The 55,410-nt window shown below is 69.7% G+C and carries 58 protein-coding genes (1 of these 58 only partly in view); 35 read left to right on the forward strand and 23 right to left on the reverse strand.

The window, feature by feature from the left end; translation table 11 throughout:
* Positions 1-128 precede the first annotated feature (128 nt).
* Positions 129-713 (reverse strand): CU044_2847 family protein, encoded by a 585-nt coding sequence (locus AB0I53_RS29520; protein WP_358609922.1) that lies wholly within the window; start codon positions 711-713, stop codon positions 129-131.
* 180 nt (positions 714-893) lie between these two features.
* Here AB0I53_RS29520 and AB0I53_RS29525 point away from each other — a divergent pair, with 180 nt between their 5' ends.
* Entirely contained in the window at positions 894-2,027 is a 1,134-nt protein-coding gene (locus AB0I53_RS29525) for a glutathione-independent formaldehyde dehydrogenase (RefSeq protein WP_358609925.1), read from the forward strand.
* A gap of 30 nt (positions 2,028-2,057) precedes the next feature.
* Here the strand turns inward: AB0I53_RS29525 and AB0I53_RS29530 are convergent, their stop codons facing one another.
* The 3 genes from AB0I53_RS29530 to AB0I53_RS29540 form a co-directional block, all read right to left on the reverse strand.
* The gene (locus AB0I53_RS29530) at positions 2,058-2,717 is read right to left on the reverse strand and encodes a TetR family transcriptional regulator (RefSeq protein WP_358609928.1); all 660 of its coding nucleotides are present in this window, start codon (positions 2,715-2,717) and stop codon (positions 2,058-2,060) included.
* Between the two features lie 114 nt (positions 2,718-2,831).
* Entirely contained in the window at positions 2,832-3,071 is a 240-nt protein-coding gene (locus AB0I53_RS29535) for a hypothetical protein (RefSeq protein WP_358609931.1), read from the reverse strand.
* A 78-nt stretch (positions 3,072-3,149) separates the two neighbouring features.
* Positions 3,150-4,712 (reverse strand): FAD-dependent monooxygenase, encoded by a 1,563-nt coding sequence (locus AB0I53_RS29540; protein WP_358609934.1) that lies wholly within the window; start codon positions 4,710-4,712, stop codon positions 3,150-3,152.
* A gap of 109 nt (positions 4,713-4,821) precedes the next feature.
* On the opposite strand from AB0I53_RS29540, the gene AB0I53_RS29545 reads away from it, so the two are divergent.
* From AB0I53_RS29545 to AB0I53_RS29555, 3 genes are all read left to right on the forward strand, one after another.
* Complete coding sequence (locus AB0I53_RS29545; RefSeq protein WP_358609937.1) at positions 4,822-5,517, forward strand: TetR/AcrR family transcriptional regulator; 696 nt, start codon at positions 4,822-4,824, stop codon at positions 5,515-5,517.
* A 75-nt stretch (positions 5,518-5,592) separates the two neighbouring features.
* Positions 5,593-6,216: a uracil phosphoribosyltransferase gene (gene upp / locus AB0I53_RS29550; protein ID WP_358609940.1), complete on the forward strand. Its 624-nt coding sequence runs from the start codon at positions 5,593-5,595 to the stop codon at positions 6,214-6,216.
* A 290-nt stretch (positions 6,217-6,506) separates the two neighbouring features.
* The gene (locus AB0I53_RS29555) at positions 6,507-7,859 is read left to right on the forward strand and encodes a glycoside hydrolase family 18 protein (RefSeq protein ID WP_358609943.1); all 1,353 of its coding nucleotides are present in this window, start codon (positions 6,507-6,509) and stop codon (positions 7,857-7,859) included.
* 91 nt (positions 7,860-7,950) lie between these two features.
* On the opposite strand, the gene AB0I53_RS29560 is transcribed toward AB0I53_RS29555, so the two are convergent.
* Positions 7,951-8,541, reverse strand: a complete 591-nt coding sequence (locus AB0I53_RS29560) for a TetR/AcrR family transcriptional regulator (RefSeq protein WP_358609945.1) — start codon at positions 8,539-8,541, stop codon at positions 7,951-7,953.
* 53 nt (positions 8,542-8,594) lie between these two features.
* Between AB0I53_RS29560 and AB0I53_RS29565 the strand changes: the two genes are divergently transcribed.
* On the forward strand, positions 8,595-8,801 hold the full coding sequence (locus AB0I53_RS29565) for a type II toxin-antitoxin system VapB family antitoxin (RefSeq protein ID WP_358609948.1): 207 nt from the start codon (positions 8,595-8,597) through the stop codon (positions 8,799-8,801).
* A gap of 14 nt (positions 8,802-8,815) precedes the next feature.
* A complete protein-coding gene (locus AB0I53_RS29570; RefSeq protein ID WP_358609951.1) occupies positions 8,816-9,196 on the forward strand; it encodes a death-on-curing protein in 381 nt (126 codons plus the stop codon).
* Positions 9,197-9,384: 188 nt separating this feature from the next.
* Here AB0I53_RS29570 and AB0I53_RS29575 read toward each other — a convergent pair whose 3' ends face one another.
* The 5 genes from AB0I53_RS29575 to AB0I53_RS29595 form a co-directional block, all read right to left on the reverse strand.
* Positions 9,385-9,720 carry a hypothetical protein gene (locus tag AB0I53_RS29575; RefSeq protein WP_358609954.1) on the reverse strand — a complete coding sequence of 112 codons (336 nt, stop codon included), beginning with the start codon at positions 9,718-9,720 and terminating at the stop codon, positions 9,385-9,387.
* Between the two features lie 361 nt (positions 9,721-10,081).
* A complete protein-coding gene (locus AB0I53_RS29580) occupies positions 10,082-10,534 on the reverse strand; it encodes an NAD(P)H-dependent oxidoreductase (RefSeq protein ID WP_093266990.1) in 453 nt (150 codons plus the stop codon).
* 2 nt (positions 10,535-10,536) lie between these two features.
* Positions 10,537-12,168, reverse strand: a complete 1,632-nt coding sequence (locus AB0I53_RS29585) for a phospho-sugar mutase (protein ID WP_358609957.1) — start codon at positions 12,166-12,168, stop codon at positions 10,537-10,539.
* Positions 12,169-12,290: 122 nt separating this feature from the next.
* Positions 12,291-13,100: a purine-nucleoside phosphorylase gene (locus AB0I53_RS29590; protein WP_358609960.1), complete on the reverse strand. Its 810-nt coding sequence runs from the start codon at positions 13,098-13,100 to the stop codon at positions 12,291-12,293.
* Positions 13,101-13,204: 104 nt separating this feature from the next.
* Positions 13,205-14,905 carry a serine/threonine-protein kinase gene (locus AB0I53_RS29595; protein WP_358609963.1) on the reverse strand — a complete coding sequence of 567 codons (1,701 nt, stop codon included), beginning with the start codon at positions 14,903-14,905 and terminating at the stop codon, positions 13,205-13,207.
* Between the two features lie 440 nt (positions 14,906-15,345).
* Between AB0I53_RS29595 and mbhE the strand changes: the two genes are divergently transcribed.
* The 11 genes from mbhE to AB0I53_RS29650 all read left to right on the forward strand — a co-directional run bounded on the left by mbhE (position 15,346) and on the right by AB0I53_RS29650 (position 25,955).
* Complete coding sequence (gene mbhE / locus AB0I53_RS29600; RefSeq protein WP_358609966.1) at positions 15,346-17,724, forward strand: hydrogen gas-evolving membrane-bound hydrogenase subunit E; 2,379 nt, start codon at positions 15,346-15,348, stop codon at positions 17,722-17,724.
* On the forward strand, positions 17,721-18,266 hold the full coding sequence (locus AB0I53_RS29605) for an MnhB domain-containing protein (RefSeq protein ID WP_358609969.1): 546 nt from the start codon (positions 17,721-17,723) through the stop codon (positions 18,264-18,266). Before mbhE ends, AB0I53_RS29605 begins: the two co-directional genes overlap by 4 nt.
* On the forward strand, positions 18,263-18,694 hold the full coding sequence (locus AB0I53_RS29610) for a Na(+)/H(+) antiporter subunit C (protein WP_358609972.1): 432 nt from the start codon (positions 18,263-18,265) through the stop codon (positions 18,692-18,694). The genes AB0I53_RS29605 and AB0I53_RS29610 overlap by 4 nt, the downstream gene beginning before the upstream one ends.
* A 214-nt stretch (positions 18,695-18,908) precedes the next feature.
* The gene (locus AB0I53_RS29615) at positions 18,909-20,444 is read left to right on the forward strand and encodes a Na+/H+ antiporter subunit D (protein ID WP_358609974.1); all 1,536 of its coding nucleotides are present in this window, start codon (positions 18,909-18,911) and stop codon (positions 20,442-20,444) included.
* Positions 20,437-20,988, forward strand: coding sequence for a Na+/H+ antiporter subunit E (locus AB0I53_RS29620; RefSeq protein WP_358609977.1), 552 nt, complete (start codon positions 20,437-20,439; stop codon positions 20,986-20,988). Before AB0I53_RS29615 ends, AB0I53_RS29620 begins: the two co-directional genes overlap by 8 nt.
* Before the next feature lie 2 nt (positions 20,989-20,990).
* On the forward strand, positions 20,991-21,257 hold the full coding sequence (locus AB0I53_RS29625) for a monovalent cation/H+ antiporter complex subunit F (protein ID WP_358609980.1): 267 nt from the start codon (positions 20,991-20,993) through the stop codon (positions 21,255-21,257).
* Positions 21,254-21,601: a monovalent cation/H(+) antiporter subunit G gene (gene mnhG / locus AB0I53_RS29630; protein WP_358609983.1), complete on the forward strand. Its 348-nt coding sequence runs from the start codon at positions 21,254-21,256 to the stop codon at positions 21,599-21,601. Before AB0I53_RS29625 ends, mnhG begins: the two co-directional genes overlap by 4 nt.
* A gap of 144 nt (positions 21,602-21,745) precedes the next feature.
* Positions 21,746-22,021, forward strand: coding sequence for a hypothetical protein (locus AB0I53_RS29635; RefSeq protein ID WP_358609986.1), 276 nt, complete (start codon positions 21,746-21,748; stop codon positions 22,019-22,021).
* A 481-nt stretch (positions 22,022-22,502) separates the two neighbouring features.
* Positions 22,503-23,753, forward strand: coding sequence for a M20 family metallopeptidase (locus tag AB0I53_RS29640; RefSeq protein ID WP_358609989.1), 1,251 nt, complete (start codon positions 22,503-22,505; stop codon positions 23,751-23,753).
* A 158-nt stretch (positions 23,754-23,911) separates the two neighbouring features.
* Positions 23,912-25,141, forward strand: coding sequence for an amidohydrolase (locus AB0I53_RS29645; RefSeq protein WP_358610132.1), 1,230 nt, complete (start codon positions 23,912-23,914; stop codon positions 25,139-25,141).
* Between the two features lie 145 nt (positions 25,142-25,286).
* The gene (locus AB0I53_RS29650; protein WP_358609992.1) at positions 25,287-25,955 is read left to right on the forward strand and encodes a hypothetical protein; all 669 of its coding nucleotides are present in this window, start codon (positions 25,287-25,289) and stop codon (positions 25,953-25,955) included.
* Between the two features lie 11 nt (positions 25,956-25,966).
* Here AB0I53_RS29650 and AB0I53_RS29655 read toward each other — a convergent pair whose 3' ends face one another.
* The gene (locus AB0I53_RS29655) at positions 25,967-27,454 is read right to left on the reverse strand and encodes an FGGY-family carbohydrate kinase (RefSeq protein ID WP_358609995.1); all 1,488 of its coding nucleotides are present in this window, start codon (positions 27,452-27,454) and stop codon (positions 25,967-25,969) included.
* A 158-nt stretch (positions 27,455-27,612) separates the two neighbouring features.
* Here AB0I53_RS29655 and AB0I53_RS29660 point away from each other — a divergent pair, with 158 nt between their 5' ends.
* Together AB0I53_RS29660 and AB0I53_RS29665 are read left to right on the forward strand one after the other, a co-directional pair.
* Positions 27,613-28,326, forward strand: a complete 714-nt coding sequence (locus tag AB0I53_RS29660; RefSeq protein WP_358609997.1) for an HAD family hydrolase — start codon at positions 27,613-27,615, stop codon at positions 28,324-28,326.
* Between the two features lie 34 nt (positions 28,327-28,360).
* Positions 28,361-29,806 carry an FGGY family carbohydrate kinase gene (locus AB0I53_RS29665; protein WP_358610000.1) on the forward strand — a complete coding sequence of 482 codons (1,446 nt, stop codon included), beginning with the start codon at positions 28,361-28,363 and terminating at the stop codon, positions 29,804-29,806.
* Here the strand turns inward: AB0I53_RS29665 and AB0I53_RS29670 are convergent, their stop codons facing one another.
* Positions 29,807-30,607, reverse strand: a complete 801-nt coding sequence (locus AB0I53_RS29670; protein ID WP_358610003.1) for a nuclear transport factor 2 family protein — start codon at positions 30,605-30,607, stop codon at positions 29,807-29,809.
* Positions 30,608-30,671: 64 nt separating this feature from the next.
* On the opposite strand from AB0I53_RS29670, the gene AB0I53_RS29675 reads away from it, so the two are divergent.
* On the forward strand, positions 30,672-31,649 hold the full coding sequence (locus tag AB0I53_RS29675; protein ID WP_358610006.1) for a YafY family protein: 978 nt from the start codon (positions 30,672-30,674) through the stop codon (positions 31,647-31,649).
* A gap of 10 nt (positions 31,650-31,659) precedes the next feature.
* Here the strand turns inward: AB0I53_RS29675 and AB0I53_RS29680 are convergent, their stop codons facing one another.
* Positions 31,660-32,445 carry a DeoR/GlpR family DNA-binding transcription regulator gene (locus AB0I53_RS29680; RefSeq protein WP_358610009.1) on the reverse strand — a complete coding sequence of 262 codons (786 nt, stop codon included), beginning with the start codon at positions 32,443-32,445 and terminating at the stop codon, positions 31,660-31,662.
* 81 nt (positions 32,446-32,526) lie between these two features.
* Positions 32,527-32,979, reverse strand: coding sequence for a gamma-glutamylcyclotransferase (locus AB0I53_RS29685; RefSeq protein ID WP_358610011.1), 453 nt, complete (start codon positions 32,977-32,979; stop codon positions 32,527-32,529).
* 224 nt (positions 32,980-33,203) lie between these two features.
* Between AB0I53_RS29685 and AB0I53_RS29690 the strand changes: the two genes are divergently transcribed.
* The 3 genes from AB0I53_RS29690 (at position 33,204) to AB0I53_RS29700 (ending at position 36,447) form a co-directional block, all read left to right on the forward strand.
* Complete coding sequence (locus AB0I53_RS29690) at positions 33,204-34,607, forward strand: NAD(P)H-quinone dehydrogenase (protein WP_358610014.1); 1,404 nt, start codon at positions 33,204-33,206, stop codon at positions 34,605-34,607.
* Positions 34,608-34,784: 177 nt separating this feature from the next.
* Positions 34,785-35,183: a DUF393 domain-containing protein gene (locus AB0I53_RS29695; protein WP_358610017.1), complete on the forward strand. Its 399-nt coding sequence runs from the start codon at positions 34,785-34,787 to the stop codon at positions 35,181-35,183.
* A 235-nt stretch (positions 35,184-35,418) separates the two neighbouring features.
* Entirely contained in the window at positions 35,419-36,447 is a 1,029-nt protein-coding gene (locus AB0I53_RS29700; RefSeq protein ID WP_358610020.1) for a tetratricopeptide repeat protein, read from the forward strand.
* Between the two features lie 48 nt (positions 36,448-36,495).
* Here the strand turns inward: AB0I53_RS29700 and AB0I53_RS29705 are convergent, their stop codons facing one another.
* Together AB0I53_RS29705 and AB0I53_RS29710 are read right to left on the reverse strand one after the other, a co-directional pair.
* Entirely contained in the window at positions 36,496-37,173 is a 678-nt protein-coding gene (locus AB0I53_RS29705; protein WP_358610022.1) for a flavin reductase family protein, read from the reverse strand.
* 51 nt (positions 37,174-37,224) lie between these two features.
* Positions 37,225-37,911, reverse strand: coding sequence for an MBL fold metallo-hydrolase (locus AB0I53_RS29710; RefSeq protein ID WP_358610025.1), 687 nt, complete (start codon positions 37,909-37,911; stop codon positions 37,225-37,227).
* A 417-nt stretch (positions 37,912-38,328) separates the two neighbouring features.
* Here AB0I53_RS29710 and AB0I53_RS29715 point away from each other — a divergent pair, with 417 nt between their 5' ends.
* From AB0I53_RS29715 to AB0I53_RS29750, 8 genes are all read left to right on the forward strand, one after another.
* Positions 38,329-39,513, forward strand: a complete 1,185-nt coding sequence (locus tag AB0I53_RS29715) for a macrolide family glycosyltransferase (protein ID WP_358610028.1) — start codon at positions 38,329-38,331, stop codon at positions 39,511-39,513.
* Between the two features lie 440 nt (positions 39,514-39,953).
* Positions 39,954-41,279, forward strand: a complete 1,326-nt coding sequence (locus AB0I53_RS29720; protein ID WP_358610031.1) for an L-fuconate dehydratase — start codon at positions 39,954-39,956, stop codon at positions 41,277-41,279.
* The gene (locus AB0I53_RS29725) at positions 41,276-42,025 is read left to right on the forward strand and encodes an SDR family oxidoreductase (protein WP_358610034.1); all 750 of its coding nucleotides are present in this window, start codon (positions 41,276-41,278) and stop codon (positions 42,023-42,025) included. The genes AB0I53_RS29720 and AB0I53_RS29725 overlap by 4 nt, the downstream gene beginning before the upstream one ends.
* A gap of 13 nt (positions 42,026-42,038) precedes the next feature.
* Positions 42,039-42,365, forward strand: a complete 327-nt coding sequence (locus AB0I53_RS29730; protein WP_358579428.1) for an L-rhamnose mutarotase — start codon at positions 42,039-42,041, stop codon at positions 42,363-42,365.
* Entirely contained in the window at positions 42,362-43,351 is a 990-nt protein-coding gene (locus AB0I53_RS29735) for an aldo/keto reductase (RefSeq protein WP_358610037.1), read from the forward strand. The genes AB0I53_RS29730 and AB0I53_RS29735 overlap by 4 nt, the downstream gene beginning before the upstream one ends.
* 111 nt (positions 43,352-43,462) lie before the next feature.
* On the forward strand, positions 43,463-44,296 hold the full coding sequence (locus AB0I53_RS29740) for an NAD(P)H-binding protein (RefSeq protein WP_358610040.1): 834 nt from the start codon (positions 43,463-43,465) through the stop codon (positions 44,294-44,296).
* Between the two features lie 53 nt (positions 44,297-44,349).
* A complete protein-coding gene (locus tag AB0I53_RS29745; RefSeq protein ID WP_358610043.1) occupies positions 44,350-45,114 on the forward strand; it encodes an arginase family protein in 765 nt (254 codons plus the stop codon).
* Between the two features lie 489 nt (positions 45,115-45,603).
* A complete protein-coding gene (locus tag AB0I53_RS29750; protein WP_358610046.1) occupies positions 45,604-46,056 on the forward strand; it encodes a L,D-transpeptidase in 453 nt (150 codons plus the stop codon).
* A gap of 190 nt (positions 46,057-46,246) precedes the next feature.
* Here AB0I53_RS29750 and AB0I53_RS29755 read toward each other — a convergent pair whose 3' ends face one another.
* Genes AB0I53_RS29755 through AB0I53_RS29765 form a run of 3 tightly spaced genes read right to left on the reverse strand, consistent with a single transcriptional unit; the run spans position 46,247 to position 47,069 of the window.
* Positions 46,247-46,381, reverse strand: coding sequence for a hypothetical protein (locus AB0I53_RS29755; protein WP_358610048.1), 135 nt, complete (start codon positions 46,379-46,381; stop codon positions 46,247-46,249).
* Positions 46,378-46,863 (reverse strand): hypothetical protein, encoded by a 486-nt coding sequence (locus tag AB0I53_RS29760; protein WP_358610051.1) that lies wholly within the window; start codon positions 46,861-46,863, stop codon positions 46,378-46,380. Before AB0I53_RS29760 ends, AB0I53_RS29755 begins: the two co-directional genes overlap by 4 nt.
* 11 nt (positions 46,864-46,874) lie before the next feature.
* Positions 46,875-47,069, reverse strand: a complete 195-nt coding sequence (locus AB0I53_RS29765) for a hypothetical protein (protein ID WP_358610054.1) — start codon at positions 47,067-47,069, stop codon at positions 46,875-46,877.
* Positions 47,070-47,575: 506 nt separating this feature from the next.
* Between AB0I53_RS29765 and AB0I53_RS29770 the strand changes: the two genes are divergently transcribed.
* Both AB0I53_RS29770 and AB0I53_RS29775 read left to right on the forward strand, forming a co-directional pair.
* Complete coding sequence (locus tag AB0I53_RS29770) at positions 47,576-48,214, forward strand: hypothetical protein (protein WP_358610057.1); 639 nt, start codon at positions 47,576-47,578, stop codon at positions 48,212-48,214.
* Positions 48,215-48,286: 72 nt separating this feature from the next.
* Positions 48,287-48,454: a hypothetical protein gene (locus tag AB0I53_RS29775; protein ID WP_358610060.1), complete on the forward strand. Its 168-nt coding sequence runs from the start codon at positions 48,287-48,289 to the stop codon at positions 48,452-48,454.
* Positions 48,455-48,625: 171 nt separating this feature from the next.
* On the opposite strand, the gene glpK is transcribed toward AB0I53_RS29775, so the two are convergent.
* Both glpK and AB0I53_RS29785 read right to left on the reverse strand, forming a co-directional pair.
* The gene (gene glpK / locus AB0I53_RS29780; protein WP_358610063.1) at positions 48,626-50,131 is read right to left on the reverse strand and encodes a glycerol kinase GlpK; all 1,506 of its coding nucleotides are present in this window, start codon (positions 50,129-50,131) and stop codon (positions 48,626-48,628) included.
* A gap of 33 nt (positions 50,132-50,164) precedes the next feature.
* Positions 50,165-50,911 carry an MIP/aquaporin family protein gene (locus tag AB0I53_RS29785; protein WP_358610066.1) on the reverse strand — a complete coding sequence of 249 codons (747 nt, stop codon included), beginning with the start codon at positions 50,909-50,911 and terminating at the stop codon, positions 50,165-50,167.
* Positions 50,912-51,345: 434 nt separating this feature from the next.
* Here AB0I53_RS29785 and AB0I53_RS29790 point away from each other — a divergent pair, with 434 nt between their 5' ends.
* Both AB0I53_RS29790 and glpD read left to right on the forward strand, forming a co-directional pair.
* A complete protein-coding gene (locus AB0I53_RS29790; protein WP_358610069.1) occupies positions 51,346-52,173 on the forward strand; it encodes a DeoR/GlpR family DNA-binding transcription regulator in 828 nt (275 codons plus the stop codon).
* Between the two features lie 106 nt (positions 52,174-52,279).
* Positions 52,280-54,007, forward strand: coding sequence for a glycerol-3-phosphate dehydrogenase (glpD, locus tag AB0I53_RS29795; RefSeq protein WP_358610134.1), 1,728 nt, complete (start codon positions 52,280-52,282; stop codon positions 54,005-54,007).
* A gap of 291 nt (positions 54,008-54,298) precedes the next feature.
* Here glpD and AB0I53_RS29800 read toward each other — a convergent pair whose 3' ends face one another.
* Together AB0I53_RS29800 and AB0I53_RS29805 are read right to left on the reverse strand one after the other, a co-directional pair.
* Positions 54,299-55,096: an ESX secretion-associated protein EspG gene (locus AB0I53_RS29800; protein WP_358610072.1), complete on the reverse strand. Its 798-nt coding sequence runs from the start codon at positions 55,094-55,096 to the stop codon at positions 54,299-54,301.
* A protein-coding gene (locus tag AB0I53_RS29805; protein ID WP_358610075.1) for a PPE domain-containing protein crosses the window boundary here: on the reverse strand, positions 55,093-55,410 show its 3' end. The gene runs 543 nt beyond the window's last position; only the last 318 of its 861 coding nucleotides appear in the window; the start codon falls outside the window, past its right edge; the stop codon is at positions 55,093-55,095. Before AB0I53_RS29805 ends, AB0I53_RS29800 begins: the two co-directional genes overlap by 4 nt.

Genomic DNA, 55,410 nt, shown 5'->3' on the forward strand with positions numbered 1-55,410 from the left:
GCCGTTCGTCCCGATAGACGAGGCGAACAGGCCGTTCGCTCCACCACCCCGAACGCACAAGCCGCCCTACTGCAACCCCACCCGACAACATCCCAGACAGCCTCTATAGCAGTCCAAAACACTCACGATCACCCATCGCATGGCCGTGCGTGATCCACGCCCTTCGGCAGCAGCGGCTCCTCCTGCTCGGCGAACTCCCGGTCCGAGATCCGGCGCAGGTCGTGGAACCACTGCTCGGGGTCGAACGGGATCGAGTCCGTCGGGCCACTGAAGTGGTTCAGGAACAACCTGCCGAACGGCTTCGCGGCCGATCCGCTCCATTCGGCCTCGTCCGGCTCCGCGAGGGCGGCCGCATCCTGGGCGCGGGCTTCCTGGTCGCGCCGGACGTGATCGCCACTTGCGCGCACGTGATCGACAGGATCTCGTCGCGGTCGCCGGGCGGTCCGGCAGCGGGAAGTCGTCGCTGGTGTGGCTTCGCCGGTGACCTTGATGCCGAACTGCACGTCGACCTTCGACGGCGGCTGTTCCATCGCGCGCAGCTCTCCGAGCACGGCCTCCGCCGCGGATCGGATGCTGCCCATCGCCTTCTGCACGGTCTCGGAGGCCTGCACGACCTTCCCGGCTCCGCCGACCGGGATCGAGCCCTGGCCGTCCACGGTCTCGATGAGCAGTTCGCCGCCGTCGTCCAGCGGCATCTTGACCAGCTGTGCCATCTCTGCGGGGCCTGATCGGAGTCAGCCCAAGATCGCCCGTCGGCGGGCGGAGTTCCGGCAACTCCTCGCACGGCCCTCGTTCGGGTGACGACCGTCCGTGTCTCGGGGCTTCCCGGGCGGGGTAGTCCCTGGTCGGCAGGCAGATGGAATTCGCGCGTCTTCCACTCGGAGGTGTCAACGATGAAGGCAGTCGTGTACCAGGAGCCCTTCTCGGTCGCGATCAACGAGGTGGACCGGCCGACGATCCAGCACCCGAACGACGTGATCGTGCGGATCACCTCGACCGCGATCTGCGGCTCCGACCTGCACATGTACGAGGGCCGGACGGCGGCCGAACCGGGCATCGTGTTCGGGCACGAGAACATGGGCATCATCGAAGAGATCGGCTCCGGCGTAGCCAGCCTGAACCGCGGCGACCGGGTCGTGATGCCGTTCAACGTCGCCTGCGGCTTCTGCAAGAACTGCATGGCGGGCAACACCGGCTTCTGCCTGACCGTCAACCCCGGCTTCGCCGGCGGCGCCTACGGCTACGTCGCGATGGGGCCCTACACCGGTGGGCAGGCTGAGTACCTGAGGGTGCCGTTCGCCGACTTCAACTGCCTGACGCTGCCGGCCGACGGCAGCCACGAGGCCGACTTCGTGTTGCTGGCCGACATCTTCCCGACCGGCTACCACGGCTGCGAGCTCGCCCAGGTCTCGCCGGGCGAGAGCGTCGTCGTGTACGGGGCCGGACCGGTCGGGCTGATGGCCGCCTACTCGGCGCTGCTGCGCGGCGCGGCGCGGGTGTTCTCCGTCGACCGCGTGCCGGAGCGGCTGGCCAAGGCGGAGGAGATGGGGGCGACCCCGATCGACTTCTCCGCGGGCGACCCGGTCGAGATGATCAAGGAGCAGACGGACGGCGAGGGCACCGACAAGGGCGTCGACGCGGTCGGCTACCAGGCGCAGGTGGGCGACGGTTCGAAGGAGGAACCGGCGATCGTGCTGAACTCGCTGATCGAGACGGTGCGCCCGACCGGTCGGCTGGGCGTGCCCGGCCTGTACGTGCCGGCAGATCCCGGTGGGCCGAACGAAGAGGCGAAGAAGGGGATGCTGCTGGTCTCGGTCGGCCGGATGTTCGAGAAGGGCCAGGTCATCGGCACCGGTCAGTGCAACGTGAAGCGCTACAACCGGCAGCTGCGGGACATGATCATCGCGGGTCGGGCCAAGCCCAGCTTCGTCGTCTCGCACGAGCTGTCCCTCACGGAAGCCCCGGACGCCTACCGCAAGTTCGACCAGCGAATCGAGGGCTACACCAAGGTCGTCCTGCACCCGTGATCCTGTCGTGAGTGGCTGTCGCACAGCCACTCACGGCGCGGGGTGGCGCTCCGGCGAGCCGCAGATGTCGTTGACGCCGGTGCGCAGCATGTCGAAGGCGCACTCGGCGGCGGAGACCGCCTCCGGGTAGAGCTCGTCGGGGGTTCGGCCGCCGGAGATCTGGCGGACGTTCTCCTCGGCGAGCACTCGGATCGTCGTCACCACTTGGTGCGCCGCGATGCGAGCCACGATGCCCGCCGGCGCGCCGGCTTCGACGAGCGCGCCCTCCAACGCTTCGGCCCGTCTTTCCGCGAAACCGAGCAGGCGGGCCGACAGGCTGGGCGTGTTCTCGATCAACCGGTGGAGGCCCCGGGTTTCCGGGCTGTCGTTCAGGCCGGTGACCGGATCGTGCGCGTCGAGTGCCGCCAGGTGGTGCCGCCGCAGCGCGGCGAGCGGATCTTCGCCCGCCGCCCGGTCCCGGACCACCGCCGCCGCTTCGCCTTCGTGGTCGGCGATGTGGTGCATCACCAGGTCTTCCTTGGCCGGGAAGTACTTGAACAGGGTCGGTTTCGACACCTCGGCCCGCGCGGCGACGTCGGCGCAGGAGACCTCGTCGAAGCCGGATTCGAGGAACATCGCGATCGCCGCGTCCGCGATCGCCGCGCGGGTCCGCTGCTTCTTCCGCTCCCGGAGACCGACTTGTTCTGCCACGTCACCGAGGCTAACACGGGCGCTTGCTCGGTAAATATTTTAACCGGGTTAACGCTGGCGTTTCGCCAATCCACCCGGGCGGGCCGAAGCGGCCCGCCCGGGTGGATTCGATGATCATCGGGCGTTCTTGACGAGTGCGTCGAGGAAGGCCGGGATCATCGGCGGTAGCAGTTCGGGGTGGTGTGGTGCGGTGATGTGGGAGGTGCCGGGCAGGATCGCCAGTTGTGCGTTGGGCAGTCCTTCGGGGGTGTCGCCCATGATGCCGCCGCCGAAGTGGCGGAACATCTCGACGGCGTGTTCGGGCCGGACGATGTCGGAGTCGTCGATGATGGTCAGCGCATTGTTTACGGTCACCTTCCAGCGCCGGTGAGCGCGGTTATTTGTCAAGATCGGGAACCTCTCCGGCCGCGTGGCCTCGCGGAAGGTGCCGGCTCAGCGGTCGAGGATCGTGCGTAGCGCCTTCTCCAGGTCGGCGCCGGTGCCGGGGCCCTGGCTGCGCCAAGCGATGAAGCGATCCGGGCGAACCAGCGCGGCCCCGTCCGCGCCGACCCCGTACGGCCCGGTCCAGTCACCGGTCACCTCGCCGCCGATCAAAAGCGGATCGAGGCGGACCTTCAGGGTGGCGGCGACCTCTTCGGCGGCCCTGGCCCACGCCTCGGATCCGGTGAGCAGCACGAAACCCCGACCGAACAGGTCGATCGTGGACACCTCTCCGTCCGGAGTGGACAGTCGAACGTGCGGAGCGCGCGAACCCGGGCGGCCCGTCGGGCGGGTCGCGTCCTCCAGGAGCTCGCCCTCGTCGCCGGGTTCCCGGACGACCGCGCCGTTGTGCCGGTAGCCGAACAGCAGCACGGCCGGGTCTTCGATCGGCGGCGCGTCGCCCTCTTCGGCCAGGTCGGGCCGATTGCGCACGATGGCGTTCCGGAACTGGTTCTCCGCGACCAGCTCGCCCACCGGCCGGCGCTCCGCGTCGTGGCTGTCGAGCAGCCCCGGCCCGGCCTCGCCCCGGAGCACCGCCGCGAGCTTCCACGCCAGGTAGAAGCCGTCCATCAGGGCGGTGTTGCCGCCCATTCCGCCGTGCGGCGGCATGGTGTGCGCGGCGTCGCCGACCAGGTGCACCCGGCCGGCGCTGAACCGGTCGGCCACCTGCATGGTCGCCACCGTGGCGTCCGTCGCCAGGATCTCGACGTCGAGCTCGGGCACGCCGGTGACCAGCCGGATCTGCTCCAGGCTGCGCGCCTCGGTGAAGTCCGCCGGATCCTCGTGCGCCGGGTCGTAGCCGACGCCGACCACGAACTGGTCGGGGTGATCGGTGCTGGCCAGCACGCCGCTGCCGCCGGAGAGCTTCGGATTCTGCAGGTAGTACATGACCTGGCGATCGCCGACGGCGGCCGACAGGTCGGCGCGGATCAGCCAGTGGACCGAGTGGCTGATGGTGCCGCGGCCGTGGGTGCCGATGCCGAGCCGCTCGCGGATCGGGCTGCGGTGGCCGTCGGCGGCGATCAGGTAGTCGGCGTGCACTTCGCGGGTTCCGGTGGCGTCGGAAAGCACCGCGCGGACGCCGTTCTCGTCCTGCTCGAAGGATTCCAGCCTGGTGGAGAAGCGGATCTCGGCGCCCAGTTCGCGGGCGCGCTCGGCCAGGATGCGTTCCGCGCTCGCCTGGCTGGCGTCGGCCGCGCCCGCCGGCGTCAGGTGGTCGAGCGGCGCGAAGGTGTCGTGCAGGATCTCGCGGAACACCGGGCCGCTCGCGCTTTCCGCTATGCGCAACAGGAATCCCTGGCTCTTGGGCGACGCCTCGATCATGGCGGCTTCGAGGCCGGCGAGGCGGAGCGCCTCCATCGCGTGGTGCTGCTGGCCGCGCGCCTTCGGGTGGGTGGAGGTGCCCGGGTGGCGCTCCACCACCAGCGACGGTGTGCCGTGCAGGCCGAGGAAAACGGCGGTCGACAGGCCGGACAGCCCGGCGCCGACGATCAGGACTGGAGTTCGTTCGGACATCGGTGACCCCTCTTTGCGAACGGTGTTCGTGTAACGAACGCTGTTCTACTCGCGAACGGTGTTCGAGTCAAGTACGGTGTTCGCAACACGATCTGGGAAGTGGTGAGCGATGTCCCTGCCCGTTCCGCCCTGGCAGCAGCGCGCCGCGCGCGACCGGCCGGCGAAACGGCCGCTGAGCCTGGAGCTGATCGTGCGCACCGCGCTCGAGCTGCTCGACAGCGAAGGCCTGGACGCCGTGAGCATGCGCAAGGTCGCGCAGCGGCTCGGCACCGGCGCGGCCTCGCTCTACGCCTACGTCCGCAACAAGGACGAGCTGCACGAGCTGATGCTCGACCTCGTGATCGGCGAGATGCGGGTGCCGGAGCTCGACCCGGAGAAGTGGCAGGAGACGCTCAAGGACCTGATCCGCCAGCAGGTGCAGGTGCTCACGGCGCATCCCGGCATCGCCCAGGTCGTGATGCGCACCCCGGCTCCGGCCGGGCCGAACGCGCTGGACGTCTCCGAGGCGATGATGGCCATCCTCAGCTCGGCGGGGCTCTCCGACCGCGTGGTGGCGTTCTCCGTAGACATCCTCGCCCTGTTCGCCACGGCGGTCGCCATGGAGCGCAGCGCGGACTTCGGACTCAGCGACGCGGAGCGCGGCGAACGGATGAAGATGGTCGGGCAGTACTTCGCCGAGCTCCCGGCGCAGCGGTTCCCGACGATCGTCGCGCTGCTCCCGGCGCTGATGTCCGGCGATGAGGACGAGCGCTTCGAGTTCGGCCTCGACCTCCTCGTCCAGGGCATCGCCGCCCACGCCGAGTAGCGGGTCTGCGACCGGCGACACGTTGTTGAGCAGCGGCAACGTGCTTCGCGATGCAGGCGGTTACTGTTGTCGGTCATGGACGTTCGGGTCGTGGACCACCCCCTCGTGAAGGCAAGGCTGTCCACAATGCGCGATGCGCGCACCAACAGCGCCGCGTTCCGCGCCGCTCTACAAGAGCTGACGTTGATGCTCATCTACGAGGCGACGCGGGACGCCGAGGTCGCGGTGGAGCCGATCCACACCCCGGTGGCGCGCACCAACGGCTACCGGCTGGCGAACCCGCCGCTGCTGGTGCCGGTGCTGCGGGCCGGCCTCGGCATGGCCGACCAGGCGCACCGGCTGATCCCGGAGGCGCAGATGGGCTTCGTCGGCCTGGCCAGGGACGAGGAGACGCTGCAGCCCACGCCGTACCTGGAGTCCCTGCCCGCCGACCTCTCCGGCCGCCCGGTGCTCGTGCTGGACCCGATGCTGGCCACCGGCGGCTCGATGGTGCACACGATCAGCCTGCTGACCGACCGCGGCGCCAGCGACGTCACGGCGATCTGCACGCTGGCCGCCCCAGAGGGCGTGCGCCGGCTGGAGGAGTCCGGCCTGCCGGTGCGAGTGGTGACCGCGAGCGTGGACGAGCGCCTCAACGAGTCGGGATTCATCGTCCCGGGCCTCGGCGACGCGGGAGACCGCGAATACGGCACGGTGTAACTCCCTCCGGAGCGCGGCGCGATATTTCTGCAGGCACGGGGCCGTGCGTATTTTGTGCTGCTATAGCAACACAAAGTACACACGGCCCCGTGGCCAGCGGAAACTTGATATCGGTGCCGGATCTTTCGGCTCGGTGAGTGAAAATCCCATTTCTTACCCGGACTTTCACTTCCCGTTCGCGACCGCCCGCAGCAGCGTTATTGGGCCGAATAGGCGCTATCTGGTCTAGACCTGATCCGAATATGGTCTATACCACATTGAGCGATCCCCCCGATGACGCAGGAGTCGCCATGTCCGCTCGACGACGCAGCTTCCCGTTCCGACTGCCGGTGCTGCTCGCCTCGATCCTCGCCCTGGGGCTGCCCGCGCTGGCCGCCCCGGCCGGGGCCACCGACACCACGGCCGATCCCCAACCGCAGGCCGCCGCCCGCAAGGTCGGCTACTTCACCCAGTGGTCGATCTACGACCGCAACTACTTCGTCAAGAACCTCGACACCTCCGGTGCCGCCGGTCAGCTGACGCACCTCAACTACGCCTTCGGCAACCTCGACGCCGGCGGCAAGTGCTTCCAGGTCAACCAGGCGGGGGAAGGCGACGCCTGGGCCGACTACCAGCGCCGCTTCACCGCCGAGCAGACCGTCAACGGCACGGCCGACGCCTACGACCAGCCGCTGGCGGGCAACCTCAACCAGCTCAAGCAGCTCAAGGCGAAGCACCCCGGCCTGAAGGTCTACATCTCCTTCGGCGGCTGGACCTGGTCGAAGAACTTCCACGCGGCCGCGGCGACCCCCGAATCCCGCGCCGCGCACGTCAAGTCCTGCATCGACATGTGGATCCGCGGCAACATGCCGAAGATCGGTGAGCCGCAGGGCGGGGACGGCGTCGCCGCGGGCATCTTCGACGGCGTCGACCTCGACTGGGAGTGGCCCGCCTCCGAGGGCGGCCCCGGCAACGTCGTCGACCCGGCCGACAAGCAGAACTACACCGCGCTGCTGCAGGAATGGCGCACCCAGCTCGACGCCGTCGGCCAGGAGACGAGCAAGACCTACGACATCAGCGCATTCCTGCCCGCCGACCCGAAGAAGATCGAGGCGGGCTACGAGGTGCCCAAGGTCTTCGACCTGCTCACCTTCGGCACGATCCAGGGCTACGACCTGCACGGCGCGTACGAGCCGACGACGAACCACCAGTCGGCGATCTACAGCCCGGAAGGCGACCCGTCGCCGGAGAAGTGGAGCATCGACCAGACGATCAACGCCTGGCGCACCGCCGGGGCGCCGAACGACAAGATGGTGCTCGGCGTGCCGTTCTACGGCCGCGGCTGGACCGGCGTGCCGAACCAGAACAACGGCCTGTTCCAGAGCTCGACCGGCCCCGCCCCGGCCAAGTACGAGGCCGGCATCGAGGACTACAAGGTGCTCAAGGCCAAGTCCGGCTCGTTCACCCTGCACCGCGACGAGAAGGCCGGTCACGCCTGGATCTACGACGGAACCACGTTCTGGACCTTCGACGACGCGGCCGAGATCACCCGCAAGGTCGAGTACCTCAAGCAGCAGGGCCTCGGTGGCGCGATGGTGTGGTCGATGGACGGAGACACGCCAGAAGGCGAGTTGATGACCGCCATCCACAAGGCCCTCGGCTGACAGGTTCCCCGAAGCAGTCGTGAGCGGTCATGGCAGCCGGTCAAGACCGCGCACGACGCGCTGGCCCCGAGGAACCCCCCGTCGCTCGGGGTCAGCGCCTCCAACCGGCAAAACCGTTGCGCAGCGCCCGTTCATAGCGGGCGCTGCGCTCGTCTCCGTTCGGCGCCGAACCGCTCAGCTCCAGCGAAACCAGGCCGTGCACCAACGCCCACGCGGCGAAGACGACCTCGGCCGGATCGGCGTCGATCAGCTCGCCGGCCTCGATGGCCTTTGCGATCGCCTCCCGCAGCGGCTCGATGCTGCGCAGCGCCTGCTCCCAAGCCTGCTCGTCGGGCGTGAAGTCGGGCACCGCGTGCCCGAACATGATCGAGTAGAAGTGCCGGTTGGCCAGCGCACTGTCCCGGTAGGCGTGGCCCAGCGCGGTCAGGTCCTGCTCCGCGTCGCCGGTGCGCGTCACCCGCTCCATCCGGTCACACAGCCGGCGGAAGCCCTCCACGTACAGCTCGCGGACCAGCCCCGGCTTGCCGCCGAACAGCGAGTACACCGCCGTGGTCGAGGTGCCCGCGTCCGCGGCGAGGCGACGCAGGCTCAGCCCCTCCGGGCCGTGCGCGGACAGCAGCTCTCCGGCCCGGTCCAGCAGGCGGGTGCGGAGGGCTTCGTCGTGCGCTCGCGGTCTTGCCATTGACCGAAAGTAGCGCCTTTATCGAGTGGTATCAGCGCGATACCATCTACCGCATGGCCATGACCTTGCGCCTAACCGAGGAAGAGAACCAGCGGCTCGCCGAGCTGGCGGCGGTCGAGGGGCGGTCCAAGCAGGAGGTCGTGCGCAGCGCGCTGGCCGAACGCTGGGCGCGTCAGCAGAAGGAACAGCAGCTGGACGACGTGATGCAGCGCGTTCTGCCGCGATACCGGGGATTGTTGGACAAGCTCGGCCCTTCATGATCGACTATTGAGCAGTGACCGTATATCTCGACACGTCCGATCTGCTCCTGCTCGCGACCGCGGTGTCCGACGGAGACCTGCTGGTGCGGGACAGTGGACTGCTTGACGCCGCGGCGTACCGACCGCGCGCGGAGGTCCTCGGCGTGCCGGCCTACGAGACCCTGTGGCTGAAGTCGGCCGCGCTGCTGGATTCGATCGTGCGCACCCGGCCGCTGGCCGGCGGCAACTGGCGGCTGGCCTGGGTGGCCGCGGTGGCGATGTGCGACGTGAACGGCTGGTGGGTGGAGGCCGACGACGACGCGGCGCTGGTGCTGGTCCGCGAGGTCGGCCGCGACCAGCGGGAGCTTCCCGAAGTGGCGGATCACCTGGAACGCTGGGCCAAACCCAAGATCTGACCCGGCCGTGCCGCAAACCCTTGATGCGAGGCGAGATTCGCGGCGACGGGCCCCGAAACGGCGACGGCCCGCCCGGGAGTCCGGGCGGGCCGTCGCGCTCAATTCGTTCGATCTGCGGCCGAGGTCGGGTGTTTCGGCACTTGCTCGCGGTGGTCGGCCGACCACGCGGGAATGCCGGTACTCGGGCCCTAGCCGACGGCTCCGCTCTGGAGTCTCCTCATGGCAATCGGTGCGCCTGCCAGATCCTCTTCGTTGCAGAGCAACTTGAGATCGTAGTAGGGAGAACCTTCGCGATCGTCGTAGTCCAGGTGGACTGCGATGACATCGATGGGTTCACCCAGCCAGTTCTGGGCTTCGCGAAGCCATTGGGCGGACCGCTCCAGGGCGGCTGGTAGGTCGTCGTCGCGGAACTCGACAGGTCGGTAGGGAACGCCCTGAACCTGATCGTGTGGACCGGGGGGCTGTGGGAGATCCACGGAGACGCCGGAGTCGTCGAGTTCGAGTCGGATCGCTTCCTCACTCACTGTCGCAGGGTAACCCCTGCGACGGTGCAAATGCTGCTGGAGGGCCCGCGCAGTTTCCCCGGATCGGCCTGCTGAGCTGGTCGGACCGGTCGGCTGACTACCATGCGCAAGGTGCGGGGCGCCCTGGGCATCGCACGTTGATGAGGGAAGGCGGGCTTTGTCCTGGGCGCCCCGCTGCCGTCAAGGGGCGCGCCCCGACGACACGATCAGGTTACTCCGGTCGTGTCTATCAAGATCAACTGGGGTTGGTCGCGAAGCGTGGCGATTTCGCGCGAAACCGTCGCCTCGCACGCATGGTGAGTGCCGTTTTCGTACGATAACGCCGCTCGTTCCGGGAGTGCGGAAACACTGTTGTGGCCGTTCAGGGCATCAGCCCGGCCGCGACGGTCGCGCCGAGCTCCCAGCAGGCCTCCAGCGCGTCCTTGTCCGGCTGGCCGAGCACGGTCACCGGTTCCGCGACCTGCTGCCACGACAGGCCGGTCGTGATCGACCGGATCGCGCGCAGCGCGCCCTCCACGCCCTCGTTGCCGTGCACGTAGCAGCCGTACGGCCGGCCGATCGTCGAATCCAGGCACGGGTAGTAGATCGTGTCGAAGAAGTGCTTGAGCGCGCCGCTGATGTAGCCGAGGTTCGCCGGCGTGCCGAGTAGGTAACCGTCGGCTTCCAGAACGTCGCTGGCGGTGGCGCTCAACGCCGGTCGCCGCACCACTTCGACGCCCTCGATCTCGTCGGTCGTGGCGCCCGCGACGACCTTCTCGAACATCGCCTGCATGCCCGGCGACGGCGTGTGGTGCACGATCAGCAGCCTCGGCATCGTCAGTCTCCCCGCACCAGATCGGAAACCGCCTGCTTCAGCGCGTCGAGCCGGCCCGCGGCCCGCTGCTTCGCCGCCGCCAGCGGGAGTTCGCCGACGTGCTCGACGACCTGCAGGTAGCACTTGAGCTTGGGTTCGGTGCCGGACGGGCGGATGACGACCCGGAGCCCACCGGCGCCGGTGATCACCAGCGCATCGGTGTCCGGCAACAGGTCCTCGACGTCCACAGTGGTCTCCGCGAGGCTGGTCGGCGGCTGCTCGCGGAGCTGTCGCATGATCCGCGGGATCACGCTCAGATCCGTGACGCGCACGGAAACCTGGCCGGTCTGGTGCACGCCGTGCTTCGTGGACAGCTCGTCGAGCAGCTCCGGCAGGCCGCTCCCGGACGCCTTCAAGGTGGCGGCCAGGTCGCTGCCCAGGACGGCGGTGGAGATGCCGTCCTTGTCGCGCACGGCATCCGGGTCGACGCAGTGCCCGAGCGCCTCCTCGTAGGCGTAGACCAGGCCGGTTCCGGCGCCGTCGCCGGCGCGCACCAGCCACTTGAACCCGGTCAGCGTCTCGTCGTAGCGGACGCCGAACTCGGCGGCGATCGAGCGCAGCATGGTCGCGGACACGATCGTCGTCGCCACCAGCGGATCGGCCTTCTTGTCCACTGTGGACAATATGTGCTGGGCGAGCAGGACGCCGGTCTCGTCGCCGCGCAACATCCGCCAGGCGCCGTCCTCCCGGACGCCGAGCGCGCACCGGTCGGCGTCCGGATCCAGCGCGATCGCCAGGTTCGCGTCGATCTCGGCGGCCAGCGCCAGCAGCTCGTCGGTCGCCCCCGGCTCCTCCGGGTTCGGGAAGCCGACGGTGGGGAAGTCCGGGTCCGGTTTCGCTTGGGACGCAACGAGATGCACGTCGTCGAAACCAGCGCGATGCAGCGCCTGCCGCAGCGGCTGCGCGCCGACGCCGTGCAACGCGGTCGCCGCGATCCGCAGCGTTCGCGCGTCGCCGCGCGGTAGCGTCGCCACCCGCGCGAGGTAGTCGTCCAGGGCGGAGTCGTGGATCGACCAGCTTTCCTTGCGCGGCACCGCGTTCGCCGCCGGAGTCGCGGCGATCGCCGCCTCGATCTCGGTGTCGACCGGGCTCACCAGGTGGATGCCGCCGCGCAGGTACAGCTTGTATCCGTTGTCCTGCGGTGGATTGTGCGAAGCGGTGATCTGGATGCCCGCGACGGCGCGCAGCGCGCGGGCGGCGTGCGCCAGCACCGGCGTCGGCAGCGGCTCGGGCAGCATCCGCACGTCGAAACCGGCGGCCGCCAGCACCCCGGCGGCGTCGGTGGCGAAGTCCTCCGAGCGGTGCCGCGCATCGCGACCGACCACGACTACACCGCCGCCGTGACCGTGCTCGGTCAACCAGGCGGCCACGCCCGCGGTCGTGCGCACGACCACGGCGCGGTTCATCCCGTTCGCGCCTGCGCGCACCGCCGCGCGCAGGCCGGCGGTGCCGAACTGCGGCATGCCGGACATCCGATCCGCGAGCTCCGGGGCGTCGGCATCGAGCAGCAGCTGCAGCTCGGCCTGGGTCCGCGGGTCAACGTCGCCGGCGATCCACTGCCGGGCGGCCTCGCGCAGCTGCGCGTCGAGCGTCACATCGCCTCCTGAGCTCCGTCGCGTCGTGAGCGGTTTGGACTGCTATGGCAATCCAAACCGCTCACGACCACAATCGTCACGCCGACTTCAGCACCTGGCCGAGAGCCAGGCAAGAGCGCCGCTCACGCCGCCTCGACGAGGGAACGCAGCAGCTTGCCCATCCGGCTGGCCGAGGCGCGACCGGCGTCCAGGACCTCCTGGTGGTTCAGCGGTTGCCCGCTCAGCCCGGCGGCCAGGTTCGTCACCAGCGACAGCCCGAACACCTCGGCGCCCTCGGCGCGGGCCGCGATGGCCTCCAGCACGGTGGACATCCCGACCAGGTCGACGCCGAGCCCGCGCAGCATCCGAATCTCCGCCGGCGTCTCGAAGTGCGGGCCCGGCAAGCCGGCGTACACGCCTTCCTCCAGCGAGGAATCGATGCCGCGGGCGAGTTCCCGCAGCCGCGGCGAGTACAGGTCGGTGAGGTCCACGAAGTTCGCGCCGACCAGCGGCGACCGCGCGGTCATGTTGACGTGGTCGCTGATCAGCACGGGCTGACCGACCTGCATGCCCTCGCGCAGCCCGCCGGCGGCGTTGGTGAGCACGACCGTCCGGCAACCGGCGGCGATCGCGGTCCGCACGCCGTGCGCCACCGGATCGATGCCCTTGCCCTCGTATAGGTGCGTCCGCCCGAGCATGACCATCACCCGCTTGTCGCCGACCTGCAACGACCAGGCCTTGCCGCTGTGCCCGATCGCGCCCGGCTCGGCGAAGCCCGGCAGGTCGGACATGCTCAGCTCGGTGGTGGGCCGGCCGATCTCCTCGGCGGCGGGCTGCCAGCCGGAACCGAGCACGACGACCAGGTCGTGGCGGTCGGTGCCGGTGATCTCGGCGAGCTTGGCGGCGGCCGCCTGCGCAGCGGCGGCAGGGTCGGAAGCAGTCGTAGACGTCACGGCCGCGCAGCTTAGTCCGTACCAAGCCCGGACGGTGCCGGTTCAACACCCGCCGCAAGCGCTTTCGAGCGCTGCAGAGCCGAGAACTCACCGGACCCGAGCGGCTAGCCGGTCTGCAGGCTGTCCTGGACCTGGTCGAGGACCAGTTCCCCGGTCGACGCATGGCTGTTCGGCACCGTCACCCGGACGATCCAGAGGTCGTTGCCGTGGCGGCTCAGCTCCGCCGCGGTGCTGAGCCGCCGATCCGGGACCAGCTGGCTGAACTGGGGCTTCTCGATCGTCGTGTACTTCAGCCGCTGCCGGTCGCCGCCGCCGTCGGCGGAGCTGGATTCGACGGTCACCTCGCGATCCGTGCCCGCACCGGACTTCCGCAGCTCCTTCTCGTAGTCCGACATCTCGTAGCCGACGCCGAAGAAGTTGCCGTAGCGCTGGACGGCGATCTCCGTGGTGCCGTCCGGGGACACGAAGGACACGACCGCGCTGTTGGCGAAGTCGTTGCGCTCGCTGATGAACAGCCGCCAGCCGGGATCGCCCGGGGCCATGATGGTGAACTCGCCACCGGTCAGCGCGGCGCTGTGCTTCGCGTTGTCGCTGTGACTGATCAGGTTCAGCCGCGTCACCGACGGGTCGGGCTCGACGACCGGCGGCGTGGAGTCCGGCAGCACCGACTGGCCCGCGATCAGCCGGGTCGCGGCGAAGCCGCCGGCCAGCGCGGCGGCGAAGAGCACGATCGCGGCGACGCCGAGTGCGAGCACCGCCAGCGGCGACCTGCGGCGCGGCTGCGGCGGCGGTTCCTTCAACGCGAACGGCGGCAGGCCGGGATTGCTGGCCAGCGGCGCCGAAGCCGGCGCGAACACGGGCTGCTGGGCCGGCGGCGGCGACACCAGCTGCCGCACCTTCACCGTCGGTGCGTCCGGGTCCAGCAGCATCGAGAAGGGGCGGACGCCTGGCTCGGGCAGCAGGTGCTGGATCCGGCGGCGCGCCTCGGTCAGCGGCATCCGCTGCGCCGGGTCCTTGACCATCAGGCCCCGGATGATGTCGCCGATCGGGCCGGGCCTGGTGACCACCGGCACGGGACCGCGCACCACCTCGGTCACGGTGGCCACCGGATCGTTGCTGACGTCGTAGGGCGCGCGCCCCTCGGCCGCGGCGAACATCGTCGCGCCGAACCCCCACAGGTCGGCGGCGGCGGTCACGCCCTCGCCAGCGGCGACCTCCGGGGCGATGAACGCCGGGGTGCCGAGCAGGATGCCGGTGCTGGTGATGGTGTGCTCGGCGATGTTGCGGGAGATCCCGAAGTCGCTGACCTTGATCCGGCCGTCGTCGCCGATCAGCACGTTCCCGGGCTTGACGTCGCGGTGCACGATGCCCGCCCGGTGCGCGGCCTCCAGCCCGGAGGCGACGCCGTCGGCGATCACCGCCAGCTGGTGGTCGTGGAGCGCACCGTGCTTGCTGAGGATCTCGGCGAGGCTCTGCGACGGCACGAGCTCCATGACCACGAACGGCTCGCCGTCCTCGCGCGCCACGTCGTAGAGCGTGACGACGTTGGGATGCGACAGGACGGCGATGGCTCGGGCCTCCCGGAGCGCGCGCTCGCGCATCTCGGCGGCCTCCTCGTCCGGCATCCCCGGCGGCAGCTTGACCTCCTTGATCGCCACCTGCCGCCGCAGCAGTTCGTCCGTGCCGGACCAAACGGTGCCCATCGCACCGCCGCCGAGCTTGCCGTCCAAGCGGTATCGGTCCCCGATCAACCGCCCTGCGCCGGCCAGGGTGTTGGGGTCGTAGCTATCCGTGGGCACGGTCATATTTTCCATGGTCGACGGATCGGTTTTGGCGGAACCGGCGAGTATCGTTGCTCAGCTGCGATCATTACCGACGCCGTCGCAACGATCACCCTGGGTATCCGTATCAGCGTTACGAAAAGTGAACAATCCCACGCCGACGGTCGCCGCGGCAGCACCCCCGATGCCGCCAAAGGTCATTTCGTCGCAACGAAAAACGGCCTCCCATCGGCCAATATGCCGCCGGAGCCTGACTGGCCCGAATACGTACGTTTCGGATAAGTTGGGCCGCGATCGGACCTCGCTGTTCATCGGTGGCCCGAGCCTTCCTCAAGCCGATACGCGCAGCGATTGCACTGCCGCGACATCGATCGTCGCGGTGCGCCTGTGTCGACGGTGACGAACAATCCCGGTGGTCGGGAGTCGGCGGGTCCGGGTGACCACGACCAATCGGCGTCGAGGAGGTGCCCTTGCTCGCGTTCGTCATCGTGCACCTGCTGGTTGCTTTGGCGCTCCCGTTCCTCGCCCGGCGCAGTACCCGAGCCGCGTTCCTGACCGCGGCCGTCCCACCGGCCGCGGCGCTGGTCTGGGTGCTGGCGCAGGCGCAACCGGTGCTGTCCGGGCAGGTGATCACCGAGACGGTCGCGTGGGCACCGCTGATCGGGCTGGAGCTCAGCTTCCGGCTGGACCCGCTCGGGCTGCTGATGACCGTGCTGGTGGCCGGCATCGGCTCGCTGGTGCTGATCTACTCCGACACGTACTTCAGCCGCGGTGGCGGTGACGCGCGGCGGTCCGCGCCGCTGCTGCTGGCCTTCGCAGGCGCGATGCTCGGGCTGGTCTTCGCCGACGACCTGATCACCGTCTACGTCTTCTGGGAACTGACCACGATCTGCTCGTTCCTGCTCGTCGGGCAGGCCGGGATCAGCCGCGAGTCGCGGCGGTCGGCGCTGCAGGCGCTGATGATCACCAGCCTGGGCGGGCTGGTGATGCTGCTGGGCTTCGTCGTGCTCGGCGAGTCCGCGGGCACCTACCGGATCTCCGAGCTGATCGCGAACCCGCCGGGCGGCACGCCGGTCGCGGTGGCCGCGGTGCTGATCCTGGTCGGCGCGTTCACCAAGTCAGCGCAGCTGCCGTTCCACAACTGGCTGCCCGCCGCGATGGTGGCGCCGACGCCGATCAGCGCCTACCTGCACGCCGCGTCGATGGTCAAGGCCGGTGTGTTCCTGGTGGCCCGGCTGGGGCCGGTGTTCGCGGGCGTGCCGCAGTGGTGGCTGCCGGCCGTGGTGTTCGGCCTGGCCACCATGCTGGTGGGCGGCTGGCGGGCGCTGCACGAGTACGACCTGAAGAAGCTGCTCGCCTACGGCACGGTCAGCCAGCTCGGTTTCCTGATGGTGCTGCTCGGCACCGGCACCTACACCGCGGCGGTCGCCGGGACCGCGATGCTGCTGGCCCACGGCCTGTTCAAGGCGACGTTGTTCCTGGTCGTCGGCATCATCGACCACCAGGCGGGCACCCGCGACATCCGGGAGCTGTCCGGTCTGGGCCGCCGGATGCCGTGGCTGGCGGGGATCGCGACCCTGGGCGCGGCGTCGATGGCGGGGCTGCCGCCGATGCTCGGCTTCGTCGGCAAGGAGGCGGCGTTCAGCGCCTACCTCGGCGGTTCCGGCCCGGAACCGCTGGTGGACGTGGTGCTGGTGGCCGGCTCGATGCTGACCGTCGCCTACAGCCTGCGGCTGCTGTGGGGCGCCTTCGCGGACAAGCGCGACATCGCCCCGACCGAGGCGAAACCGGCCGGTCCCGAGGCCCTGGTGCCCGCCGCGCTGCCCGCCGCCGCGGGCGTCTTCCTGGGCATCGGCTATCCGGTCGTCGACGGGCTGACCAGCGCTTACGCCAGCGCCTTCCCGGCAGGCGCCGACCCGTACCACCTGGGGCTGTGGCACGGCTGGACGCTGCCGCTGCTGCTGTCGGCGATCGCCGTGGCCGGCGGTGTCGCGCTGCACCTCGGGCGCACCCGCTTCACCGCGCTGCGCAACCGGCTGCCGCGGCTGCTGGACGCCCAGCGCGGGTACGAGCGGATCATGGCGCTGCTGGAGCGGGTCGCGGTCGGCGTCACCGGCCGCCTGCAGGTCGGTTCGCTGCCGACCTACCTCGGCATCATCCTGCTGACCGTGCTGGCGATCCCCGGCTCGGCGCTGGTGGTGCGGGCCAGCGTGCCGGAAGACCTGCGCGCCTACGACAACCTCCTGCAGCTGCCGCTGGCGATCGTGGTGATCGTCGCGGCGATCGCCGTGCTGCGCTCGCGGCGGCGGTTGACCGCGGTGCTGCTGGTCGGCGTCGTCGGCTACGGCATCGGCGGGCTGTTCATCGTGGACGGCGGCCCGGACCTGGCGCTGGCGCAGTTCCTCGTCGAGACGCTGACGCTGGTGGCGTTCGTGTTCGTGCTGCGCCGGCTGCCGGTGCGCTTCACGCAGACCGAAACCGCGACCACGAAGGCGCTGCGGGTGCCCAAGGCGATCATCGCCGGCGCGACCGGCGTGTTCATCTCGCTGGCCGCGGTCATCTTCAGCGCGGCCCGGCAGGCACCGCCGGAGGCCAGCGCGGAGTTCATCGCGAACGCCGAGAAGGGCGCCGGCGCGACCAACGTGGTCAACGCGATCATCGTCGACTTCCGCGCCTTCGACACCGTCGGCGAGATCGCGGTGCTCGCGGTCGCCGCGACCGGCGTCGCCAGCCTGATCCTGGCCTCCCGGCACGAACGCCGGAAACGCAGCACCCGCGCGGCGACGTCGCCGCGGATCAAGACCCCGACCCTGGCCAAGCAGCAGGAGGAGGTGCGCGAATGACCTCGCCGACGAAGCCCAAGCCGGCCTGGACGACCTGGGACGCCCCGAGCGAACGGTGGCTGCTCTCCGGTTTCCCCCGCGAGGGGATGCAGCGGACCGTGCTGCTGGAGCTGGCGTCCCGGATCATCTTCCCGACGGTGCTGGTGCTGTCGATCTACCTGCTGTTCGCCGGGCACGACCGGGCCGGCGGCGGCTTCAGCGGCGGCCTGGTCGCCGGGCAGGCGTTCGTGCTGCGCTACCTGGCCGGTGGCCGGATGGACGACAGCGCCATCGTCTCGATGCGTCCGCCGGTGCTCATCGGCATCGGCCTGACCATCGCGACCACCTCCGCGTTCCTGCCGCTGCTGTTCGGCGGGCAGATCCTGGAGACCGCGATCTACAAGTTCGCGGTGCCGCTGCTCGGCGAGATCAAGTTCGTCTCCAGCGTGCTGCTGGACACCGGCGTGTACGTGCTGATCGTCGGCGTGGTGCTGGACCTGCTGCGCACCCTGGGCGCGGGCATCGAAGCCGACGTCGAGGCGGCGGCCAGGGGGCAGCGATGACGATCAACCTGACGATGGCGGTCGTGCTCGCGGTGCTGTACTCGGTCGGCTTCTACCTGCTGATGCAGCGCTCGCTGATGCGGATCCTGCTGGGCATCGTGATCCTCGGGCACGGCTCGAACCTCCTGCTGCAGACCGCCGGCGGCCCGCCCGCCGGCGCCGCGATGATCGGCACCACGCCGCTGAACGAGATGGCCGATCCGCTGCCGCAGGCGATGGCGCTCACCGCGATCGTGATCACCTTCGCGCTGACCACCTTCCTGCTGGCGCTGGCGTACCGGTCGTGGACGCTGCTCGGCCACGACGAGGTCCGCGACGATGTGGAGGACCGGCGCATCCAGCGGATGGAACGGCGCCTGGCGGAATCCGAGGACGACAGCACCGAGGAACTGGCGAAGGAGGCTCGCGGGTTGGGGGCGGAACGGTGACGTCAGGCAAGCGGCGTCAGCCGCTTTCAACCACTTGTGCAACTTGCACCGCCGCGGGTTCTCAGGGGTCGCCTCGCGAGGACAGCCCCGATGCCGCGTGGTCATACACAAATCGGGGATCCCACAGCGAGGCGGCGACCGTAACTCCCGCAGGGGGGCCGCCACCCGCACCGCTGAGCAAATCGACCCGAGCGGATATCAAGGAGGCCACTCAGTGACGGTCCTGGTGGCCCTGCCCGTTCTGCTGCCGCTGGCCGCTGCCGGACTGTCGTTGGCGCTGGGCCGGTTCGCCGACATCCAGCGCGCGCTCGGGCTCATCGTGCTCGGCGGGATCATCGTCGACGCCGCGGTGCTGCTGTACGTCGCGGACCGCTACGGCCCGGTGGTGCTGCAGATGGGCGCCTGGCCGGCGCCGTTCGGCATCACCCTGGTCGCGGACCGGCTTTCGGCGCTGCTGCTGCTGGTTTCGTCGGTGGTCACGTTCGCGGTGCTGATCTACTCGATCGGCCAGCGCATCACCGACTACGGCCGGCAGCGCTCCAGCACCACGTTCCACCCGATGTACCTGGTGCTGTGCGCGGGCGTGTCGCTGGCGTACCTCACCGGCGACCTGTTCAACCTGTTCGTCGCCTTCGAGATCATGCTGAGCTCGTCGTACGTGCTGATCACCCGGCGCACCACGGCCACCCGCATCCGCGCGGGCATGACCTACACGATCGTCAGCCTGGCGTCGTCGCTGCTGTTCATCACGATGATCGCGCTGGTGTACGCCTCCACCGGCACGGTCAACCTGGCCGACCTCGGCGAGAAGGTGCAGCACCTCCCGGACGGGCTGCAGATCGCGCTCGCGCTGCTGGTGGTGATCGTCTTCGGGGTGAAGGCGGCGATGGTGCCGCTGCACTTCTGGCTGCCGGACAGCTATCCGACGGCGCCCGCGCCGGTCACTGCGGTGTTCGCCGGCCTGCTGACCAAGGTCGGCATCTACGCGCTGATCCGCACCCAGACGCTGGTCTTCAGCCATTCCGAGAGCTGGAACCTGATGCTGGGCATCGCGCTGATCACCATGATCGTCGGCGCGCTGGGCGCGCTGGCCCAGAACGACCTCAACCGGCTGCTGTCGTTCCTACTGGTCAGCCACATCGGGTACATGCTGTTCGGGCTCGGCGTCTACGACGTGATCGGGCTGACCGGGGTGATCCTCTACGTGGTGCACCACATCACCGTGCAGGCCACGTTGTTCCTGGTCAGCGGGTTGATCACGCGGCACACCGGCACGGTGGCGCTGACCAGGATGGGCGGGCTGGCCAAGGCAGCGCCGCTGATCGCGGTGCTGTTCGCGCTGCCCGCGCTGAGCCTGGCCGGGGTGCCGCCGTTCTCGGGCTTCGTCGCCAAGCTGGCGCTGCTGCAGGCCGGTGTCGGCGCGGGCACCTGGACGGCCTACGCGGTCACCGGCGGCGCGGTGCTGACCAGCCTGCTCACCCTGTACGCGATGGCGCGGGTGTGGACCCGGGCGTTCTGGGGCCAGGTCAAGGCGCCGGAGCCGGACCCGGATCCCACCGACGAGCTGGTCGTCGGCACGGCCACGTCGAACCGGCCGATGGTCGTCGCGACCGGCGTGCTGGTGGCGGCGAGCGTGGTGATCGCCGTGGTGGCGGGTCCGCTGGCCGACGTCAGCGGGCGGGCGGCGACCGACCTGATGCACGGCGAGACCTATCGGACCGCGGTGCTGGGAGGTGTTGCCGGTGAATGAGCAGGCGATCGGCCGCCGGCGGCGGCTGCTCCAACGGCTGCCGCTGGTGGCCTGGCTGACCGTGGTCTGGGTGATGCTGTGGGGCACCTTCGACCTCGGCACGCTGTTCTTCGGCTTGGTGGTGGCGCTGCTGGTGTCCACGATGTTCCCGCTGCCGCCGATCAACACCAACATCGTGGTGCGCCCGCTGCGGTTGCTGCAGCTCGTCGCCTACCTCGCGTGGGACCTGGTGAGCTCCACGGCGCGGGTGTCCTGGCAGGCGTTGCGCCACGGGCCGAACGCGAAGGCGGGCATCGTCGCGGTGACGCTGCAGACCGACTCCGACCACATCACCGCGATGGTCGCCAACGCGGTGTCGCTGGCGCCCGGCAAGTTCGTCCTGCAGATCGACCGGGTCAACCGGATCTGCTACGTCTACGCGCTCGGCATGCGGGCCGAGGACGTCGAGTCGGTGCGACGCGAGGTGCTGGCCCTGGAGCGGCGGGTGGTGCAGGCGGTCGGCTCGGCGAACGAGGTGGCGCTGGTGAGCGGACAGGAGGGGTGAGCATGGCCTGGGTCTTCGCGGTCACCTTCGGCCTGCTGTGCGTGGCGGGCCTGCTGGTGGTCGTCCGGTTGCTGCGCGGCCGCACCACCCTGGACCGGATCGTGTCGGTCGACGTGTTCGTCACCCTGATCGTCGCCGCGACCTGCGTCGGCATGGGCTGGCTGGGCGACGGCTCGAACATCGCGCTGCTGGCCGCGTTCGCGCTGCTCGCGTTCATCGGTTCGGTCAGCGCGGCGCGGTTGATCGAGAAGAAGGAGCCGTACCGATGAGCTGGCTGGACGTGTTCTCCGCGGTGTGCCTGATCGGCGGCGCGTTGTCCTGCCTGCTCGGCGCGATCGGGTTGCTGAGCTTCCCGGACGTGACGGCCCGGCTGCAGGCGGCGACCAAGCCGCAGACCCTCGGGCTGATCCTGATCCTGATCGGCACCGCGGTGCAGCTCGACTTCGTCTACGCCTCGGGGCTGATCCTGGTCGGCCTGTTCCAGATGCTCACCGCGCCGGTGTTGGCGCAGCTCGTGGGCCGGGCGGCGTACCGCGCGGACAGCATCGACCGGGAGTCGTTGGTGGTGGATGAGCTCGGCGATCGCATCGAGCGGGAGCGGCGGGTTCGCTGACCCGTTCGGCACTGCGCCGATCCGGCACAAGTCGCGCATGGCTGGTCACTCTCGGCGTCTAATATGATCAAATGGACCTGCACGAGTGACCACGCATGAGTTACCGCGGTCGACGAACGCGGCGTAGAAGGGTGTGGAGCCATCATGTGGCGGACCGGCCGCGTGTTAGCTGGCCTTGCGATCGCGTTGTTTCTCTTGTTAGCACCACCCGCGCTGGCGGCGGGCGAGACCGCTTCGCCCGGCGCTCCGGTTGTCGTGCTGGCTCAGGATCCTGGCCAGGCGCCCCCGCCCGCCCAGCCGGCGGCCTATGACAAGCAGCGCCTCGCCATCGGTGCCACTGGGGTGGCGTTGATCGCGCTGGTGCTGTTATCCCGCAAGGCGCGCAAGAAGCCGGTCTTCTTCGTCAAGTGGAAGAAGTAGTAGGCGGCGAAAAAACCGGCAGGGTGGTCGGTTTTTACGAGATTATTTCGGTGCCAATTCTCGCCATGGACTAGACCTGACGCCGAACCTGTGGGATTTTCACAACTGACTGAGTGCGCGGACCTCACCCCCCCGCTCGGGTAACGACGGGGTCCAGCGCGCCTGCGACGGGGTATTAGCCCCCCACTGACGTGGGCCGGCACCGGGAAGCCCCCCGACCGGTGCCGGCCCACACCCTTTCCTGGTATGGCCTGCGCGTCGACTTCCGGATGCGGTCACGCTGCGGTGTCGTGACGTCCGCTTCGTCGCCTGCTTTATCAATCGAAAGTGTGAGGAATAGGTTAGTCGGCTCCGGTCGATCTCCAATTCTTCGGTTCTGCCGAATCGGAGCCACCCGTTCGTCGCAGTGTGACGACCGGTGGGCTCCCAGCCTTGCACCAGACCCGCGCCCACGATCCGCATGATGCAGGATGGGGCGCAAATGAGTACCGCCCCGCACCCCGACGCCAACCGTTCTGCCGCAGCGCGCGCCCACTGCCGCGACCGGGTGCGGCGCCACGAAGCGGAGCTGGTCGAGCTCTCCCGAAGCATCCACGCCGAGCCGGAGCTCGCGTTCGCCGAACACCGCAGCGCCGCCAAGGTCGCGGACCTGCTCGCCCGGCACGGCTTCGCCGTCCGAACCCCGGTCGCAGGCCTGGACACCGCGCTAGTCGCCGAATCGGGCAGCGGCGAACTGGTGGTCGGCATCTGCGCGGAGTACGACGCGCTGCCCGAGGTCGGCCACGCCTGCGGGCACAACGTCATCGCCGCCGCCGGCGTCGGTGCCGCGCTCGCGCTGGCGGGGATTGCCGATGACCTCGGCATCACCGTGCGGCTGATCGGCACCCCGGCCGAGGAGACCGGCGGCGGCAAGGTGCTGATGCTGGAGCGCGGCGTCTTCGACGACGTCGCCCTGGCGATGATGGTGCACCCGGGTTCGGAAGAGGTCTGCCGCCCGACTTCGCTGGCCATCACCGATCTTGAAGTCCGCTACACAGGCCGCGCGGCGCACGCCGCCGCGGCCCCGGAACTCGGTCGCAACGCGGCCGACGCGTTGACGGTCGCGCAGGTCGCCATCGGCCTGCTGCGCCAGCACCTCGAGCCCCGGCAGATGGTGCACGGTATCGTTACCGCAGGTGGCGCGGCGCCGAACATCGTTCCCGCGCACACCGCGGCGGTTTACAACCTGCGTGCTGCCGAAGCGCGCTCCCTGCAGCGCCTGGAGAACCGAATTCGGGCCTGCTTCGAGGCGGGTGCGACGGCGACCGGATGTGAGCACGAAGTCGTGCAGATCTCTCCGGTGTACGCGGAGCTGAACCCCGACGGCTGGCTGTCGGAGGCGTACCGCCGCGCGATCACCGAGCTCGGGCGCGAACCGCTCGACCGGGGCGAAGAGCAGGGCCCGGTAATCGGCAGCACCGACATGGGCAACCTGACCCAGGCCTTGCCCGCGATCCATCCGATGATCGCGGTGGACTGCGGCGACGCGGTCAACCACCAGGCGGAGTTCGCCGCAGCCTGCGCGACACCGACCGCGGATAGCGCGGTGCTCGATGGGGCGGTGGCGATGGCCTGGACGGCGGTGGCCGCCGCTTTGGACGGCGCGCAACGCGATCGCCTGCTGGCGGCCGCGCGCGACCGGTCAACTCGGAGTTCGTCGGAAAAGATCTGCACGTCGGGAGGCGTGGCGTGACCGTGGTGGATTCTCGTGGCCCGGATCCGGGTCAGTCCCCGAACGGCGGTTCGGCGGTGGAAGACGTGGATTGGGATGCGGCGGAGCGTTCCGCTGTAGCCCAGGCAACTCTCGTCGCGGCGGGTGCGGACGGGCCGAGCGCGCCCATCGGCAGCACCATGTCCAGCGTGGGGTCCGGTGCGGAATCCGCCGTGGTCGACCTCGGCGCTGGTCGTGGACCGTCCTGGCTGGATGCCTGGCTGGACGCTAACGCGCACCGGGTGGTGGCCTGGCGACGGCACATCCACGCCTATCCGGAGCTCTCCCGCGCCGAGCACGAGACGACCGCGTTCCTCGCCGAGCGGCTCACCAGGGCGGGCCTGCGCCCGCGGATGCTGCCGGTGGGCACCGGTCTGGTCTGCGACATCGGCGAAGCGCGGCCCGGCCAGCGCACCGTGGCGCTGCGGGCCGACATCGACGCGCTGCCGCTGAGCGAAACCACCGGCCTGCCTTACGCCTCCACAGTGGACGGCGTCGCGCACGCCTGCGGGCACGACGCGCACACCACGGTCGCGCTGGGTGCCGCGCTGGCGCTGGCCGCCGCGCCGAACCTGCACGGCCGGGTGCGGGTGATCTTCCAGCCGGCCGAAGAGGTGATGCCCGGCGGCGCACTGGACGTGCTGGCGGCCGGCGCCCTCGACGATGTGGACCGCATCTTCGGGCTGCACTGCGACCCGCGACTGCTGGTGGGGCAGGTCGGAACCCGGGTCGGGGCGATCACGTCGGCGGCCGACCTGCTGGAGCTCCGGCTGACCTCGCCGGGCGGGCACACCTCCCGCCCGCACCTGACCGCGGACCTGGTGCACGCGCTGGGCACCGTCATCACGGGCCTGCCGACGCTGCTGTCGCGTCGCGTCGATCCGCGCACCGGAACCGTCCTGACCTGGGGTGCCGTGCACGCCGGTGAGGCGCCGAACGCAATTCCGCAGGACGGCGTGCTGACCGGGACGTTGCGCACGGGCGACCGCGACACCTGGGCGAAGCTGGAGCCGTTGGTGCACGAGCTCGTGCACAACCTGCTGTCACCGCTGGGCGTCGGGTTCGACCTGCAGCATCGGCGCGGTGTGCCACCGGTGGTGAACGACGCGGACAGCACCGAGCTGTTGCGGGCCGGGATCGTCGCGGGCCTCGGCGAGAGCGCCCTGGCCAGCACACCGCAGTCGTCCGGTGGTGAGGACTTCGGCTGGTACCTGGAGCACGTGCCGGGCTCGTTCGCGAGGCTGGGCGTGCACTCCGGGATGGGCCGGGTCAAGGACCTGCACCAGCCGACCTTCGCGCTGGACGAGCGCGCCCTGTTCGTGGGCATCCGGGCGATGGTGAACACCGCCCTGACCAGCCTGGAACGCTGAGTTCTCGGCCGTCCGGCGGGCACAGTTCGCCGGGCGGCGCAGCGTCGGATGTTGTCGCCGAGCGGCTTCCGCGGCTGATCCACTCGAACGAGGTGTATCCGCTCGCGGCTGTATCTGTTCGCGGGGTTCCCGCCTCTTTAAAGGCATGACCGCGAACATCATCTCTCCCGAAATGCGGCCGCCGGTGGCCGTCGAACCCGACGGATCGGGAGGCTGGCCGCAGTCCTCGCTGCACGGTGCCATGACCCGCCGCGACGCGGAGCAGGCGCTCGGCCGCGCCGAGGTCGCGACCGGCCTCGACGACGGCGACTGGGTGGAACCTTGGTACGGGGTCGTTGTCCCGGCCACCCGCGTCCACGACCCGCTGACCCGCGCGGCGGCCGCGCTGCTGCGCGCCGGGCCGCACGCCGTGCTGTCCGGTGCCACCGCGGCGGCGATGCACGGCTGCGACTCGGCTGCCGACGGCGTGGTGCACGTGACCATTCCCTACGACCGCGAGCTCCGCTCCCAGCCGGATCTCGTCATCCACCAGGCATGGATCAGGGAGTGCGACGTCGTCGAGCTCGACGGGCTGCGCACCCAGGCGTTGGACGTCGCCCTCTGCGAACTGCTGTGCACCGGCGAGCAGCGGCCGGCGCTGGACTGCCTGGAGCAGACGCTCGCCCAGCTCGGCGAAACAGCCGAGCGCTTCCGGGCGCTCGTCGGCGAACGGCTCGCCCGGCGCAGAGATCGCCGGGGCACCCGGCAGGCCACGGCCCTGCTCCAACTCGCCTGGTCGAGGCCTCGCGGCGCGCTTGTCGGAGGTGTGCGATGAGCACCCGGACGTCAATTCGCGCGACGGAACCAACCGGCCGCCTGGGCGGATTCGCGCACCTCGACGAACCGCGCGTATGCGTCGTCGTACAGCGCGCGGTTGCCCTCGGTCGGCCGCAACGGGTCCGATGTGCCGACCAGATCGCGGGCGACGTCGGTGATGTCGCGTCCCGTCAGCAGCGCGTGCGCGGTCACCGCCGCGCCCCTGGCCCCGGCCTGCTCGTCGGTGGTGCGAACGACCGGCAAGCCGGTGACATCCGCGATCACCTGGCGCCACAGCGGATTCGCCGACCCGCCACCGGTGAGCCGCAGCTCGGTGGGCTGCGCGGTGCTGGCGACCAGGCAGTCCCGGATCACCATCGCCAGCCCCTCCAGGCAGGCCCGCGCGATCTCGGCCGGACCGTGCTCCAGGCTCAGGCCCTGCAGGCTGCCGCGCGCGGCCGGGTCGTAGAAGGGCGCGCGCTCGCCGCCGAGCGAGAGGTAGGGCAGCATCAGCAGGCCCTTGCTGCCCGGCTCGGCCTGTTCGGCGAGCTCGGTGAGGTTCTCCGGGTTGGGCAGGCCGAGCATCCGGCAGGCCCATTCGACGACCTCGGTCCCGGCGAGCGTGGCGCTGGCGAGCATCCAGCGGCCGGGCATCGGGGTGCGCAGCGACATGCCGACGGGAGTGCGTTCCAGCCGGGGGTCGTCGCTGATCACCTCGGTGCAGATCGTGGTGCCGAGGATGGTGCAGGCCTGGCCGGGCTCGGTCACGCCCGCGCCGATCGCGGTGGAGATCACGTCGTAGGCGCCCAACACGACCGGCGTGCCTTCCGGAACGCCCAGCAGTTCGGCCGCGGACCGCTGCAACGGCGCGATCCGCTGCGCGCCGTCCACGGCGTCGGGCAGCAGCCGTTGCGCCCAGTCCAGGCCGAGTTCGCTGAGCACCGCGTCGGAGTAGCGGCCGGTCCGGGCGTCGAGGAACGGGTTGGAGGCCTCGGAGACGTCCCAGGCCAGGCGGCCGGTCAGGCAGTGGAACAACCAGCCGCCGCAGGTCAGCACCTTCGCGGAGGTGGCGATCCGGGCCGGCTCGTGCTCGGCGAGCCAGCTGAGCTGCGCGTGCGGCAGCCCGGCGAAGCCGACCGAGCCGTTGATCTTGAACAGCTCGGCGAGCAGCCCGGAGTCGGCCCAGTTCGCGGCGATAGCCGAGGCGCGCGCGTCGTTCCAGAGCAGCGCGGGACCGGTCGGGCGGCCGGCGTCGTCGACGAGCCAGCAACCGTCGCCCTGCGCGGTGATCGCCAGCGCGGCGACCTCGGCGCCGAGTTCGCCGCCAAGTTCGCCGACGAGTTCGGCGACGGTGTCCGCGACGGCCGACCAGACCTCGGGCATGTCCTGCTCGGCCCAGCCGGGCCGGGGCCGCTCGACCCGGGTCGGGCGGCGGACGACGGCGAGCTCGGTGCCATCCGAGGCGTAGGCGACGCTCTTTACCACCGAGGTGCCGGCGTCGATCCCGATGGTGATCACGGGCGTGTCCTCCTGATCCCGCCTGCCTGGTCGACCCGATCGGCCCGACCCGAGAACATCACAACATTCAGTGTTAAAAATTTCAAGATAAGTGTTATGTTTGCGATGGGATGTGACACCAAGGTCCCGGTTGCGGACCACGACCGGAAGGACGCCACGTGCCGCCTCAACCCCGCCCCGGCTCGGAAACCGACCGCATCGACCTCGTGCTGCTCGACGTCGGCGGCCCCATCTACGACGACAAGGCCTACCGCGACGCGTTGCTGCGCGCCGTGCGAGAACTGGCGGCCGAAGACGGCCGGAGCGTCGACGAAGCCGAGTTCCAGCAGGTCTACGACGAGCGCCGCCAAGCCCAGGGCGGGTCCCTGCGAACCGCGGTCGCCGAACGGTTCCTGACCGCGCAGGACCGGCAACGGCTGTCCGACCGCGCCGAGCGCTACTGGGAGTACCCGCCGTCCGCGCTGCACACCGACGTGCTCCCGACGCTGCGCCGGCTCGCCGGTCGTTACAAACTCGCGGTCGTGGCGAACCAGCGAGCGGTCGTCGTGGACGCGCTCCGCCGGGACGGCGTGGCCGACTTCATCGACATCTGGGCGGTTTCGGAGGTCGTCGGCGCGGAGAAGCCGGACCCGCGGATCTTCCAGCACGCACTGCGGGAAGCCGGCGTCGAGCCGAAGAACGCGGTGCACGTCGGCAACCGGCTCGACACCGACGTGCGCGGCGCGCACCGGGTCGGACTGCGCACGGTGTGGGTGGTGCGCGGCGAAGCGCCGCCGGAGCCCACGCCGGAGCAGCTCGCCGAGCCCGATGTGGCGGTGTTCTCGCTGGCCGAGCTGCCCGATGTGCTGGAGCGTTTGCAGGGGGCCGAATGAGCGAACAACTTTCGAACGCGCTGGAGGCTTGCCGATGACCGGGCTCGTCGCGGGCGTCGATGTCGCGACCGCCAACGTCCGGGTGCAGATTCACGATCCGGCGGGCTCGGTGATCGCCGCGGCGTCCCGGCAGTTGCCGCAGCCGGTGCGATCACCCGGTGGACGCTCAGAGCAGGACGCGACCACCTGGTGGCCGGCGGTGCGCGACAGCCTTGCCGAGTGCACGGCCGCTTTGGGGCCGCGCAGCAGCGAAATCCGCTCGCTGGCGATCTCGGCGACATCGGGCACGGTCGTTCCGGTCGATGGTGACGGCGAGCCGCTCACCGCGGCGCTGATGTACGACGACCGGCGTGCCGAAACGGAAGCCCGGATCGCAGCCGAGGTGGGTGCGAGCCGCTGGCGGCGCACCGGCATCACGCCGTCGGCGGGCTCCGGCCTGGCCCGGATCGGTTGGCTGGCGCGGCACCTCCCGGACGGCACGGCGCGGGTGTGCCACACGCCGGACGTCATCGCCTGGAAGCTCGTCGGGCATCCGGTCGCCACCGATTCCAGCCACGCGCTGAAGAGCGGCTACGACGCCGTGGACGGCGAGTGGGCCACCGAGGCGTTCGCGGCCTTGGACGTGCCAGACCGGCTGCTGCCGGATGTCGTGCGCCCGACAACGGTGCTGGGCGCAGTCGATGCGAGCGCTGCGGCGCAAACCGGCCTCCCGGTCGGCTGCGAGGTGCGCGCCGGGATGACCGACGGCTGCGCCGGGCAGCTGGCCTGCGGAGCGGTCGACATCGGGCAGTTCGTGACGGTCCTCGGCACCACCCTGGTGCTGAAGGGAGTTTCCAAGGAACTCGTGCACGATCCGGCGGGTGCGGTGTACAGCCACCTGCACCCGGACGGGATGTGGCTGCCCGGCGGCGCGGCGAACATCGGCGGCTCCGCTCTGTCCGATGTGGACACGGCCGAACTGTCGAGCCTGGACGCGGCGGCGACCGAGCGTGGACCGGCGAGCGTGGTCAACTACCCGCTGCGCGGCGAGGGGGAGCGGTTCCCGTTCCTCGCCGAACACGCCACGCGGTTCACGCTCGGCACGCCCGCGGACCGGGTCGACGAGTACCGCTCCCGCCTCGAGGGCGTCGCCTTCTGCGAGCGGCTCGCGCTGGAGCGGCTGGCCCGGCTCGGCGCGCCGGCAGAGGGTGCCGTGCGCACCGCTGGCGGCGGAGCCCACAGCATCGCCTGGTGCCAGATCAGGGCCTCGGTGCTGGACACGCCGGTGCTGCGCGTCCAAGGTGCGGGCACGGCGCTGGGCGCGGCGCTGCTGGCGGCCAGCGGTTCGCTCTACCCGAACCTGAGCACGGCGGCGGCAGCGATGGTGCCCGGTGGCGAACTCGTCGAGCCCGTGTGGGCGGAAGTTCCCCAACTGGACGACAGCTACCAGCGCTTCCTCGATGAGCTCCGCACCCGGGGCTGGATCGCCGCCGCGGCCTGATCAGGAGCCGGAGAGGGCTTCCGCGACCGTGAGGCTGTCCTCGTAGACGGCGTAGCGCGTGATCAGGCCGTCCTCGACGACCAGGTGCAGTGCGCAGAGCGCGGTGTACGGCTTGCCGGTGGCCTTGGCCGTCTGGCGGATGTCGCCGAGCACGACCGCCTCGTTGCCTTCCACGAGGATCCGCGGCGCGGATCCGACGGCCTCCCCGGGCACGTGGAATTCGGCGATCGAGCGGAAGTGGTCGGCGACGTCGGCCCTGGTCGAGCGGGGCCGGATCCAGGGCACCGCCGGATGACCGCCGGCCGGCCAGTCCAGCACCCAGTCGACCTGCTCGGCGAACAGCTCGGCGATCCGGTCGGGATCGCCCTCTCCGAGTCGGCGGAGGAAGTCCTTCGCAATGGCACGGGTTAGCGCGCTTCCGCGTGCGATCGGCTCGGGGAACTGGTAATCGGACCGGATCCGCTCGTCCTCGTCGAGGACGGCGAAGATGCGTGCGGTCCAGGCGATGTCCCCACCGCCGGCCGGGACCATGTGGGCGGTGAAGGTGAGCATGTCGTGATGCCAGGTCGCGTCGTCAGCGGCCCGGAAGACGAACCCGCCGTCCCGCACGAACTCGTTGTGGGCTTCGGCGACGCGGACTTCGAGCGCGTCATGCCCGTGGTACTCCATCACCTTGCCGACGCCGACGCCGTCCTCGGCCCACAGGGCGACGACGGCTCTGCGTCGGGTCACCGGGTCCGGTTCGTTCCACACGGCGACGAAGCGGTCGACGAACTGGTCGATGTCGAAATCGATGTCCATGGGCCGAAGGCTAGCCACGCTTCCCTGACGACTTCTGTCAGTGGATCTCGGCAGACTTCCGGTCATGCGCGCGAGTCGCCTGCTGTCGATCCTGCTGCTGCTCCAGACCCGGGGGCGGGTGACGGCGCAGGAGTTGGCCGATGAACTGGAAGTATCGGTGCGCACCGTCTACCGCGACGTGGAATCCCTCAGCGCGGCAGGCGTTCCGCTGTACGGCGAGCCGGGGCATGACGGCGGGTACCGGCTGCTCGATGGCTTCCGCACCCGGCTGACCGGATTGACCACCGACGAGGCCGAATCGCTGTTCCTGACCGGGCTGCCCGCGGCCGCCGCCGAGCTCGGGCTGGGCGCCGTCGTGGCCGCGGCCCAGCTCAAGCTCATGGCGGCCTTGCCCGTTGAGCTGCGCGATCGCGCCGAGCGGATCACCGAACGGTTCCACCTGGACGCTCCGGCGTGGTACCGAGGCGCGGACCGCACACCGCACCTGACCGAGGTCGCCGACGCGGTGTGGAACAACCGCGCGGTGCAGATCCGCTACCTGCGCTGGGCCGAACCGCACGAGACGACTCGGACCGTGCAGCCGTACGGGCTGGTCCTGAAAGCGGGCCGCTGGTACCTCGTGGCCGGTGCGGCCGAACGGATCCGCACCTACCGCATCTCCCGGATCGTCGACCTGCGCGTCCTCGACGAGCGCTTCGCCCGGCCGACCGGGTTCGACCTGGCCGCCCACTGGCAGGCCTACCTGGAGCAGTTCGATGCGCGACGCCACCAGGGCGAAGCGACGGTCAGGCTTTCCCCGCACGCCCTCGACCGGCTGTCCCACCTGGTGGAGCCGGCCGTGGCGCAAGCGGCACGACGAACCGCGGAAGCCCCAGACGCCGACGGCTGGACCCGGGTGACGGTCCCCATCGAGTCCGTCGACCAAGCCCTCCCGGAGCTGCTCAAACTCGGTGCCGAAGCCGAAATCCTCGCCCCCGCCGAGCTCCGCGAACGGCTCACCACCACGCTCGACGCCCTGAACCGCATCTACGGGCCGGCATGAACTCGGTTGATCAGCCTTCGGCGATCTCCAGCGCCACGCCCGCCGCCCGCAGCTCGTCGCGCAGCGGTTCCGGTGTTCCCGGGTCGACCACGACGACGTCGAACTCGGTCAGCGGCGCCAGCTCGTGCACGGCACGCCGGTCGAACTTGGAGTGGTCCAGCAGCAACACGCGCTTGCCGGTGGTCTCCATGAGCGCGCGCTTGACCTGGATCGTCTCCTGCGAGCGGTGCAGGCAGTGCCCGTCGACGACCGCGGTGGTCGACATGAACAGCACGTCGGAGCGCATCGTGCGGGCCATGCTCGCGGTGTGCAGGCCGAGGAACGCGTCGTAGGACGGCTGGTAGTCGCCACCGAGCCCGATCAGGTGCAGCCCCGGTTCGCCGCTGAGCAGGTTGATCACGGACAGGAAGTTCGTCACGACGGTCAGCGGCCCCAGCGGCGCCAACCGCTCCGCGACCGCCAGCGCGCTGGTGCTGTCGTCGAGCGCAACGACCTGGCCAGGAGAAACGTGCCGAATGGCGTGCTTTGCGATGCGTGCCTTCTCGTCGGCCGCATCGGCGATCCGAGCCCGCACCGAGGTCTCCAGCAGCGCGGTCGGCGTCGACGTCGCGCCGCCGCGAACCTTGCGCAGCCAGCCCTGCTGTTCGAGGACGTCCAGATCGCGGTGGATGGTCATCCCGCTGACCCCGTGCGCGGCGGCCAGCGCTTCGATGCGAACGAACCCGCTGGCCAGCACCTCTAGGCGGATCTGCTCGCGTCGGTCCTGCTGGTTGACCGGCGTGCCTGCGTCGGCCACGGACCCCCCTCACCTCGCGCGTGCAACCGGGGTGATTATCACACGAGAGGCGTGATATTCGGGCCGGATGTCACGCGGGGTTCACGGGCCGACGTTGTGGCACGGGCGTTTGCGCAGCTTCTCGACGTAGTCCTCGGGAGCCCCGGCCGCTTCGGCCGCATCGGCCATCACACCGAGATAACGCGCCGACGGCAGCCCGCCCTCGTAGGCGTCCAGCACGTACATCCAGGCCAGCGCCGATCCGTCCAGCGTCTGCACCCGGAGCCGGAGCTTCTTGTGCATGCCGAGCTCGGCGCCTTCCCAGTTGTCGAGCTGCTGCTCGTCCTCCGGGCTGACGTCGTAGAGCACCGTGAAAACCTGGGAGCCCGGCTGCTCAACGATCGTGGCGAGGGCCCCTTCCCAGCCGTAGTCCTCGCCGCCGAAGGTCAGCCGCCAGTCCACCAGCCAGCCCGTTCCCGCCATCGGGGAATGTGGGGCGCGCTTCATCATCTGGGCCGGATCCATGTTGGACCCGTACGCGGCGTACAGAGGCACGCCCAACAGGGTAGCGATCGACAGCCCGGGTGGCGGAGCGGACTACGTCACGAATGTGGGTAACGGTCCCGGCCCGGGCAACCCGCGCAGCCCCGCCCGGAATGCCGGGAGTGGTCTTCGCCACGATGGTCAACTCGCGCGGCACCACCCGAATTGCCTGGACTCGTCGCAGCGTACGGTGAGTTCGGCGCCCACAAGGCAGGCGGACCGAGGAGGAGCGCGAAGTGACCCGCATCGTGATCATGGGAGGCGGCCCCGCTGGCTACGAGGCGGCGCTGGTCGCGGCTTCGAACGGGGCGGATGTCACGCTGGTCGAGCCGGAGGGCCTCGGCGGCGCGTGCGTGCTCTACGACTGCGTCCCGTCGAAGACCTTCATCGCGTCCGCCGGCGCGCGCTCCGCGTTCCGGGACGCCCGTGAGCTCGGCATCCGCACCAAGACCGAGGACTCCGACGTGGACGTCGCGGTGGTGCACGGCCGGGTCAAGGGCCTGGCGCTCGCGCAGTCCGCCGACATCCGCTCCAGGGTCCGCCGCGAGGGCGTGAAGATCCTGCCGGGCCGCGCGCGGTTCACCAACCCGACCAAGGGCATGGCCGTGCACCACGTCGGGGTCGATCTCGCCGACGGCAGCTTCGAGGAGCTGGCCGCCGACGTCGTGCTGATCGCCACCGGCGCCACGCCGCGGATCCTCAAGGGCGCCGAGCCCGACGGGGAGCGGATCCTGACCTGGCGGCAGCTCTACGACCTGCCCGAACTGCCCGAGCACCTGGCCGTGATCGGCTCCGGTGTGACCGGTGTGGAGTTCGCCTCCGCCTACACCGAGATGGGCGTCAAGGTCACCATGATCTCCAGCCGCGACCGGGTGCTGCCGCACGAGGACGCGGACGCCGCAGCGGTGCTGGAAGAGGTGTTCGCCGAGCGCGGCACCGAGGTCGTCAAGCACGCCCGGGCCGAGAAGGTGGAGCGTACCGACTCCGGGGTGCTGATCCACCTCGCCGACGGGCGGCAGGTCGAGGCCAGCCACGCGCTGATGACCGTCGGCTCGGTGCCGAACACCACCGACATCGGCCTGGAGCGGGTGGGCATCGAGCCCGACCGCGGCGGCTACATCCCGGTCGACCGGGTGTCGCGGACCTGCGTGCCCGGCGTCTACTCGGCCGGCGACTGCACCGGTCTGCTGCTGCTGGCCTCGGTGGCGGGCATGCAGGGCCGCATCGCGATGTGGCACGCGCTCGGCGAGGGTGTCACGCCGATCAAGCTCAAGACCGTCGCGGCGAACGTCTTCACGCACCCGGAGATCGCCACGGTCGGCATCAGCCAGCAGGCGATCGACTGCGGGGACGTGCCCGCGCGGACCGTGACGATGCCGCTGGCCACCAACCCGCGGGCGAAGATGGAGGGCCTGCGGCGCGGTTTCCTCAAGGTCTTCTGCCGGCCGCAGACCGGCGTGGTGGTGGGTGGCGTCGTGGTGGCGCCGAACGCCAGCGAGCTGATCCTGCCGATCGCGCTCGCGGTGCAGAACCAGGTGACCGTCGACAACCTGGCGAACACCTTCTCGGTGTACCCGTCGCTGTCGGGCTCGCTGACCGAGGCCGGCCGCCTGTTGATGCGCCACGACGACCTGGACTGATCCGCGCCGACCGACCGATGCGCCGGCCCGAACGCCGTCGCCGGCCTCGCGCTTCACCTGGGGGATCGCCGGGTTGATGCTGCTACGACGTCTACCTGCTGTGCTGGGACTGGCCGCGTCTGCGGCCGCTGAGGCACCCGCCACGGCTGGCGGATCGGGTGGAAGGGGCGTGCGGGCATGGCTGACCTGCCGGTGCTGATCTATGACGGGGACTGCGGATTCTGCACGCGCAGCGTGCGGGTCGCGGAGCGGCTGCCGGTGCACATGCGCATCCTGCCGTGGCAGGAGGCGGATCTCGCCGCGCTGCGGACCACATCGGACCGGGCCCGGCACGAGGTGCTGTGGGTGGCCAGGTCGGGCCGCGTGTTCGGCGGCGCGGCCGCGGTCGCGGAGCTGCTCAAGGACTGCCGCAGGCCTTGGCCGGTGCTCGGCTGGCTCATGTCCGCCCCGGTGCTGCGGCTGCTAGCCGCGTGGGCGTACCGGTGGGTCGCGGCGAACCGCTACCGGCTGCCGGGCGCCACCCCGGCCTGCCAGCTGCCGCCTGCGGAGCGTCCGGGCCATTCGGCTCGTTCCTGACCGCCGCCGACCTCGGCCAAAAGTACTAGAAGCGCTGCCTCCTTCCTGGCCGATCGGTTGACCCGGGCTGCCAATTCGGCTGAGCCGCCGACCCCTCGCGACGCAATAGCTTTGAAGTCGTTCGGGGGTTCGGAGTGGCCCGCCCTCCGCTTCAGGGGATCGGCGGAGGGCGTGGCCGCAAATCAACTTGGTGCGTCTTGAGCACCAACGCGGTGGAAAGGCCAGGTGGCTCGAGATGTACGGCAAGGCATTCGCTCCTGAGTACCAGGGGAAGCTCCGGGACATGTCGGTGAACGCGGCCCTCGGGGATGTGCTGGCGGCAGCGTTGGAGCGCGAGTCCCAGGCGGCGGAGGAGGGCGTCGGCCTGGCGCTCGCCCAGGCGCGGCTGGCGGTCGCGGAGGCGTACCGGCGCCTCGGCCGGCTCGACGAGGCGGATGCGGCGTGGCGGGCGAGCTATCGGACGGCCCGCGGCGCGGGGGAGCGGGGCGCGATGGCGTGGGCTCTGTGGAGCGGCGGCACGCTGGCCCGGCAGCGCGGGCAGATGACCGCCGCGGTGCGCTGGCTCAGCTCCGCACGGGATCTCGCGAAGCAGTCCGGCGAACTGATCGCGTACGGCTACTCGGTCGCCGGGATCGCCGAAACGCTGCGGATCCGCGGGGACTACGAGGAAGCACGCGAGCTGCACGAGCAGCTGCTGGCCGAGGCCCGCAAGCGCGGCGAGTGCCGGCACACGGTGTGGGCGCTGGAAGGCCTGGCCCAGCTCGACCGCAACGCGGGCGACCTGGACTCCGCGTGGCGGCGGTTCACCGAGGCCGCCGAGATCGCGGAGGACGGCGGGGACGAGCGCGGCCTGGCCTGGGCGCTGCGAGGGCTGGCGGACATCATGTCGTTGCGCGGGGAGCACGACGAGGCGCTGCGACTGCTGTCGCGAGGCGAGCAGATCTGCCGCCGGATGGACCTGACCAGTGCGCTGGCCTACAACCGCAAGATGCGCGGCAACGTCCTCTTCCGCGCGTGCTGGTACGGGGAGGCCGCACGCACTTACCGGGATGCGCAGCAGATGTTCCAGTCCAGCAACGAACCGCGCGGTGCCGCGCTGGCCGAGCTGGGCTTGCTGAAGAGCCTCGACAAGATGGGGCGGCCACGTCCCGCCACCGAGCGCGAGCTGCTCGCCCTGCGGGACAGGTTGGACAGCCGGGAATTGCGGCACACCAGGCGGATGGTGGAGGAGGCGATCAGCGAAATGGCAGAGATCGCCGCCTGAGCAAGCGCTTTCGGTGCCGCATCCACCCGCGCCTGGCCGAACGCCGGTCTACGCCGACGTTGTCGCGTCTTCCGGACGCGGGGTCTGGGAGCGGAAGCTGTGCCCCAGTTCTCGACCGAGGCCGAAGTAGTGGCGGAAGTTGTAGATCAGCGGGCTCCACGCCGCCGGGTCGATGTGGTGCGTGCCTGCAACGACGATGCGCGGATCGCAGTGCACCCGCAGCACCTGCGCCTCGATGATGCGGAAGCTTCCGGTGGCATCGGCTCGCACCCGTGTCGCGCGGGCCTCCAGCTGAACCGGGCACTCGGCGACGCGGGGCGGGCGCACCAGGTCCGAAGGCTCCGGGCGCAGCCCGGCGGCACCGAACTTGTCCGGCTCGAAGCGGAACACGCCGCGCTTCTGGTCCGGAACCGGGTTCCGGCCGGTCAAGGGCGCGAGCCGTTCGACCGCGGGCCACTGCTCGGGCGACGGGAAGTTGATCACGAGGTCGGGCCGCGCTTCGAGGTTGGACGCGGTGTGAGAGGTGCCGCCCATCCCGAGGACCATCACGTCGCCGAGGGCCCAGGCGGAAGACATCGGTGCGAGATTCGCGGTGCCGTCGGCGTTCTCGGTGGACAGCAGCGCCACCGGCGTCCCGAAGTACAGGACACTCGGCGCGACGGTCACGTGGTCGACGCCGCCACTGCTGCTGGTTCGGATGTCGTTGCTGGGCGTCATGGTTTCCATGAGCGCAACCGTAAGGAGGTGTTGCTTCGGTGAGGGTCGAAGTGTTGTGGACTACGCCGTGAGTTGCTTCGCCGTTGCGCGAAAGTCGGCGCCGGCGTTGCCGATGATCGGTTCTCCGTGGCCGAAGCAGGCGACCTCGGTGTCGAGTTCCGCGAGGCGGTGGAACGACTCGATGGCTCGCGCGCGATCGACGTTGAACGTGCCGAGCATCAGCTGGCCGACGTTGGCGATGGTGTCTCCGGTGAAGAGGATCCGGCTCTTTGACAAGTGAACAGCGATGCTCCCATCGGTGTGTCCCGGGATGGAAAGCACCTGCGCGCCACCGGCGAAGTCCAGCACGCCGCCATAGGCGAGCTCCTGGTCGACCGGGCAGGGCGGCGGCGACGGGAGGGTCGGGGCGACGCTCTCGAAGAGAGGACGTTCCCAGTCGAGCAGCACCGGCTCGGCCTGTTTCCGCTCGCCTCGCACGACGGGTGCGTCCGCGCTGTGGGCCAGCACGGGTGCGGCGGTCGCCGTGCGGAGTTCGGCGGCGGAACCGGTGTGGTCCTCGTGCCCGTGGGTGATGACGATCCGGTCGAGCTCGGTGTCCAGTTCGGTCAGCAGCCCCATGATGGCCGGGCCGGATCCGGCGATCCCGGTGTCGATGAGGGTTGCCGAGCGGCCCTCGCGCCACAGGTACGCTTGCCCGAATTCGAGCGCCAGGAAGTACAGGTTCGGCACCACCTCGATCACGTCCATGCCGCCAACCTAGGTCACCGTTCGGCCGACGCCCGCCATTTTCGTTGCGGGCGAACAGGTTTGACGCGTGACCGGCCGCGCAGCACCCGCACTCCGGAAAATCGGCGCGACATCCGGCGGGACGGCCCGTTATGCTCGGAACATGGCTCACAGGCAGTTCTACCTCTGATCAGGTCGCCGCGACGGCGGCGATCCCCGGGCGGCTCCACCGCCTGAATCCACCGTGCTTCGGTGCGCATCTCGTTCCCAGTTCGGGAATTCACCGCTCGCAACCTCCGAGCGCTGACCGCTGGTGTCCGGCGGCCCGCGTTTCGGCGTTCGGTGCGAGGCGGTCACATGCGACCGGGCGCGGCGATCCGAATGCCTTCCGCGCTCTTCGCTGCGGCGAAGGCGTTTCCTGATCAGGAGTAGAACCAGATGGCCGAGACGGCTCAGAACAGCTACCGCACCAGGCCCGCGCACATCGCGTTCATGTCGATTCCGGCGCACGGGCACGTGAACCCGGGCCTCGGGCTGGTCGCCGAACTGGTGGCCCGCGGGCACCGCGTCACGTACGCGACGACCGATGACTTCGCGACGCAGGTGGCGGAGGCCGGCGCGACGCCGGTCCGCTACACCTCGACGCTGCCGGGCCCATCGGCGGAGACGCAGGAATGGCCGGAAGAACAGGTCGCGGCCCAGGAGATGTTCCTCGAAGAGATGATGGCCGTGGTGCTGCAGCTCGAACAGGCGTACGCGGCCGACCGGCCCGACCTCATCGTGTACGACATCGCGGCCTTCCAGGCGCTCGTGCTGTCGGAGAAGTGGCAGGTGCCCCGCCTCCAATTGTCTCCGACCCACGTGTACTTCGAGGGTGTCGAGGAGACCTTCGGCATTGAACTGTCGCCGGAGGCCCTCGCGGTGCAGGCGAGGTACGACGAGTACTTCGCCCAGCAAGGCACCGATCTGGTCTTCCACAACGTGTCTGTACCGGACCGCTGCGTCGTGACCATTCCCCGTTCCTTTCAGTACTTCGGGGAACGGGTCGTGGATTCGTTCACCTTCGTGGGGCCGATGCTGACCGAGCGCGCGTTCCAGGAGGATTGGCAGGCGCCGGACTCGCGTCCGGTGCTCGTGATCTCGCTGGGCTCGGCCTACAACAACCGGTTGGAGTTCTACCGCAAGTGCATGCGTGCGTTCGCCGATCTCGACTGGCACGTGGTGATGGCGGTGGGACGGTCGGCAGATCCGGCGGAACTCGGCGAGATCCCGCCGAATTTCGAGGTGCACCAATGGATTCCGCAGTTGCGGGTGCTGTCGCAGGCGAGCGCGTTCATCACGCACGCGGGCATGGGCGGCACGATGGAGGGCCTGTACCACGAGGTGCCGCTGATCGCGGTTCCGCAGGCGGTCGAGCAGTTCATGAACGCGGCCCGGATCGAAGAACTCCAGCTGGGCACGCAGGTCGACTGCGAGTCGGTGACACCGGAGCAGCTGCGGGCCGCTTTGGAGCAGGTCACCTCGAGTGAGGTGATCCGGCTGCGGTTGAAGGAGATGCGGCGGGAGATCCGGGAATCCGGCGGCCTGCGGCGGGCCGTCGAAATCGTCGAGTCCATGCTCTGACGAGAGCGGTCGAGGTGGGCTGCCGAGCAAGTCGGGCAGCCCACCGTTCGGCGCCGTGAGACGCGCACGCAAGCACTGCGGCCCGCTCGCTACGCGGGACTCAGCGCTCACCACGGTGGGTCTTTTCTTGGGAGGATCCGACCCGGCATCGTGAATTGGCGACGTCGGGAAGGACCCGCTGCCCGGTTTCGTTCCGGTCGAGCAAGCCCGCGCTCGTCGTGCCGCAGCGTTCACACTCCCGACGGCCTCGCTCACCTGCGAGGAGCCCACGAGCCACGGCCGGAGTCCACCCGTGGACGAACCCGGCGATCGGCCCACCTGCGAACCGCTACTGGGCGCCGGGCGCGAAGTGAATCTTGGAATTCGCTGTTCCGGTAGCTATACCTGAGGGCACGCGTTGCCGGGAGGAGCGCGGACGTGCCCGAAACGAGGTGGACGTGATGGCTGGAACGATCAAGGGCCTGCGGACCTACGACATCCGGTTCCCCACCTCCCGGGAACTGGACGGTTCGGACGCGATGAACCCGGACCCGGACTACTCGGCGTCCTACGTCGTGATCGACACCGATGCGGTCGATGGGATCGAGGGGCACGGCTTCGCCTTCACCATCGGCCGCGGCAACGACGTGCAGACCGCCGCGATCAAGGCCCTGGAACCGGCACTGGCCGGTCGGGACCTCCAGCACACCCTGGACGACCTCGGCGGTATGTGGCGAGAGCTGGTGCACGATTCCCAACTGCGCTGGCTGGGCCCGGAGAAGGGCGTAGTGCACATGGCGATCGCCGCCGTGATCAACGCGCTGTGGGACCTGAAGGCAAAGAGGGCGGGCAAGCCGCTGTGGCAGTTGCTCGCCGAGCTGACGCCGGAACAGCTGGTCGAGCTCGTCGACTTCCGGTACCTGAGCGATGCCCTGACGCCGAGCGAAGCGCTGGACATCCTGCGCCGGGCCGAGCCGGGACGCGCCGCCCGCGCGGCGGAGCTCCGGGATGGCGGCTACCCGGCGTACACCACAACACCGGGGTGGCTCGGGTACTCCGACGAGAAGCTGCGGAGGCTCTGCCGGGAGGCGGTCGACCTGGGGTTCCGGCAGCTGAAGCTCAAGGTCGGTGCGGACCTCGCGGACGACGTCCGCCGGATGCGGATCGCCCGCGAAGCGGTCGGCCCGGACATCCGCATCGCCGTCGACGCCAACCAGCGCTGGGACGTGGGGACCGCGATCGACTGGATCCGGGAACTCGCGCCGTTCGACCCGTGGTGGGTGGAGGAGCCGACCAGCCCGGACGACGTGCTCGGCCACGCGGCCATCGCGCAGGCGATCGCGCCGGTCCGGGTCGCCACCGGCGAGCACGTGGCGAACCGGGTGGTGTTCAAGCAGATGTTGCAGGCGAACGCCCTGTCCTACCTGCAACTGGACGCCGCGCGGGTGGCCGGTGTCAACGAGAACGTGGCGATCCTGTTGCTCGCGGCGAAGTTCGGGGTGCCGGTGTGCCCGCACGCGGGCGGGGTGGGCCTGTGCGAGTTGGTGCAGCACCTGGCCATGTTCGACTTCGTCGCGGTGTCGGGATCGATGGACGGCAGGGTCATCGAGTACGTCGACCACCTGCACGAGCACTTCGTCGATCCGGTGACGATCCGCGGCGGCAACTACCTGGCGCCGCGCCACCCCGGGTTCTCCGCACAGCTGCGACCGGAAACGCTGGTCGACTACGCATATCCCGACGGCCCGGTGTGGACGTCGAACGGGAAAGGTAGGACGGATGCATGACTGAATTCGCCGGACGGACCGCTGTCGTCACCGGGGCTGGTTCGGGCATCGGGCTGGCGGTGGCCACCGAGCTGGCCGCGCGCGGCGCCTCCGTCGCCGCCCTGGACCTCGATCCCTCCGGTGCGCCGGCGGACGTGCTGGGCCTGCGTTGCGACGTGACGGACGAGGAGTCGGTGTCCGCCGCCGTCGAGCAGGTCGTGCAGCGGCTCGGCGGCGTGGACGTCCTGGTCAACAACGCCGGAATCGGTGCGCAGGGCACCGTCGAGGCCAACGCCTACGACGAGTGGAACAGGGTCTTCGACGTCAACGTTCTCGGCATCGTGCGCACGACCCGGACGTGCCTGCCACACCTGCGCGAGTCCTCGGCCGCAGCGATCGTGAACACCTGCTCGATCGCGGCCACCGCGGGACTGCCCAACCGGGCGCTCTACAGCGCGAGCAAGGGAGCGGTGCTGTCGCTGACCATGGCGATGGCCGCCGACCACGTGGCGGAGGGAATCCGCGTCAACTGCGTCAATCCGGGCACCGTCGACACGCCGTGGGTGCGGCGGCTGCTCGCGGCGGCGGACGATCCGGAAGCGGAGCTGAGCGCGCTGCAGGCCCGCCAGCCCACCGGGCGGCTCGTGTCGGCGGCCGAGGTCGCGGCGGCCGTCGCCTACCTCGCCGGTCCGGCGGCCGGGGCGACCACCGGCACCGCGCTCGCCGTGGACGGCGGGATGCAGGGCCTGCGCCTGCGGAAGAGCTGAGGAGAAGCCGGAGATGCAGCGAATCGCCTTGCACACCAAGCTGAAGCCCGGCAAGGAAGCCGAGTACGAGCAGGTGCACGCGGTGATCCCGGCCGACCTGGATGCGGCCCTCCGCGCCGCGGGTGTGCACAGCTGGCGGATCTGGCGCGACGGCCAGGACCTGTTCCACGTGGTGGAAGTCGAGGACTACCAGGCGATGCGGCACGCGCTGCGTGACCATCCCGCGAATGTCGCCTGGCAGGCCACGATGTCCGAGCTGCTGGCCGTCGAGGACGACTACTCGGGCACCGACACCGGTCTGACGCAGGTGTGGGAGCTGCCCGGGAGCGGGGGCGCATGAAGTCCGGCCGGCTGGGCGGATCGGAGGTTTCGGTCTCGGTGCTCGGATTCGGCGGCGCGGTGATCGGCAACCTCTACCGCGCGGTGGACGAGGACACCGCGCTCGGAGCGGTGGATGCGGCGTGGAACGCGGGCATCCGCTTCTTCGACACCGCCCCGCACTACGGGCTCGGGCTGGCCGAGCGGCGACTCGGCCGGGCCCTCGCCGGGCGGCCGCGCGACGAGTTGGTCGTGTCGACCAAGGTCGGCAGGCTGCTCGTGCCCGATCCACGAGGCTCGGCGCGGCGGGACGACGCGGGCTTCGACGTTCCCGCCGACCATCGGAGGGTCTGGGACTTCAGCGCGGACGGGGTGCGGCGTTCGCTGGATGCCAGCCTGCGCCGGCTCGGCTTGGACCGCATCGACGTCGTGCTGATCCACGACCCGGACGACCACTGGCAACAGGCCGTCGGCGAGGCGTATCCGGCCTTGCACGAGCTCCGGTCGCAAGGCGTGATCGGCGCGATCGGCGTTGGCATGAACCAGTGGCGGATGCTGGAGCGGTTCGCCGTCGAAACCGATGTCGACGCGGTGCTGCTCGCGGGCCGGTACACCTTGCTCGAACAGTCCGCAGCGGACAGCATGTTGCCGACGTGCCTCCGGCGCAACGTGTCGGTGCTCGCGGCCGGCGTCTTCAACGGCGGAGTGCTGGCCACCGACGAGCCGGGGCCGGAAGCGATGTACGACTACGTGCCGGCCGCGCCGGAACTGCGGGCGCGCGTGGCGCGGATGGCCGAGGTGATCCACCGGCACGGCGCGAGCGTGCCGCAGGTCGCGATGGCTTTCGTCGCTTCGCATCCGGCGGTCGCGAGCGTTGTGGTGGGAGCTAGATCCGCGTCGGAGGTTCGAGGCAACGCCGAACTGTTCGGTCGCGCGGTCCCGGCCGGTCTCTGGGGCGACCTGATCGCGGCGGGCCTGCTGCGGCCGGACTCGGCATTGCCCGTCTGACCTTGGCGGGAAAGCGAAATTCGGGATGAACCCGCAATTCAATTGACCTCGAGTGCGCTGGAGGTCCTAGCTTGGGAAGTGATCACCAGAATGCTCTGAGGGGATTTCTTCATGACCGTGTTGGTAACCGGTGCGACGGGCAACGTCGGGCGGTGCGTGGTGGATCGCCTGCTGACCGCCGGAGCCCAGGTGCGAGCGTTGACCAGGCGCCCGGAAACGGCCGGGCTGCCGGGTGATGTCGAGGTGTTCCGGGGCGACCTCGCCGATTCGGATGCGCTGGCGAAGGCGCTGGCCGGGGTCGACCGCGTCTTCCTGTTCCCCGCACCGGAAGGCGCCGGGACGTTCGTCGAGCAGGCGAAGGCGGCCGGTGTCCGTCGTGTCGTGCTGCTGTCCTCGAAGGCGGTGGAGTTCGCCGAAAGCAACGCGATCGGCGACCGGCACCGAGCGATCGAGGAAGCGGTGGAAGCGGGCGGCTTCGAGTGGACGTTCCTGAGGCCCGGCGCGTTCGCGACCAATTCCCTGGCCTGGGCCGAATCGATCCGTGCCGAAGGAGTCGTCCGCGAGCCGTTCGTCGACGCCCGGCAGATACCGATCCACGAGGACGACATCGCGGCGGTGGCGGCGACCGCCCTGCTGGAGGACGGACACGCCGGAGCGGCCTACGCGCTGAGCGGGCCGGAAGCGATCACGGTGGGCGAGCAGGTGCAGGCGATCAGCGCCGCGATCGGCCGGGAGATCGAGCTTGAGGAGCAAACGCCGGAGCAGGCCCGCGCGCACCTGGTCGCCAAAGGCCTTCCGGAAGGTATCGCCGACACGCTGCTCTCCTACGGGGCGCAGAACGTGCAGAACCCGGAGCCGCCGTTGAAGACGGTTGAGCAGGTGACCGGGCACCCGGCACGCACATTCGCCCAGTGGGCCGTCGACCACGCCGACGACTTCCGTTGATCTGCCCGGAAAATCGGTCGCCGATGGTGTTCCAGAACGCCTAATCTCGGGATATGGCGATTGTTTCGGTTCCCTACCACCTCGACGAGCGGCTGCCGGAGCCCGGCCTCCTGCTGCCGTCCGACGCCACGACGGTGGCGATACCGCTACCGGACGGCGACGTGTGGCAGCGACTCGGCGCGCTGTACCCCGTTGTCGCGGACGAGGTTGCTCGGGCCGTCGACCGAGGTGAGGTGCCGACCGTGGTCTCCGGGGACTGCATGGTTTCGCTCGCCGTTCTCGCCGGACTGCAGCGGGCGGGAACCGACGCGGCGATCGTCTGGTTCGACGCGCACGGCGATGTGCAGACCCTGGAAACCACGGAATCCGGTTACGTGGGCGGAATGCCGCTGCGGATCGCGGTCGGCTACCGCCCAGAGCTGATCGCGGACCGGCTCGGGCTCCGCCCGCTGCCGGAGAACCGTGCGCTGCTGGTGGACGCCCGGGACCTGGACCAAGCGGAGGCCGAGTACCTGGCGACCGCGGACATCGCGCGGTGCGAGGTCGATGAGATCGCCGCGGAGGCCCTGCCGGACGGGCCGCTGCTCCTGCACATCGACCTGGACGTGATCGACTCCGCCGAGCTGCCCGGCATGAGCTTCCCGGTCGGCGGCGGGCCGACCCGTTCGGCGGTGCTCACCGCGATCCGCCGAATCCTGTCCACCGGGAGGGTCCGGGCATTCGACGTCGCCTGCACCTGGAGACCCGATGAACAGCACAGCGAAGCCAGAGCACGAGTCCTGGCCGACCTGTTGGCGGAGAGCGAAGCGCCGCACTAGGTATTCCGCCAGGAACAACAACGGTCTTCGTCCGGCGCGGCCAGCCGTGCTCGGGGGAAGCCACACCGCCACGTCGCGACGCGTCGCCCCTCGACCGGCGCGCGGCGGTGCCATGAGCCGGGTGGTGCGTTCGGCACGCACCACCCGGCCGCAAACTCATCCGGCAAGGTGCCCTCGAACCGGGTCGACGCGGCCTCGTCGCTGTCGCCGCCGGCCCAGCCGCCGGTTGGCGCGCGAGCCGTGATCCGTCACGCCAAGTGTTCGGCCGTGTACGGCGTGCTCAGTGGCCATTTTGGCCCCGAAGTGGGATTGGTCACTCGGCCTCGATACGCTGTTTTCCCAGCGGAGAAGGGCAATCGGACATTACGCGCGCCTTTCTCGGATTTGCTGCCAGGCGTGGCGCAACCACTCGGCGAGCCGGACGCCGCACGGGAATGTGGCACCGTCGATGCGAGCACAGCGAAGCGCACGTCAGGCGTGAGGAGGAAAATGAGCAGGAGGAAAGCGTCCGCGCTGGCCGTGGTGGCTCTGGTCGCGGGCGGCGCGCTGGCCGGTGGAGCGGCCACCGCGCAGGCCACGGGCGGCAGCCCGAGCCCTTGCCGGGCGAGCGCCAAGGCGTGCGTGAGCCTGTCGACCAACCAGGCTTGGCTCCAGAACAACGGGAGCACCAGCTACGGCCCGGTGCCGATCACCAGCGGCAAGCCGGGCTCGGAGACCCCGACCGGCATCCACCGGGTGCAGTGGAAGGACGCCGACCACCGCAGCACCGAGTTCAACAACGCACCGATGCCGAACTCGGTGTTCTTCACCAAGACCGGTATCGCGTTCCACGAGGGCAGTCTCCAAGCCAAGTCGAACGGCTGCGTGCACCTGTCCACGACGGCGGCGAAGCGCTTCTTCGACAGCCTCAACCCGGGCGACGAAGTCCAGGTAGTCCCCTGACGCCGGTGCTCCGGTAAGCGAGCGCGCACCAGCAAGAAGCGGCGCGGCCTTCTCCCGAACGAACTCCGGAAGAAGATCGCGCCGCCTGCCGATCAGCCAACACGTCCACTGTGGACTGCGGTTCATCCTGCAACCCCGGCGCCACCCGATCCCATTCCGCCGCGGCCTCGGCGAGGCGCACTGCTGGGCGTTACAGCGGCCAGCCGGCGCGGTCGCGGTCGGCGACAGGGCAGGCGCCGCGGATGGCGTGCACGGCGTGGCCGGAGAGGCGCGCCAGGCTCAGGCGCTCGGCCAGGGCGCGGCCGTCGCGGTAGCGGGCTCTCATGAGCGCGTCTCCGGAGTCGGCATCGGCAGTGGGCTCTGATTGTCGTAAGCACCTGCCGTTTCGGTTACCCACGGTGCGACGTCTCCGTCCTCTGCGAGCGTGGCAGCGGCGATCCGACACAGCGCATGTCCGCATTCTGGGTTGTCGCCGTAGTCCTCGCCCCACTCGCTCGAGGCTCGCGTGGCGATGAGGCTCCATGACGCGCCTTCGTTGACGCGCCAGGCTCGTACCTGTCGTGCTCGGGCATGGGTTACGTCCATGGGGTCCACGAACTCCGCGGCTTCCTTCATCGTGCGCCATGCTTTCCGCATGGTTGTGCGTTCGCCTGGGATCTCGGTGACGCCGACCTTCTTGGAGAACGCGTAGGTGCTGAGAGCCCAGACGGCCAATGTGATCAGGCCGACCACGGTGATCAGAAGTACGGCGACTCCGCAAACGTTGTTGAGGCTGTCCAGCGTTGCGTAAAGGTCCGTTCCGTTCACGCGAGTTCCCGTCATCCGAGCGCCGAGCCGATGCGCAGCAGGTCGAGGCCATCCATCGTGGCCCCAACGCATTCACTGCATCGGTTCGCGACCACTTGGCCGTTACGGTCGTCGGTGATGCACCACGGGTCGCTGAGCTTGGCTTTGCGTGCCCAGTGATGGCGCTGGTCGGCGGTGTGCGGCAGCGCAAGGCGGAATGCGGTCACAGGCCGGCTTTTCGCGGTGACACCTGGTCGCCGAGCGAATGGCCGAAGAAGAGTACGAGCAAACCCGCGCTGAACTCCTGGCCGAACAGCCGAACAGCCGAACAGCCGAACAGCAAATGCAAGCAGAGGACGGAGAACCGGCGCTGCCGATCGCGCGCGGCCTGTTGGAGGAACGGGCACGCCGCCGGAGCGGCGCTACGAGCTTGCCGAGATCGAGATAATCCCGGTGTGGGAGCCCGAAAGCGTCTGGCCTAGGACCGAATAGGGTTCACTCGACCTAGTCGTGATCACAGCGCACAGCCACGAGTGGCATGACTCTGATCAGAGAGTGCTGGCGACGCGATCCCGCTTGGTGCATGATCTGCCCCCGCTCCGAGTGTGCACGGAGGCGGGTTGGGGCGGGTCGGTCAGGCGAGTGGACCGGCTCCGGTGACTGGACCGCCAACAGCGGAAAGAGGGCACGAGTGACTGGTCATGACGGTGAAGTCTGGGATCCATTCGGCACATTGCGTAACGCGTTGTGGATTGGCGGTGGGCAATGGGCGGGCAAGTCCACCGTCGCGCGGCTCCTGGCCGTCCAATACGGCCTTACCACCTATCACTACGACTACCACGACGCTCGTGCCCACAACGACCGCCGGATCGCCCGCCGGGTCGAACTTGGTGAGTCGACCATCGAGCCTGACCCGGACACCGTGTGGGTCCACCCCACTCCCGAGGAGATGGCCGACCAGACCCTGGCGGGATTCCCGATCCGATTCGAGTGGGCGCTGGATGACCTGCGTGCACTCGTCTCAGGGCGCCCGATCATCGCCGAAGGATGGGGACTGCGGCCCGATCTCGTCGCACCCATCGTCGACTCACCGCGCCGGATGGTCGTCATGGTGCCCACGCAGGAGTTCCGCCAGCACCAGCTCCGCGCACTACCCCGAGCCGCCGCCTTCGGACATCAGGTCAGCGACCCCACCCGAGCACAGCAGAACCGGCTCGCCCGGGACCGCCTCGTTGCTGACGAAGCTGTCCGCACGGCTCGACGACTCGGCATCCGTGTGATCGAGGTCGACGGCTCCCGCGACGCCGAAGCCGTAGCCAACAGCATCGCCGACCACTTTGCCCCCTACCTCCCACCGCCCGAGCATGCCTGATCGCCGAATACGGCCCTTACGTGCTGGGGCGTCGCAGCGTGGCTGGACTGCGTCCGCGGGCAGCAACGCAATGTGCTGCACGCCTTCGCCGCTGCCATCGCCACGCCGGGGGAGAAGTACGACCAGACACGCTCCGAACTGCTCGAAGAGCAGCGTCGGTCGCTGAACGGCTCGCCACCGCCGAACAGCAAGTCAACAGCCAAGAATCCGAGCCTGCCCAGATCGTTGCGCGTGCCCTGATCGCGGAATGGGACCCGCTCCCACCAACACGGCGGCGTGACCTGCTCTTGCGACTTTTTCGCAAGGTGCAGATCACGCCGCCGCAACGACGCTACGGGCCAGCGGGGATCGCAATCATCCCGTTGTGGGAACCCGAAACGCCTGTCGTGGATTCACTGCAGCAGTAGGGCTTCACTCGACCCAGTCGAAGGTCTTCGTGACCGCTTTCTGCCATTGGTGGTACTGCTTTTCGCGGAGTTCCTCCGGCATCTCCGGGTCCCACTGCTTGTCCTTGGCCCAGTTCGAGCGGATGTCCTCCTCGCTGGACCAGAAGCCGACCGCGAGGCCCGCCGCGTAGGCCGCGCCGAGCGCCGTGGTCTCGGCGACCACCGGGCGGATCACCGGGACGCCGAGGATGTCGGCCTGGAACTGCATCAGCAGTTCGTTCTGCACCATGCCGCCGTCGACCTTCAGCGACTTCAGCGGGACGCCGGAGTCGGCGTTCATCGCCTCGATCACCTCGCGGGTCTGGAACGCCGTCGCTTCCAGCACCGCACGGGCCAGGTGGCCGCGGTTGACGTACCGGGTCAGGCCGACGATCGCGCCGCGCGCGTCGGAGCGCCAGTGCGGGGCGAACAGCCCGGAGAACGCGGGCACGAAGTACGCGCCGCCGTTGTCCTCGACGGAGCGCGCGAGCTGCTCGATCTCCGGGGCGGTGCCGATGATGCCCAGGTTGTCCCGCAGCCACTGCACCAACGAGCCGGTGACCGCGATCGAACCTTCCAGGCAGTAGACCGTGTCCCGGTTGCCGATCTTGTAGCCGACCGTGGTCAGCAGGCCGTTCTCGCTGATCACCCGCTCAGTGCCGGTGTTGAGCAGCACGAAGTTGCCGGTGCCGTAGGTGTTCTTGGCCTCGCCGGGCGACAGGCAGGCCTGCCCGAAGGTGGCGGCCTGCTGGTCGCCGAGGATGCCGGAGATCGGGATTCCCGCGAACACGCCGCGTTCCCGGAACTTGCCGTACACCTCCGACGAGGACCGGATCTCCGGCAGCATCGCCATCGGCACGCCGATCTCGGCGCAGATGTCGGCGTCCCACTCGAGCCGTTCCAGATCCATCAGCAGCGTGCGGGAGGCGTTCGTCGGGTCCGTGATGTGTAGGCCGCCGTCCGGGCCACCGGTGCAGTTCCACAGCACCCAGGTGTCCATGTTGCCGAACAGCAGCTCGCCCTTCTCGGCGCGCTCCCGGGCACCGTCCACATTGTCCAGGATCCACTTCACCTTGGGCCCGGAGAAGTAGGTCGCCAGCGGCAGGCCGGTCTTGCTCTGGTACCGGTTCTGGCCGGTCCCGCCGGCGGCCAGCGCGTTGACGATCTCGTCGGTGCGCGTGTCCTGCCAGACGATCGCGTTGTAGATCGGCTTGCCGGTGGCCTTCTCCCACACCACGGTGGTTTCCCGCTGGTTGGTGATGCCGCAGGCCGCGATGTCCGAGGACACCAGGTCGACCCTGGCCAGCGCGCCCGCGCAGACCTGCCGGGTGTTGGCCCAGATCTCGGTCGGGTCGTGCTCGACCCAGCCCGCCTTCGGGAAGATCTGCCGGTGTTCCATCTGGTCGACCGAAACGACCCGACCGGAGTGGTCGAAGATCATGCACCGCGTCGAGGTGGTTCCCTGGTCGATGGCGGCGATGTACGAGGACATAACTCGTTCTACCTTCCTAAGTGGATCGTTCGGTCAGCTGATGGGCAGGGCTAGCGCCAGCAGGCCGGCCAGCACACCGCCGATGATCGGGCCTGCGATCGGAATCCAGGAGTAGCCCCAGTCGGCCGAGCCCTTGCCGCGGATCGGGAGGATCGCGTAGGCGATGCGCGGCCCGAGGTCGCGCGCCGGGTTGATGGCGTACCCGGTCGGGCCGCCGAGCGAGTTGCCGATGCCGATCACGATGAAGGCGACCGCGGCGTAGCCGAGCGCCGAGTTGCCGAACGACGGCACACCGGGCGTTTCGCCGACGCCCGCCTGCGGGCTGAGGATGATCCAGAAGACCAGCACGAACGTGCCGATGATCTCCGTGACGAGGTTCCACGGCGCGTTCGGCACGGTCGGGCTGGTGGCGAAGACGCCGAGCGTGTTGGCCGGGTCGTCGTGGGTGTCGAACTGCAGCTTGTAGGCGGCCCAGCACAGGATCGCGCCGAGTGTGCCGCCGACGATCTGCGCGGCGATGTAGATCGGGACCTCGGACCACGGCGTCTGGCCGTTCACCGCGAGCCCTAATGTCACCGCCGGGTTGATGTGCGCGTTGCTCGGTGCTGCGACGCTCGCGCCGGCGAAAACCGCGAAGCCCCAACCGAAGTTGACGAGCAGGAAACCGCCTTCGTAGCCGCGGTTCTTGCGCAGCACGGTGTTTGCGACGACACCGCATCCCAGCAGGGTGAGAACCGCCGTCCCCATCATCTCCCAGAGGAAGATCTCACCAAAACTCATGCTGCCGTTCCCCTCTTAATGCCGCCGTTGGCAAAGGCGGGTTCGCTGACTGTCCGAGATGGAATGAGTCGGGACGGTACTGCCGCATGGCAACACGTGTCCATGTATGCCGCCACTCGTGGCAACAGGTTGGTCTGAACCGCCTAGTCCCGCGTCTCGGCTGGTAGAGCGGATGCCCGAACGGTCGATCGGTGATCTCGATCGACCGGTGGCGCGGGCCTGGTGGACGGCCCGCGGCGGGGGCGTACCCCAGGCATCGTTGCGCATGGCAGGTCACATTAGACTTGTGAAAACAAACGTTGCAAGACGCCTCCGATGGTGTTTTTATCGAATTAGGTGATGACACCGCGCCGGCTCGGCCGTTGCGCCAGGCTGGTGGCAGCTGCGCTCCGGTCGGCCGGAGCGCGATGACCAGGGATTTTGGGAGGACGACGATGTCCGGTCGACGCCCGTCCGGGAAGCAGCAGGACCGGCGGCGCAAGATCACCGAGCTGGTCATGGCGGAAGGCAACATGCGGATCGACGACCTCGTCGAGACCGTCGGCGCCAGCGCGATGACGGTGTACCGCGATCTCGCCGACCTCGAGTCCCAGGGCTTGGTGCACCGCAACCGCGGCTACGTCTCGGCGGCTTCGTCGTTGCTCTACGAGGCCGCGTCGGAATACCGGTTGCAGCAGAACGCGGCGGAGAAGGAGGAAATCGCGCAGGCCGTGGCGGAACTGATCGAGCCGGGGCAGGCGCTGGTGCTCGACGACTCGACGACCGGCGTGTACCTGGCCCGGCTGCTGCCGGAGCGCGCGCCGCTGACCGTCGTCACCAACCACCGCGGGGTGTTCGGCGAACTGGCCGGTGCGTCGGGTATCAGCCTGATCTGCGTGGGCGGCGACTACCTGCCGTGGGCCGACGCGTTCGTCGGCGGGATGGCGCTGGACGCGTTGCGGAACCTGCGCGTCGACCTGGCGATCATGTCGGTATCCGCTGTGACCGACGGGATTTGCTGCTACCCGCAACAGGAAATGGTGCAGATCAAGAAAGCCATGCTGGCCTCGGCGCGGCGGCGGGTGCTCTACGTCGACCACACCAAGTTCCGGCGGCGGGCGCTGCACGCGGTCGCTCCGGTCGAGGACTTCGACGTCGTGATCGTGGATTCGCAGACGACGAGCGCCGATATCGAGGTGCTGCGCGACCGCGGCGCGCGGGTCGAGCAGGCGGGAAATACGCGAAGTGCCGTGCCGAGCACGAAGGGTGCAGGTCGGGCATGATGACCATCGCAGGACGGACTGGCGCCGAGTCCGGTTCCGCGTCGGCGGGGTGGTCAGCGGTGGGACGCGATTCGAGCGAGGAGGACGCCTGGTGTCCAAGGACAAAATCGAAATCGAAAACCGGTTGAAGGGCACGTTGGGCCCGGCCGAGCGGGCGGAGAACTGGCGGCGGCTCGGTTCCGACGAATTCGACGTCGTGGTGATCGGCGGTGGCGTGGTCGGCGCGGGCGCGGCGCTGGACGCGGCGACCCGCGGGCTGCGGGTGGCGCTGGTGGAGGCCCGCGACCTGGCGGCCGGCACCTCCAGCCGTTCCAGCAAGTTGTTCCACGGTGGACTCCGCTACCTGGAGCAGCTGGAGTTCTCGCTGGTCCGCGAGGCCCTCCGGGAACGCGAGCTGATGCTCACCCGGATCGCGCCGCACCTGGTGAAGCCGGTTCCGTTCCTGTACCCGCTGACCCACCGGATCTGGGAGCGCCCCTACACCGCCGCGGGCCTGTTCATGTACGACACGATGGGCGGCGCCCGCTCCGTACCGGGGCAGAAGCACCTTTCCCGTGCGGGCGCGCTGCGGATGGTGCCGGCGCTGAAGCGCAACGCGATCATCGGCGCCATCCGGTACTACGACGCACAGGCCGACGACGCGCGGCACACCATGATGGTGGCCCGCACCGCCGCCCGCTACGGCGCCGTGATCACGACGTCCACCCAGGTCACCGGTTTCCTGCGGGAGGCCGACCGGATCGCCGGTGTCCGGGTGCGCGACGTGGAGTCCGGCGACGAGGTCGAGGTCCGCGCGCAGGCCGTGATCAACGCGACCGGCGTGTGGACCGACGAGCTGCAGAAGCTCTCCGGCGGGCGCGGCCGTTTCCGGGTCCGGTCCAGCAAGGGCGTGCACATCGTGGTGCCCCGCGACCGGATCGTCGCCGAGTCCGGGCTGATCCTGCGCACCGAGAAGTCGGTGCTGTTCGTCATCCCGTGGGGCAACCACTGGATCGTCGGCACCACCGACACCGACTGGCACCTCGACCTGGCGCACCCGGCGGCCACCAAGGCCGACATCGACTACCTGCTGGAACACGTCAACTCGGTGCTGGCGACGCCGCTGACCCACGACGACATCGAAGGCGTGTACGCGGGCCTGCGGCCGCTGCTGGCCGGCGAGAGCGAGGAATCCTCGAAGCTCTCCCGGGAACACGCGGTCGCGCGGGTCGCGCCCGGTCTGGTGGCGATCGCCGGCGGCAAGTACACGACGTACCGGGTCATGGCGGCCGACGCCGTGGACGCCATCGCGCCGGACATCACCGGGCGGATGGCGTCGTCGATCACCGACCGGGTGCCGCTGCTCGGCGCCGACGGATACCACGCGCTGGTCAACCAGGCGGATCAGCTGGCCGCCGCGCACGGCCTGCACCCGTACCGCATCCGGCACCTGCTGGACCGCTTCGGTTCGGAGATCCACGACGTGCTCGCCCTCGGCGACGATCGGCCCGAGCTGCTCAAGCCGATCCCGGCGGCGCCGAACTACCTGCAGGCCGAGGTGGTTTACGCGTGCGGCCACGAAGGCGCACTGCATCTGGAAGACGTGCTGACCCGGCGCACCCGGATCTCCATCGAGTACGCGCACCGCGGTGTGGAGTGCGCCGAGCCGGTCGCGCGGTTGATGGCGGAGGTGCTCGGCTGGGACGACGCGCGCGTCGCCCGCGAGGTCGAGGTGTACACGAAGCGGGTCGAGGCGGAGCGGGATTCGCAGACGCAGCCCGACGACCAGGCGGCCGACGCGAAGCGCTCGGCGGCCCCAGAAGCACGAGACCGCATCATCGAACCTGTGGTGTGAGGATGTGCTCGGCTCGTTCTGCGTAGCGGTGCAAGTAGCGGCCCCCTGCGGGAGTTACAGACGCCTTCTCGCTGTGGGATCCCCGATTTGTGTATGACCAATACGCGGCATCGGGGCTGTTCTCGCGAGAAGACGTCTGAGAACCCGCGCCGGTGCAAGTTGCGTGCGTGGTGAAGGGAGAAAGCGGCTGACGCCGCTTGCCTGACGTCAGGCTTGCACTGCTCGTGCTGAGCGCTACCCGCGCAGCGTTGACTCAGTGAGTCCCTTGGGGTGCCTGGCATCCCGAGGGACTCATTGGTTTGCGGAGACCTCGGCGAGCAGTTCCTCGACGTGGCCTATCAGGCGGCGGGTGTCCACTGGCGCGACGGTGCTCCACACGTCGCCGGACGGCGATTCCTTTCGCAGCTGGGCATAACGGCCGTGCGCGGTGTCGAAGAAACCGACGACGTGATCGGCTCGGACGCGGCGACCGAACCGGTCCCGGGCCGCGGTGCCGAACTGCCCGCGCGCATCGACCCCGGCCACCATGCTCATCAGCGTTTCGGCGTCGTCCGGGCGAATTCCGCGACGCTGCAACGCGTTTTGCAGCCGCTCGACGTTGTCGCCCGCCTCCTCGGCGGCGCCGTCGAGATCGCCGCTGCGCACCGACACCGAACGGCCCGGGCCGGGTGGCAGCGTCGGCAGCACCGAAACCGCCTCGCGCGGCAGCCCGCTCGCCGCGGCGGCCCGCAGGCTCAGGGTGTCCTGGTCCTTGACGACCAGCACCGCTTGTTCGGATTCGGCGTCGGACGCCGCGAGCACCCGCACGCTGCGCTGCATCCAGATCCGCCCGTCGACCTCGCGGCCGGGACGGGCCAGCAGCCGCAGCATCCACTCGAGCTCCGGATCGAGTTCGGTCGGGCGGCCGAGGTCGCGGGCGGCCAGCGACCGCCACGCCGATTCCACCAGCTTCGCGCGCTCGGTGTGGGTGCGTCCTGGCGACGGGACCTTGACCACCAGCGGCATGGTCTCCAGCCCGAGGTGCTCGGTGAGCACGTCGAACTCCAGCGCCGACAGGCTCAGTCGCCGGCCGGTGTCGGTGACCGTCATTGTCCGGGCTCGCCGCCGATCACCGGGCGGGACAGGGTCTGCGGCTCGTCGAAGAACCCGCCCGGGCGGCCGAGCTGCTCGGTCACCTTCCGGTCCACCGCCTCGTCGCGGTCCTTGCGCACTCGCTTGCCTGCCGAACGGCCGTCGCCGCCGCGCGCCGATCCGCCGCCGCCTCCCGGCCGCCCCGATCGCTGCTCGGGCAGGCGGGTGGAAAGCGTCGACTGCGTCAGCGGAACTCGCGTCGCGGGCGCCGATGTGGCGCCCCAGCTGATGGTCACGTTCTGCTGCCCGGCAGGCGCCCCGGGAGCACCGCT

The organism is Saccharopolyspora sp. NPDC050389 (assembly GCF_040655595.1).
Lineage (GTDB): Bacteria > Actinomycetota > Actinomycetes > Mycobacteriales > Pseudonocardiaceae > Saccharopolyspora.

What these genes read in the sequence shown, in the direction of transcription:
- AB0I53_RS29520 (WP_358609922.1), bottom strand. Translation starts at nt 713, where the DNA reads ATGGCACAGCTGGTCAAGATGCCGCTGGACGACGGCGGCGAACTGCTC.
- AB0I53_RS29525 (WP_358609925.1), top strand. Translation starts at nt 894, where the DNA reads ATGAAGGCAGTCGTGTACCAGGAGCCCTTCTCGGTCGCGATCAACGAG.
- AB0I53_RS29540 (WP_358609934.1), bottom strand. Translation starts at nt 4,712, where the DNA reads ATGTCCGAACGAACTCCAGTCCTGATCGTCGGCGCCGGGCTGTCCGGC.
- AB0I53_RS29545 (WP_358609937.1), top strand. Translation starts at nt 4,822, where the DNA reads ATGTCCCTGCCCGTTCCGCCCTGGCAGCAGCGCGCCGCGCGCGACCGG.
- upp (WP_358609940.1), top strand. Translation starts at nt 5,593, where the DNA reads ATGGACGTTCGGGTCGTGGACCACCCCCTCGTGAAGGCAAGGCTGTCC.
- AB0I53_RS29555 (WP_358609943.1), top strand. Translation starts at nt 6,507, where the DNA reads ATGTCCGCTCGACGACGCAGCTTCCCGTTCCGACTGCCGGTGCTGCTC.
- AB0I53_RS29560 (WP_358609945.1), bottom strand. Translation starts at nt 8,541, where the DNA reads ATGGCAAGACCGCGAGCGCACGACGAAGCCCTCCGCACCCGCCTGCTG.
- AB0I53_RS29565 (WP_358609948.1), top strand. Translation starts at nt 8,595, where the DNA reads ATGGCCATGACCTTGCGCCTAACCGAGGAAGAGAACCAGCGGCTCGCC.
- AB0I53_RS29580 (WP_093266990.1), bottom strand. Translation starts at nt 10,534, where the DNA reads ATGCCGAGGCTGCTGATCGTGCACCACACGCCGTCGCCGGGCATGCAG.
- AB0I53_RS29595 (WP_358609963.1), bottom strand. Translation starts at nt 14,905, where the DNA reads ATGACCGTGCCCACGGATAGCTACGACCCCAACACCCTGGCCGGCGCA.
- AB0I53_RS29605 (WP_358609969.1), top strand. Translation starts at nt 17,721, where the DNA reads ATGACCTCGCCGACGAAGCCCAAGCCGGCCTGGACGACCTGGGACGCC.
- AB0I53_RS29610 (WP_358609972.1), top strand. Translation starts at nt 18,263, where the DNA reads ATGACGATCAACCTGACGATGGCGGTCGTGCTCGCGGTGCTGTACTCG.
- AB0I53_RS29625 (WP_358609980.1), top strand. Translation starts at nt 20,991, where the DNA reads ATGGCCTGGGTCTTCGCGGTCACCTTCGGCCTGCTGTGCGTGGCGGGC.
- mnhG (WP_358609983.1), top strand. Translation starts at nt 21,254, where the DNA reads ATGAGCTGGCTGGACGTGTTCTCCGCGGTGTGCCTGATCGGCGGCGCG.
- AB0I53_RS29635 (WP_358609986.1), top strand. Translation starts at nt 21,746, where the DNA reads ATGTGGCGGACCGGCCGCGTGTTAGCTGGCCTTGCGATCGCGTTGTTT.
- AB0I53_RS29640 (WP_358609989.1), top strand. Translation starts at nt 22,503, where the DNA reads ATGAGTACCGCCCCGCACCCCGACGCCAACCGTTCTGCCGCAGCGCGC.
- AB0I53_RS29645 (WP_358610132.1), top strand. Translation starts at nt 23,912, where the DNA reads ATGTCCAGCGTGGGGTCCGGTGCGGAATCCGCCGTGGTCGACCTCGGC.
- AB0I53_RS29650 (WP_358609992.1), top strand. Translation starts at nt 25,287, where the DNA reads ATGACCGCGAACATCATCTCTCCCGAAATGCGGCCGCCGGTGGCCGTC.
- AB0I53_RS29665 (WP_358610000.1), top strand. Translation starts at nt 28,361, where the DNA reads ATGACCGGGCTCGTCGCGGGCGTCGATGTCGCGACCGCCAACGTCCGG.
- AB0I53_RS29670 (WP_358610003.1), bottom strand. Translation starts at nt 30,607, where the DNA reads ATGGACATCGATTTCGACATCGACCAGTTCGTCGACCGCTTCGTCGCC.
- AB0I53_RS29675 (WP_358610006.1), top strand. Translation starts at nt 30,672, where the DNA reads ATGCGCGCGAGTCGCCTGCTGTCGATCCTGCTGCTGCTCCAGACCCGG.
- AB0I53_RS29695 (WP_358610017.1), top strand. Translation starts at nt 34,785, where the DNA reads ATGGCTGACCTGCCGGTGCTGATCTATGACGGGGACTGCGGATTCTGC.
- AB0I53_RS29700 (WP_358610020.1), top strand. Translation starts at nt 35,419, where the DNA reads ATGTACGGCAAGGCATTCGCTCCTGAGTACCAGGGGAAGCTCCGGGAC.
- AB0I53_RS29705 (WP_358610022.1), bottom strand. Translation starts at nt 37,173, where the DNA reads ATGGAAACCATGACGCCCAGCAACGACATCCGAACCAGCAGCAGTGGC.
- AB0I53_RS29710 (WP_358610025.1), bottom strand. Translation starts at nt 37,911, where the DNA reads ATGGACGTGATCGAGGTGGTGCCGAACCTGTACTTCCTGGCGCTCGAA.
- AB0I53_RS29715 (WP_358610028.1), top strand. Translation starts at nt 38,329, where the DNA reads ATGGCCGAGACGGCTCAGAACAGCTACCGCACCAGGCCCGCGCACATC.
- AB0I53_RS29720 (WP_358610031.1), top strand. Translation starts at nt 39,954, where the DNA reads ATGGCTGGAACGATCAAGGGCCTGCGGACCTACGACATCCGGTTCCCC.
- AB0I53_RS29725 (WP_358610034.1), top strand. Translation starts at nt 41,276, where the DNA reads ATGACTGAATTCGCCGGACGGACCGCTGTCGTCACCGGGGCTGGTTCG.
- AB0I53_RS29730 (WP_358579428.1), top strand. Translation starts at nt 42,039, where the DNA reads ATGCAGCGAATCGCCTTGCACACCAAGCTGAAGCCCGGCAAGGAAGCC.
- AB0I53_RS29735 (WP_358610037.1), top strand. Translation starts at nt 42,362, where the DNA reads ATGAAGTCCGGCCGGCTGGGCGGATCGGAGGTTTCGGTCTCGGTGCTC.
- AB0I53_RS29740 (WP_358610040.1), top strand. Translation starts at nt 43,463, where the DNA reads ATGACCGTGTTGGTAACCGGTGCGACGGGCAACGTCGGGCGGTGCGTG.
- AB0I53_RS29745 (WP_358610043.1), top strand. Translation starts at nt 44,350, where the DNA reads ATGGCGATTGTTTCGGTTCCCTACCACCTCGACGAGCGGCTGCCGGAG.
- AB0I53_RS29750 (WP_358610046.1), top strand. Translation starts at nt 45,604, where the DNA reads ATGAGCAGGAGGAAAGCGTCCGCGCTGGCCGTGGTGGCTCTGGTCGCG.
- AB0I53_RS29755 (WP_358610048.1), bottom strand. Translation starts at nt 46,381, where the DNA reads ATGAGAGCCCGCTACCGCGACGGCCGCGCCCTGGCCGAGCGCCTGAGC.
- glpK (WP_358610063.1), bottom strand. Translation starts at nt 50,131, where the DNA reads ATGTCCTCGTACATCGCCGCCATCGACCAGGGAACCACCTCGACGCGG.
- AB0I53_RS29785 (WP_358610066.1), bottom strand. Translation starts at nt 50,911, where the DNA reads ATGAGTTTTGGTGAGATCTTCCTCTGGGAGATGATGGGGACGGCGGTT.
- AB0I53_RS29790 (WP_358610069.1), top strand. Translation starts at nt 51,346, where the DNA reads ATGTCCGGTCGACGCCCGTCCGGGAAGCAGCAGGACCGGCGGCGCAAG.
- AB0I53_RS29800 (WP_358610072.1), bottom strand. Translation starts at nt 55,096, where the DNA reads ATGACGGTCACCGACACCGGCCGGCGACTGAGCCTGTCGGCGCTGGAG.